This is a genomic window from Curtobacterium pusillum (assembly GCF_007680845.1).
Lineage (GTDB): Bacteria > Actinomycetota > Actinomycetes > Actinomycetales > Microbacteriaceae > Curtobacterium > Curtobacterium pusillum_B.
In genome coordinates this window covers 1-57303 of sequence record NZ_VEIY01000012.1, presented here as the reverse complement: position 1 = coordinate 57303, position 57303 = coordinate 1, and the positions used below count along the sequence as shown (strand labels likewise).

The 57303-nt window shown below is 70.9% G+C and carries 54 protein-coding genes and 1 tRNA gene (1 of these 55 only partly in view); 31 read left to right on the top strand and 24 right to left on the bottom strand.

The genetic code is table 11. The features are described 5' to 3' along the window. The 3 genes from der to FS825_RS17990 form a co-directional block, all read left to right on the top strand. Nucleotides 1-108 carry the final stretch of a ribosome biogenesis GTPase Der gene (gene der / locus FS825_RS18000; RefSeq protein WP_144715734.1) on the top strand. 1413 nt of this gene lie to the left of the window's left edge, so 108 of the gene's 1521 nt are visible here — the last part of the coding sequence; the start codon falls outside the window, past its left edge; the stop codon is at nt 106-108. Between the two features lie 62 nt (nt 109-170). Further along, complete coding sequence (locus FS825_RS17995) at nt 171-767, top strand: hypothetical protein (RefSeq protein WP_144715732.1); 597 nt, start codon at nt 171-173, stop codon at nt 765-767. A 54-nt stretch (nt 768-821) separates the two neighbouring features. Continuing rightward, on the top strand, nt 822-1328 hold the full coding sequence (locus FS825_RS17990; RefSeq protein WP_260981310.1) for a hypothetical protein: 507 nt from the start codon (nt 822-824) through the stop codon (nt 1326-1328). Here FS825_RS17990 and FS825_RS17985 read toward each other — a convergent pair. Further along, on the bottom strand, nt 1325-2182 hold the full coding sequence (locus FS825_RS17985) for a helix-turn-helix domain-containing protein (protein WP_144715728.1): 858 nt from the start codon (nt 2180-2182) through the stop codon (nt 1325-1327). The genes FS825_RS17990 and FS825_RS17985 overlap by 4 nt on opposite strands. A 102-nt stretch (nt 2183-2284) precedes the next feature. Between FS825_RS17985 and FS825_RS17980 the strand changes: the two genes are divergently transcribed. Continuing rightward, nucleotides 2285-3160, top strand: coding sequence for an oxidoreductase (locus FS825_RS17980; protein ID WP_144715726.1), 876 nt, complete (start codon nt 2285-2287; stop codon nt 3158-3160). Between the two features lie 70 nt (nt 3161-3230). Here the strand turns inward: FS825_RS17980 and FS825_RS17975 are convergent, their stop codons facing one another. Both FS825_RS17975 and FS825_RS17970 read right to left on the bottom strand, forming a co-directional pair. Then, complete coding sequence (locus tag FS825_RS17975; protein WP_222126966.1) at nt 3231-5360, bottom strand: RecQ family ATP-dependent DNA helicase; 2130 nt, start codon at nt 5358-5360, stop codon at nt 3231-3233. 61 nt (nt 5361-5421) lie between these two features. Next, a complete protein-coding gene (locus FS825_RS17970; protein ID WP_144715724.1) occupies nt 5422-6903 on the bottom strand; it encodes a hypothetical protein in 1482 nt (493 codons plus the stop codon). 70 nt (nt 6904-6973) lie between these two features. Between FS825_RS17970 and FS825_RS17965 the strand changes: the two genes are divergently transcribed. From FS825_RS17965 to FS825_RS17950, 4 genes are all read left to right on the top strand, one after another. Continuing rightward, on the top strand, nt 6974-7798 hold the full coding sequence (locus tag FS825_RS17965; protein ID WP_144715722.1) for an endonuclease/exonuclease/phosphatase family protein: 825 nt from the start codon (nt 6974-6976) through the stop codon (nt 7796-7798). Further along, nucleotides 7795-8397, top strand: coding sequence for a DUF2238 domain-containing protein (locus FS825_RS17960; protein WP_144715720.1), 603 nt, complete (start codon nt 7795-7797; stop codon nt 8395-8397). Before FS825_RS17965 ends, FS825_RS17960 begins: the two co-directional genes overlap by 4 nt. Nucleotides 8398-8480: 83 nt before the next feature. Then, nucleotides 8481-8554 (top strand) — tRNA-Pro (locus FS825_RS17955). A gap of 203 nt (nt 8555-8757) precedes the next feature. Beyond that, complete coding sequence (locus FS825_RS17950; protein ID WP_144715718.1) at nt 8758-9270, top strand: hypothetical protein; 513 nt, start codon at nt 8758-8760, stop codon at nt 9268-9270. Here the strand turns inward: FS825_RS17950 and FS825_RS17945 are convergent. Further along, nucleotides 9267-9863 (bottom strand): recombination directionality factor, encoded by a 597-nt coding sequence (locus FS825_RS17945; protein ID WP_144715716.1) that lies wholly within the window; start codon nt 9861-9863, stop codon nt 9267-9269. The two genes, FS825_RS17950 and FS825_RS17945, sit on opposite strands and share 4 nt — an antisense overlap. Before the next feature lie 996 nt (nt 9864-10859). Here FS825_RS17945 and FS825_RS17940 point away from each other — a divergent pair. Further along, nucleotides 10860-13352 (top strand): N-6 DNA methylase, encoded by a 2493-nt coding sequence (locus FS825_RS17940; protein WP_222126965.1) that lies wholly within the window; start codon nt 10860-10862, stop codon nt 13350-13352. A gap of 191 nt (nt 13353-13543) precedes the next feature. Here the strand turns inward: FS825_RS17940 and FS825_RS17935 are convergent, their stop codons facing one another. The 3 genes from FS825_RS17935 to FS825_RS17925 all read right to left on the bottom strand — a co-directional run bounded on the left by FS825_RS17935 (nt 13544) and on the right by FS825_RS17925 (nt 14602). Then, complete coding sequence (locus tag FS825_RS17935; RefSeq protein ID WP_144715714.1) at nt 13544-13858, bottom strand: hypothetical protein; 315 nt, start codon at nt 13856-13858, stop codon at nt 13544-13546. A 64-nt stretch (nt 13859-13922) separates the two neighbouring features. Then, nucleotides 13923-14222 (bottom strand): hypothetical protein, encoded by a 300-nt coding sequence (locus tag FS825_RS17930; protein ID WP_144715712.1) that lies wholly within the window; start codon nt 14220-14222, stop codon nt 13923-13925. After that, nucleotides 14219-14602, bottom strand: coding sequence for a P27 family phage terminase small subunit (locus FS825_RS17925; RefSeq protein WP_144715710.1), 384 nt, complete (start codon nt 14600-14602; stop codon nt 14219-14221). The genes FS825_RS17930 and FS825_RS17925 overlap by 4 nt, the downstream gene beginning before the upstream one ends. A gap of 445 nt (nt 14603-15047) precedes the next feature. Between FS825_RS17925 and FS825_RS17920 the strand changes: the two genes are divergently transcribed. Beyond that, entirely contained in the window at nt 15048-15629 is a 582-nt protein-coding gene (locus tag FS825_RS17920) for a hypothetical protein (RefSeq protein ID WP_144715708.1), read from the top strand. 616 nt (nt 15630-16245) lie between these two features. Here the strand turns inward: FS825_RS17920 and FS825_RS17915 are convergent. The 4 genes from FS825_RS17915 to FS825_RS19090 all read right to left on the bottom strand — a co-directional run bounded on the left by FS825_RS17915 (nt 16246) and on the right by FS825_RS19090 (nt 18057). After that, nucleotides 16246-16503 (bottom strand): hypothetical protein, encoded by a 258-nt coding sequence (locus FS825_RS17915; protein WP_144715706.1) that lies wholly within the window; start codon nt 16501-16503, stop codon nt 16246-16248. An 11-nt stretch (nt 16504-16514) separates the two neighbouring features. Next, nucleotides 16515-17198, bottom strand: a complete 684-nt coding sequence (locus FS825_RS17910) for a hypothetical protein (RefSeq protein ID WP_144715704.1) — start codon at nt 17196-17198, stop codon at nt 16515-16517. Nucleotides 17199-17311: 113 nt separating this feature from the next. After that, on the bottom strand, nt 17312-17545 hold the full coding sequence (locus FS825_RS17905) for a hypothetical protein (RefSeq protein WP_144715702.1): 234 nt from the start codon (nt 17543-17545) through the stop codon (nt 17312-17314). A gap of 314 nt (nt 17546-17859) precedes the next feature. Further along, nucleotides 17860-18057, bottom strand: coding sequence for a helix-turn-helix domain-containing protein (locus tag FS825_RS19090; protein ID WP_144715700.1), 198 nt, complete (start codon nt 18055-18057; stop codon nt 17860-17862). 84 nt (nt 18058-18141) lie between these two features. On the opposite strand from FS825_RS19090, the gene FS825_RS17895 reads away from it, so the two are divergent. After that, entirely contained in the window at nt 18142-19290 is a 1149-nt protein-coding gene (locus FS825_RS17895; RefSeq protein ID WP_144715698.1) for a tyrosine-type recombinase/integrase, read from the top strand. Nucleotides 19291-19571: 281 nt separating this feature from the next. Here FS825_RS17895 and FS825_RS17890 read toward each other — a convergent pair whose 3' ends face one another. After that, nucleotides 19572-20600 carry an LLM class flavin-dependent oxidoreductase gene (locus FS825_RS17890; RefSeq protein ID WP_144715696.1) on the bottom strand — a complete coding sequence of 343 codons (1029 nt, stop codon included), beginning with the start codon at nt 20598-20600 and terminating at the stop codon, nt 19572-19574. Between the two features lie 73 nt (nt 20601-20673). Further along, nucleotides 20674-21411: an SDR family oxidoreductase gene (locus FS825_RS17885; RefSeq protein ID WP_144715694.1), complete on the bottom strand. Its 738-nt coding sequence runs from the start codon at nt 21409-21411 to the stop codon at nt 20674-20676. Between the two features lie 64 nt (nt 21412-21475). On the opposite strand from FS825_RS17885, the gene FS825_RS17880 reads away from it, so the two are divergent. Then, a complete protein-coding gene (locus FS825_RS17880) occupies nt 21476-22027 on the top strand; it encodes a TetR/AcrR family transcriptional regulator (RefSeq protein WP_144715692.1) in 552 nt (183 codons plus the stop codon). 61 nt (nt 22028-22088) lie between these two features. Here the strand turns inward: FS825_RS17880 and FS825_RS17875 are convergent, their stop codons facing one another. Next, entirely contained in the window at nt 22089-22739 is a 651-nt protein-coding gene (locus FS825_RS17875; protein ID WP_144715690.1) for a GntR family transcriptional regulator, read from the bottom strand. 97 nt (nt 22740-22836) lie between these two features. On the opposite strand from FS825_RS17875, the gene FS825_RS17870 reads away from it, so the two are divergent. The 3 genes from FS825_RS17870 to FS825_RS17860 are packed head-to-tail and all read left to right on the top strand — an operon-like array spanning nt 22837 to nt 25674. Next, nucleotides 22837-23562: a DUF969 domain-containing protein gene (locus FS825_RS17870; RefSeq protein ID WP_260981309.1), complete on the top strand. Its 726-nt coding sequence runs from the start codon at nt 22837-22839 to the stop codon at nt 23560-23562. Further along, entirely contained in the window at nt 23559-24656 is a 1098-nt protein-coding gene (locus FS825_RS17865) for a DUF979 domain-containing protein (protein WP_144715688.1), read from the top strand. Before FS825_RS17870 ends, FS825_RS17865 begins: the two co-directional genes overlap by 4 nt. Next, nucleotides 24643-25674 (top strand): DUF2891 family protein, encoded by a 1032-nt coding sequence (locus FS825_RS17860; RefSeq protein ID WP_144715686.1) that lies wholly within the window; start codon nt 24643-24645, stop codon nt 25672-25674. Before FS825_RS17865 ends, FS825_RS17860 begins: the two co-directional genes overlap by 14 nt. Nucleotides 25675-25712: 38 nt before the next feature. Here FS825_RS17860 and FS825_RS17855 read toward each other — a convergent pair whose 3' ends face one another. From FS825_RS17855 to FS825_RS17835, 5 genes are all read right to left on the bottom strand, one after another. Beyond that, nucleotides 25713-26597 carry a 5-oxoprolinase subunit C family protein gene (locus FS825_RS17855; protein ID WP_144715684.1) on the bottom strand — a complete coding sequence of 295 codons (885 nt, stop codon included), beginning with the start codon at nt 26595-26597 and terminating at the stop codon, nt 25713-25715. Further along, complete coding sequence (locus tag FS825_RS17850; RefSeq protein ID WP_144715766.1) at nt 26594-27217, bottom strand: 5-oxoprolinase subunit B family protein; 624 nt, start codon at nt 27215-27217, stop codon at nt 26594-26596. Before FS825_RS17850 ends, FS825_RS17855 begins: the two co-directional genes overlap by 4 nt. Beyond that, nucleotides 27217-27996 carry a LamB/YcsF family protein gene (locus FS825_RS17845; RefSeq protein WP_144715682.1) on the bottom strand — a complete coding sequence of 260 codons (780 nt, stop codon included), beginning with the start codon at nt 27994-27996 and terminating at the stop codon, nt 27217-27219. The genes FS825_RS17850 and FS825_RS17845 overlap by 1 nt, the downstream gene beginning before the upstream one ends. Before the next feature lie 119 nt (nt 27997-28115). Next, nucleotides 28116-28952 (bottom strand): alpha/beta fold hydrolase, encoded by an 837-nt coding sequence (locus tag FS825_RS17840; protein ID WP_144715680.1) that lies wholly within the window; start codon nt 28950-28952, stop codon nt 28116-28118. 193 nt (nt 28953-29145) lie between these two features. Continuing rightward, nucleotides 29146-30051: a quinone oxidoreductase family protein gene (locus tag FS825_RS17835; protein ID WP_144715678.1), complete on the bottom strand. Its 906-nt coding sequence runs from the start codon at nt 30049-30051 to the stop codon at nt 29146-29148. Between the two features lie 158 nt (nt 30052-30209). Between FS825_RS17835 and FS825_RS17830 the strand changes: the two genes are divergently transcribed. Both FS825_RS17830 and FS825_RS17825 read left to right on the top strand, forming a co-directional pair. Continuing rightward, nucleotides 30210-32999, top strand: coding sequence for an ATP-binding protein (locus FS825_RS17830; RefSeq protein WP_144715676.1), 2790 nt, complete (start codon nt 30210-30212; stop codon nt 32997-32999). A 100-nt stretch (nt 33000-33099) separates the two neighbouring features. Further along, the gene (locus FS825_RS17825) at nt 33100-34551 is read left to right on the top strand and encodes a sugar porter family MFS transporter (RefSeq protein ID WP_144715674.1); all 1452 of its coding nucleotides are present in this window, start codon (nt 33100-33102) and stop codon (nt 34549-34551) included. Nucleotides 34552-34675: 124 nt separating this feature from the next. Here the strand turns inward: FS825_RS17825 and FS825_RS17820 are convergent, their stop codons facing one another. From FS825_RS17820 to FS825_RS17810, 3 genes are read right to left on the bottom strand one after another with little or no spacing between them, the layout of a single operon-like run. Next, nucleotides 34676-35575: an ATP-binding cassette domain-containing protein gene (locus FS825_RS17820; RefSeq protein ID WP_144715672.1), complete on the bottom strand. Its 900-nt coding sequence runs from the start codon at nt 35573-35575 to the stop codon at nt 34676-34678. Next, entirely contained in the window at nt 35572-36612 is a 1041-nt protein-coding gene (locus FS825_RS17815) for an ABC transporter permease (protein ID WP_144715670.1), read from the bottom strand. The genes FS825_RS17820 and FS825_RS17815 overlap by 4 nt, the downstream gene beginning before the upstream one ends. Beyond that, a complete protein-coding gene (locus tag FS825_RS17810) occupies nt 36609-37601 on the bottom strand; it encodes a substrate-binding domain-containing protein (RefSeq protein ID WP_260981308.1) in 993 nt (330 codons plus the stop codon). Before FS825_RS17810 ends, FS825_RS17815 begins: the two co-directional genes overlap by 4 nt. 235 nt (nt 37602-37836) lie before the next feature. On the opposite strand from FS825_RS17810, the gene FS825_RS17805 reads away from it, so the two are divergent. From FS825_RS17805 to FS825_RS17760, 10 genes are all read left to right on the top strand, one after another. Then, a complete protein-coding gene (locus FS825_RS17805; protein ID WP_144715666.1) occupies nt 37837-39315 on the top strand; it encodes a sugar porter family MFS transporter in 1479 nt (492 codons plus the stop codon). A 21-nt stretch (nt 39316-39336) separates the two neighbouring features. Further along, nucleotides 39337-40359 (top strand): LacI family DNA-binding transcriptional regulator, encoded by a 1023-nt coding sequence (locus tag FS825_RS17800; RefSeq protein WP_186377324.1) that lies wholly within the window; start codon nt 39337-39339, stop codon nt 40357-40359. A gap of 113 nt (nt 40360-40472) precedes the next feature. Continuing rightward, nucleotides 40473-41720: a Gfo/Idh/MocA family protein gene (locus FS825_RS17795; RefSeq protein ID WP_260981307.1), complete on the top strand. Its 1248-nt coding sequence runs from the start codon at nt 40473-40475 to the stop codon at nt 41718-41720. Beyond that, nucleotides 41717-42625, top strand: coding sequence for a sugar phosphate isomerase/epimerase family protein (locus tag FS825_RS17790; RefSeq protein ID WP_144715662.1), 909 nt, complete (start codon nt 41717-41719; stop codon nt 42623-42625). The genes FS825_RS17795 and FS825_RS17790 overlap by 4 nt, the downstream gene beginning before the upstream one ends. Continuing rightward, nucleotides 42622-43680, top strand: coding sequence for a Gfo/Idh/MocA family protein (locus tag FS825_RS17785; RefSeq protein ID WP_144715660.1), 1059 nt, complete (start codon nt 42622-42624; stop codon nt 43678-43680). Before FS825_RS17790 ends, FS825_RS17785 begins: the two co-directional genes overlap by 4 nt. 55 nt (nt 43681-43735) lie before the next feature. Further along, on the top strand, nt 43736-44746 hold the full coding sequence (gene iolG / locus FS825_RS17780) for an inositol 2-dehydrogenase (RefSeq protein ID WP_144715658.1): 1011 nt from the start codon (nt 43736-43738) through the stop codon (nt 44744-44746). Beyond that, a complete protein-coding gene (locus FS825_RS17775; RefSeq protein ID WP_144715656.1) occupies nt 44743-45657 on the top strand; it encodes a sugar phosphate isomerase/epimerase family protein in 915 nt (304 codons plus the stop codon). Before iolG ends, FS825_RS17775 begins: the two co-directional genes overlap by 4 nt. Nucleotides 45658-45707: 50 nt before the next feature. Further along, nucleotides 45708-46547 (top strand): 5-deoxy-glucuronate isomerase, encoded by an 840-nt coding sequence (gene iolB / locus FS825_RS17770; RefSeq protein WP_144715654.1) that lies wholly within the window; start codon nt 45708-45710, stop codon nt 46545-46547. Nucleotides 46548-46572: 25 nt separating this feature from the next. After that, entirely contained in the window at nt 46573-48489 is a 1917-nt protein-coding gene (gene iolD, locus FS825_RS17765; protein WP_144715652.1) for a 3D-(3,5/4)-trihydroxycyclohexane-1,2-dione acylhydrolase (decyclizing), read from the top strand. Then, nucleotides 48486-49973, top strand: a complete 1488-nt coding sequence (locus FS825_RS17760; protein WP_144715650.1) for an NAD-dependent succinate-semialdehyde dehydrogenase — start codon at nt 48486-48488, stop codon at nt 49971-49973. The genes iolD and FS825_RS17760 overlap by 4 nt, the downstream gene beginning before the upstream one ends. 25 nt (nt 49974-49998) lie before the next feature. Here the strand turns inward: FS825_RS17760 and FS825_RS17755 are convergent, their stop codons facing one another. Further along, on the bottom strand, nt 49999-50877 hold the full coding sequence (locus FS825_RS17755; protein WP_144715648.1) for an IclR family transcriptional regulator: 879 nt from the start codon (nt 50875-50877) through the stop codon (nt 49999-50001). Continuing rightward, nucleotides 50870-51661 (bottom strand): IclR family transcriptional regulator, encoded by a 792-nt coding sequence (locus FS825_RS17750; RefSeq protein ID WP_144715646.1) that lies wholly within the window; start codon nt 51659-51661, stop codon nt 50870-50872. Before FS825_RS17750 ends, FS825_RS17755 begins: the two co-directional genes overlap by 8 nt. 147 nt (nt 51662-51808) lie before the next feature. Here FS825_RS17750 and FS825_RS17745 point away from each other — a divergent pair, with 147 nt between their 5' ends. Genes FS825_RS17745 through FS825_RS17730 form a run of 4 tightly spaced genes read left to right on the top strand, consistent with a single transcriptional unit; the run spans nt 51809 to nt 56995 of the window. After that, entirely contained in the window at nt 51809-52699 is an 891-nt protein-coding gene (locus FS825_RS17745) for a transketolase (protein ID WP_144715645.1), read from the top strand. Next, nucleotides 52696-53718, top strand: a complete 1023-nt coding sequence (locus FS825_RS17740) for a transketolase family protein (RefSeq protein WP_144715643.1) — start codon at nt 52696-52698, stop codon at nt 53716-53718. The genes FS825_RS17745 and FS825_RS17740 overlap by 4 nt, the downstream gene beginning before the upstream one ends. Next, nucleotides 53715-55571, top strand: a complete 1857-nt coding sequence (locus FS825_RS17735) for a phosphoenolpyruvate carboxykinase (GTP) (protein WP_144715641.1) — start codon at nt 53715-53717, stop codon at nt 55569-55571. The genes FS825_RS17740 and FS825_RS17735 overlap by 4 nt, the downstream gene beginning before the upstream one ends. After that, nucleotides 55568-56995: a glyceraldehyde-3-phosphate dehydrogenase gene (locus FS825_RS17730; RefSeq protein ID WP_144715638.1), complete on the top strand. Its 1428-nt coding sequence runs from the start codon at nt 55568-55570 to the stop codon at nt 56993-56995. The genes FS825_RS17735 and FS825_RS17730 overlap by 4 nt, the downstream gene beginning before the upstream one ends. The last annotated feature ends 308 nt before the right edge of the window (nt 56996-57303 follow it).

Below are 57303 nucleotides of genomic sequence, written 5' to 3'. Positions count from 1 at the left end.
GACCCGCAGTACCGCCGGTTCATCACCCGTCGTCTCCGGGAGGTCTGGGGCTTCGCGGGCACTCCGATCAACGTCAACATGCGCGTGCGCGAGCGCCGCAAGCGCTGAGGACGATCGGGGGATCGGACATAACGACGGCGAGACGTCGATGGCTGTACGCGGCCGTCGGAGTGCTCGCCGTCGTCGCGTTGGTGGTGGCCTGGACGACGCTGCAGACCGAGCGCCGGACCGAGGCCGCGCGACCCGTGGCGACGTCGACCTCCGCTGCCGTCGCCGGGCAGGGCGTCGTCGGCGGTGGACTCGCGACGCCGTCGAACACCCTCGGCGCGCCCGTCCCCGAGCCGGACTCCGGGTCGCAGGCGGACACTGACGTGTCCCCGATCGCTCCGTGGTGGCAGCGCGTCCCACCCGTCACCGGCACGCTGCTCCCGATCAACCGGTACGCCGCCGGCACGGTCCGCATCGACGACATCCCCGACATCGGCCTGGTCATCACGTTCGACGACCTCGCGGTGGCGACGATCGGCACACCGCCGCGCACCCTGCGCGTGGTCCTGTCCTCGAAGCCCGTGATCGGCGCGAAGCGGGGCTTCTGGGCCGACGATGGCTCACCCGTCGTCGTCGGGGACATCCCCGCGGACACCCCGTCGCAGTCCCTCGTCCTCGCCAACCCGCACGTGCTGCCGCCCGAGGTCCGTTCGCTGATCCTGTTCGACGCCGACACCGGCGAGCTGCTGGGCGGAGCCTCGCTCATCCCGACGGACTGACCTGCCAGGAGGCGCGGTGCACGCCCGCCCCGTCGGATGCGGCACCATGGACTCGTGCCTCTCCCTGCCCTCGCCGACCGCCTGTGGTGCCGCCTCCGGCTCGACCGGTTGGCCGGTGGTCGCCAGGCCGGGTACGTCATCCGCGAGGACATGCTCGAACACCCGGACACCGTGCGCTCGTTCCGCTGGATCCGCTGGTTGCTCGTCGCCGAGACGGTCGTCGGGCTCACCGCGATCGTCGTCGCCGTGCTGCTGACCCACGCCGGGCAGACAGTTCCGTGGGCGGTGTGGTTCCGGGCGACCGTGGTGCTGCTCATCACCCTGACGTTGTACGTGTTCGCGTGGCGGGCGCAGCTCGGGTACTACTGGGCGTACCAGCGGCTACGGTTGTTCAGCCGGATCTTCCCGGTCGTGACGCTCGTGATCGCCGCGATCCCCGGGCTCTACCCGTTCTGGATGGTGATCGAGCAGATCGTGTTCTCGCTGCTTATGATCGGCATCGGTGACGTGCTCACGTCGGACCACATGCGGGCGACGTTCCCGAAGCCCGCCCGACGCTAGGGGACCGCGCGGGCCGTCGTCGCAGCGAGGCTGCCGAGGAGGGCCAGCGCCCGGGCCGAGGACGACCCCGGTTCCGCGTGGTGCAGCACGAGGAGCTGCCCGTCGGTGCCGCCGATCGCGAGCTTCTCGCGCCGGAGCTCGAGCTCGCCGACCTCCGGGTGCCACATCCGCACCGCACCACCGGCGAGCGGCCGGACGTCGTGGCGTGCCCAGAGCCGGCGGAAGTCCTCGCTGCCGAGCGACAGTTCCCCGACGAGCGTCGTGATCGCCGGGTCGTCGACGTCCGTGCCGATGGACGACCGGAAGGCGGCGACCATGCCGCCCATCTGGTCCTCCCAGTCGGGGAAGCGCTCCTGGTCGGTGCGGCTGAGGAACATCGTCCGGAGCCGGTTCTCGCCGGCGCGCATCCCGGGGGCCAGCGCGGTCGCGAGGGGGTTCGCGGCCAGGACGTCGAAGGCCCGGTTCTCGACGAACGCCGGCAGCCCGACGACCTCGAGGAGCTGCAGGGTGCCGGTCGGGACCCGCTCGGGGCGGCGTGCCCGACGCGTCCGGGGCCCGGACGGACTCCGCGTGGCACCGGCGGTGGTCCCGGCGAGCCCGTGCAGGTACGCCGTCGCCGTCGCGTCCAGGCCCAGCACGCGAGCGATCGCGTCGAGCACCTGCGCCGACGGGTTCCGGTCACGGCCCTGTTCGAGCCGGAGGTAGTAGTCGGCACTGATGCCGGCGAGCGTCGCGACCTCCTCCCGCCGGAGACCGGGCGTCCGCCGGACACCGGTCACGCGGAGCCCGGCGTCCTCGGGGCGCACGAGCTCGCGCCGTGCCCGCAGGTACGCACCGAGGGTGTTGTCGCTCACCCCTCGATGCTACGGACCGGACCACGCCCGATCCTGGTCCCCGTGGTCCCAGGGTCGAGGGGGTGCTGCCGTGCACGGGGGAGCCGGAGCATCGTGGTGGTCATGACCGACACGACCCTTCCCGGCGGCACCTTCCGTCTCGCCGACGACCTCGAACTCACCCGCGTCGGGTACGGCGCCATGCAGCTCGCCGGCCCCGGCGTCTTCGGACCGCCCACCGACCGCGACGAGGCGATCCGCGTCCTCCGCACCGTGGTCGAACTCGGCATCACGCACATCGACACGGCCGACTTCTACGGCCCGCACGTCACGAACGAGATCATCCGCGAGGCACTCCACCCCTACCCGGCGGACCTCCGCATCGTCACGAAGGTCGGTGCCCGTCGCGACGCCGAGGGCGGGTGGCCGCACGCCCGCGAACCGCACGAGCTCGTCGAGCAGGTGCACGACAACCTCCGGCACCTCGGCGTCGAGCAGCTCGACGTGGTGAACCTGCGCGTCGGCGGGTTCGACGCCCCGGAGCCGGGCAGCCTCGCGCCGCAGTTCGAGGCGCTCGCCGAACTCCAGCAGCAGGGCCTCATCCGACACCTCGGCCTGTCCACCGTCAGCGCCGAGCAGCTCGCCGAGGCGCAGACGATCGCGCCGGTCGTGTGCGTGCAGAACATGTACAACGTCGCGCGGCGCGAGGACGACGCGCTCGTCGACCTCACGGCGGCGCAGGGCATCGCGTACGTGCCGTACTTCCCGCTCGGCGGCTTCTCGCCCCTGCAGTCCGGCGCGCTCGACGCGGTCGCGGAGCGGCTCGGGGTGTCCCGCCTGACGATCGCGCTGTCGTGGCTGCTGCAGCGCTCGCCGAACATGCTGCTCATCCCGGGCACGTCGTCGGTCGCGCACCTGCGCGACAACGTCGCGTCGGCGGGCTTCGCCCTGCCGGCGGACGCGGTGGCCGAGCTCGACGCGATCGGTACGGCCGCGTAGACGGCGGGACGTCGGCCTGGAGGCGCGGTGCGGGCTGGCACCGCGCCTCCGGGCCGTCAGGCGACCAGACTCAGGCCACGGTCGCCAGTGCGAACGGCAAGACTGCCGACGCCCCGGCCCGACGGAGTTCCCGGCCCGCCACCGTCATCGTCCACCGGCTGTCCACCAGGTCGTCCACGAGCAACACCGGCCCCTCGTGCGCCTGCATCGCGGCAGCCAGCGCGGGATCGACCACGAAGGTGTCCCACACCCCCGACAGCCGGTAGGCGCTGTTCGTCGCCCCGTCCCCACGTGGCGTCCCACCGTTCCGCCCGAGCGTCCCGAGGAACTGCAGCCGCCCGATCGAGGACAACGCCTGCGCGAGCGACCCCACGAGCTCGGGACGGGAACGCGACGACATCGCCACGACCCCGGTCGGCCTGGTCTCCCACGGCCAGTCCTTGAGCGCGCGGACGCAGCCGTCGACGAGCTCGCGGGAGACCGGCGCGTCGGGCGTCGAGGACGCGAACAGCGCGCGGAGCGGCCCACCCCAGCCGAGGTCGGTCAGGCGGGCGACCGCGCGGCCTGGCTGCACGAGCTCGTCCGGCCCGATCTTGCCGCGGACGGGGACGCCGAGCGCGGACATGCCGGACGGCCACTGCGCGCGCGGGGCGATCTCGACGCCGACCTTGTCGAGCGCTGCCGCGGCCCCGGAGGTGTCCGACGCGGAGACGGACGTCGGGTACCAGACGCCGGCGCAGTTGTCGCACCGGCCGCAGGGTTCCGCGGACGGGTCGTCGAGGTCCTGCTGGAGGAGCTGCATCCGGCACGCCGACGTCGACTCGTACGCGAGCATCGAGGACGCTTCGGCGGTGCGGGCGGCGGCGACGCGTTCGTAGCGGGGCGCGTCGTACTCCCACGGCTGCCCGGTCGCGACCCACCCGCCGGTGACGCGCTGCACGGCGCCGTCGACGTCGAGCACCTTGAGCAGGAGTTCGAGCGTGGACCGCTTGATGTCGACGAGCCCCTCGAGCGCCACGGTCGACATCGCGGAGTCGCGGGACAGTGCGTTGAGGACGGCGGCGGCCCGGGTCTCGGTCGGCATCGACGCGCTGGCGAAGTACTGCCAGATCTCCTGGTCTTCCCGTCCGGGCAGCAGGAGCACGTCGGCGTTGTCCGTGGCACGGCCGGCGCGGCCGATCTGCTGGTAGTACGCGACGGGGGAGGACGGCGCGCCGACGTGCACGACGAACCCGAGGTCAGGCTTGTCGAAGCCCATGCCGAGCGCACTGGTGGCGACGAGGGCCTTCAGCTCGTTGCCCTTGAGCTGCTGTTCGAGCTGTTCGCGTTCCTCGGTGTCGGTACGGCCGGTGTACGCCCGGACGGCGTACCCGTTCTTGCGCAGGAGCCGGGCGATGTCCTCGGCCCCGGAGACGGTGAGCGTGTAGATGATGCCGCTGCCGGGGAGGTCGCCGAGGTGGGCGAGCAGCCACCCGAGCCGTTGGCGGGCGTCGGGGAGCGACAGCACCCCGAGTCGGAGCGATGCCCGTGCCAGGGACCCGCGGATCGTGAACACCGGGGCGTCGGGGCCGGCGGTCAGCTGCTCGGCGACGTCCTCCACCACGCGCTCGTTCGCGGTGGCGGTGGTGGCGAGCACCGGGACCCCGTGGGGGAGCGAGCGGATGAGTTCGGCGAGACGCCGGTAGTCCGGCCGGAAGTCGTGGCCCCAGTCCGAGATGCAGTGCGCTTCGTCGACGACGAGCATCCCCATCCGCGCGATGAGCGTCGGGAGTTGTTCGTCCCGGAACTTCGGGTTGTTGAGCCGTTCGGGGGAGACGAGGAGGACGTCGACCTCGTCCCGGGCGAGCGCCGCCTGGGTCTCGCCCCACTCGTGCGCGTTCGCGGAGTTGATCGACACCGCGCGGACGCCGGCCCGGGCAGCCGCGGCGACCTGGTCCCGCATGAGGGCCAGCAGCGGGGAGACGAGCACCGTGGGTCCGCCCCCACGCCGGCGCAGCAGCAGGGTCGCGAGGAAGTACACGGCCGACTTGCCCCACCCGGTGCGCTGCACGACCAGGGCACGCTGCCGGTGTTCGACGAGGGCGGAGATCGCCTCGAGCTGGCCGGGGTGGAAGACCGCGTCAGCGCGGCCCGTGAGCGCAGCGAGCGCCTGCTGCGCTTCGGCTGCGATGTCCGCAGAAGGCGGGGCGGTGGTTTCCATGCCCCCATGCTGTCAGGAGCAACCGACGAAACGCGGGTCGCGCCTCCAGTCTGTGGAGAACCTACTGGTACGTGATGAGCGACGGCGTCGGCGCCACCTCGGACATGGTCTGCTGCGGCGTCAGCATCGGAGTGTCCTCGTCGATGAAGTTCTTCCACCCCCAGTGCACCCCGGCCGGAGCGCCCGCGTGCAGCGCCTTCCACGTCGCCTGCTTGTCCGGCTGCGACCCCTGCCCGTCGACGTGGATGAGGACGTCGAGCTCCGGGTGCGACTCGAGCGACGCCCGGTCCTGGATCATCGACAGCCGGAACTGGTGCAGCACGAGCGCCTTCGGCGGCAGCCCGTCCTTCCGCACGAGGGACGCCAGCCACGACGACACCTCGTTCACCTCGGACGCCCGCACGCTGCCGATCTGCTCGAGCGGCACCTGGTCGTGCCCGAGCCGCCACTCCGGGTCGAGCGCGAGCCACACCCCGGGCTCCGCCAGCAGCGACTCGTACCGCTTCGCCTGGGAGAGGAAGTCCGCACGCCCCGGCTGGAGGTCGAGGATGACGGGCATCCCGGCGTCGTGCGCCGCGTCGACGTACGGCTCGAGCGTGGACACCGGCAGCTCCGAGGAGTAGTCGCCGTCCGCGCCCGGGCCACCGGCGGCGACGGTCGCGATGACCTCCAACGCCGGCGTGACCGGCTCGTCGCCCAACCCCCGGTACGACGCGGCGAGCGAGCGCGCGCGTGCGACCGTCGCGGTCGGGTCCTGCTCGCCGAGGGCCCCGAGCGCGGGTGCACCCGGCGCCCCGTACAGCGCGACGTACCGGTGCCCGTCGAACGGTCGCTGCCCGCCGTCCGGCAGCTGCCACCCGTCCTGCGCCGCCCGGACCACCCAGCCCGGGTCGCCGAGCGAGCGGAACGCAGCCCCGACGAGCACCGTCGGGTGCCCGGCGCGCTGGTGCAGCGCCGTCACCACGTCCGGTGCGGCCGCCGGGTCGGTCACGCCGTCCCGCATCGTCACGACGCGTGCGCCCGCGGCCCCCGCGGTGGCGACAGGGGCGGCATCGGCACCCGCGTCCGCCACCACGACGGTCGCCGGTCTGGAGGCGCGGCTCGGCTCCGGCGCGCCGCCTCCGTCCGGCGCGTCCCGCTCCGGGACGCCGGTGTCGACCGAGACGCCTCCCTCGGCCTGGTACCAGTCGGCGCCGAGGCGCCGGAGTTCGCGGGCGACCGCAGCGCCGCCGTCCTTGCCGGCGACGGTCAGGAGCACCGGCACGTGCGCCGCCTCGCCGGCGCTCGCCGCGGTCCGCACCGCAGCGGCGTCGTCCGCGGGCGCGACGACCGCGCCGGGAGCGCTGGCGAACAACGCTCGGCTCGCGGCGATCGAGCGCGCAGCGGGGTCGTCCTGCGTGACCGCGGACACGGTGTCGGCCGAGGAGTCCGCCAGCGTGGCCCGCGCGGATCCGGACCCTCCACCGGTGCACCCGGCGGCGCCGAGCAGCAGTCCGGTGGCCGCGAGTGCGAGGAGGACACGGGAGGTGGGGCCGGAACGCATCGGGCCACCCTACGAGCCACGCGGAGCGGTCCCTGGGAATCCGACGGGTGTCGTCTCGTAGAAGGGAGGCATGCGCGACCACGACCGACCGCTCATCGGTGCGGTGCAGCCGCCCGACGTGCACTGCATGACCCTCAACGTCCGCCGACGCGTCCCGCGCCCCGCCGGACACTCCGATTCGTGGGAGCTCCGCCGCGGCGCCGTGGTCGCGCTCGTCACTTCCGAAGGGCCCACCGTCCTCGCCGTCCAGGAGGCGCTGCCCGCCCAGTCCACGGACCTCACCGCGGCCCTCGGGTCGCGGTGGGAGCCCGTGGTCGTCGGTCGCGGAGCGCACGGTGGTGGGGAACAGGTGGGGCTCTTCCTCGACCGGGAACGCCTCGACGTCATCGAGCGGCGGTCGTGGGCGCTGTCCCGGACACCGCACCGGCCGGGTTCCCGGTCGTGGGCGACCGCGTTCCCCCGGCACGTCGTCGGCGCCGTCGTCGCGGACCGTGCGACGGGGGCCCGGTTCACCGCCCTCGCCACCCACCTCGACGTCCTGTCGCCGTGGGCTCGGGTGCGGTCCGCCGAGCTCCTCGGGCGGATCGTCCGGGAGCGCGCCCTGCCCGCCGTCGTCATGGCGGACTGGAACAGTCCCGCCGGCTCCGCGCCCTGGCGAGCCCTGGCGGAGGCGGGCGTCGTCGACAGCTGGAGCCGCGCCTCCCGACAGGTGAACGGCCCGCTCGGGACGTACCCGCACTACCGGGATCCGCGTCCCGACGGCCGGCGCATCGACGGGGTCCTCGCGACCACGGACTGGTCCGTCGGACGCGTCGCGGTGTCGGACCGGCGGCCGGGCGGGGTGTGGCCGTCCGACCACGCCGCCGTGCACGCTGTGCTGCGGGTGGCGTCGTGATCGCGACGTTCGGGCCGACGTTCTTGCGGCCCCGGTTCCTCGCCGCCGACGTCGTGCGGGCGCTGACGGTCGTCAGCCTCGTCGTCGCCGTGATCGGCTGGGGCGGGACCTCGTTCGCCGTGATGGCGCTGTGCCTCCTCGGGGTGGTCGTGCCGCGGATGCTCGGACTGCGGCCGGCGTTCGACGTGCTGGTGTGCCTGCTCGTGCTCGTCGCGGGGTGGTCGAGCGTGCTCGAGTGGTACACGACGGTGTTCCTCTGGGACAAGTTCGTGCACGTGGTGCTCACCGGGCTGCTCGCGGCGGTGCTGTACGTCTTCGGTGCCGACCTCCGTGCCGTGCCGGCGCCGCACTCCGAGCGCCGGGTCGTCGTCGCGGTCCTCGCGCTGTGTGCGGGACTTGCGATCGGGGCGGCGTGGGAGATGGGGGAGTGGCTCGGCCACAACTTCGTCGACTCGGCGATCTACGTCGGGTACGACGACACGATCGGGGACCTCGCGGCGGACGGGGCCGGCGGGTTGCTCGCGGGGCTGGGGTTGCCGTGGTTGGCGGCGCGGCGGGAGGTGGTGCGGCCGACTCGCCGTGGCACGGACGGGCGCTGACGTCCGCTATGCTGGACCGGTCGCTCGCGGTCCGGTCGGACGCGGGCGAGGGTCCTCCGGGGCTCTGGGTCCCTCGGGGCTCGCGGGCTGTGGCGCAGCTTGGTAGCGCACTTGACTGGGGGTCAAGGGGTCGCAGGTTCAAATCCTGTCAGCCCGACCGGAGCGAGGCCCGGATCTTCGCGGATGCTGCGAGATTCTGGGCCTCTCCTTTTGAGGCTGAGTGGCCGCCTACGCCAACCCGTACGCCAACGCCGATTCAGTACGCCAGCCCGCGTGTCAACTTCGAATGCGGTCGCCAATCAGTGCGATCGCATCGGGTGTCGGTGGTCTGATCTAAGCTCACGTCCCACGGGAGGTGGCATGCAGTACTCGGACATGGTCGCGACGGCGGCGTTCGTCGCTGCGATCGGCATACCCGTCGTGCAGGGAGCTGCTGGGTGGGTGCGCCGTTCGTCATTGCACGTGGATAGCACTGTGCAGCCGATCATGCGGATTGTCATGCGGCCTGGGACTCGGAGCTACAACGGCGGGTTGGAGCAGCGCTACAACATTCAGCTCACCGCGCCGGACCGCGACATGCGGGTCCGGCTCCGAGTCGAGGTCGAAGGGCTCACCGATGGGTACGACGTGGAAGGTATGCCTCCTCGCGGGCGTGTCCACCTGCGTCGAGGCGTCGCGCACAACATCGACGTGCATGTCCGCGTCGGCGAACACACTGGGATGGATCGTGACCGACGCGTGCGGGTGCGCGCGTCGCGGCTCCTGGCCCGGCCGATCCGGTCGGCCTGGGTGACGATCCCGCGCGACTTGCGCGAGCGTGTCTTAGACGAACAGACTGGCGAATACCGCGAGGTCGAGCCGGACGTCTCCTAGAACTTCAGCTCCGTCTGGGTGAAGCTCACCGTCTGGCCGGCGCGCGGGCCCTGCTTGGCGACGAAGCTCACCGGCTCACGCTTCAGCTCGACGAGGACGGGGCCGTCGGAGTTGTCGAGCTTGTCGTAGAAGCCGTCACGAGCGAGGTTGCGCTCCAGGTTCCAGGCTCCGCGCTGGATGAACTTGAAGATGCCGAGGTCCGGGTCATCCGCGAGGCGGAAGTAGACCGTGGTCTCCGGGGCGGTGCCGAGACCCTTCTTCGCGCGCTCCTTGCGCTCCGCGATCGGGAGCTCGGCGTCCGGGTCAGCGGAGCCGTCGTCGAGGGTGTAGCCGTCGCCGCGCATCGCGATCTTGCCGTCGCGGCCCCAGAGCACGAACTCGGTGCCGATGGAGTCCGGCGTCTCGACGATCACGTTGATGCTCGCGGCCTCGGTGAAGACCTCGTAGGACCACGTGCCGTCGCTGGCGTCGACGATCTGCGGCCGGCCGCCGAAGAGGGCAGCGGTGCTGGTCGCTGTACCCAGCGATGCGGTGGTGACGCGCCAGTGATCGAGCGATACTGGCGCCTTGCCGTGGAGATACCCACCGTGCAAACGCCCGAATGTAGGCCAATGCCGCATGCCATGTCCTCCTAGATGTATAGCGAAAGGCCCCGGCTCGCGAGGTGCGGGCTGGGGCCAGGTGTACGTGAAGTGCGCTACTGGTTGGGGCAGCCGATCGGGGCTCGTTGCTTCGGTCGCGATTCGTGCTAGGCAGTTGCTTCGGGACGCGAAGCCCGGTCGCGGTCGTGGCAGTCCGGTCTACCTTCCACCGCCACTCGTCGAGGCGGGCGGCGACGAGACCGCCCATGTCCTCAAAGTCGAGGCAGTCGTCGACGACGGCCTCGGTGCTGCCGAAGGCTTCGGGCGACGTAGGTGGCGGTCAGCAGCATCGAGGTCCTATCTCGTGGATGGCAGGACGGTACGGCCTCCAGGTGACTCTGCACAACGGAACGGACTAGCCCTAGCCGCTAGTACCCGTACCCGAGTCCGGGGACGAATGGGTCCCAGCGTCGCGGTGCCGCTGGGTGCGTGCCGTACTGCTGGGCACGCCTGAGCGACGAGAGGTCGCCGCCGCGGGCCTGAGCTTCGCGAACAGCGCGCGGGGTGTGCATCGCGACGGCGTGTGCTCGTGCTGAGCTTGATTCGTACTGCATCGATGGCCTCCGGGCGTGCGTTGGGCGGGTAGAAGTCGAGAGTCGGACGTGACGCGGAATGACGAAGTCGGACGGCAAGCGGGTGCCGAGTTTCATACATAACGAGCGGACGGCGGCCGGAGTGACCGTTCCGAGAGCGGAGTGGACCCTTTGAAGATCGGCACGAGGCTCGCAACGACCTCCGGAGGAGCCCGCCGAGTCTCCCAAGGGGCCACGGGGCTCGATCCGCGTCATCCCCTCAGTTTGGACTGCTTGGGGGTAAGGCTCTTCGGGCACCGGACGCTCAGGTCCAGCCCCTCCGAACCACTCGGCGGGCCGCAGCAGCCACGGGCGCGCTTGCCTGTTACTGTCAGACGACCATTTGGGCGAGCGAAAGGGTCTGCTCCTGTCTAGCGTGCGCACGGAGACCGAGACGGTCATCAAGAGGATCCTCCCCTACTTGCGACGTCGCGGCTACGAACCCGAGCAGGACATCGACTTCGAAACGCCCGTCTCCAATCTCGATCGCTACACCAACGGGTACGTCGACCTGCTCGTGACCGCCGGGAAGGCGTCGCCGCAGTTTGTCCTCGAAGCCAAGCGAAGCGGCAAGACACTCAACGCGAAGGACTCCAAGCAGGCCCTGGACTACGGCAAGGCTTTGAACGTTCCGTTCGTCGTGGTGACAAACGGGCAGGTTGTGCGCGTATTCAACACCGCGAACGGAGAGCCCCTTCGATGGAACGGCAAGCTGGCCGACAAGGTGCCAAGTCGCGACCAACTTCCGAAGGTCATGGCAGCTCTCAGGCGCAAGAAGGACTTGATCGACGTGCCGCTGGGGGATGGTGATGCGAGTTTGCCATTCCGCCCATCGCTACCGCTCAAGCAGCTCAACGACCTATTTGCGCGCTGCCACAACAAGATTCGGAACATCGAGAAGAATGAGGAGCATGCGTTCGCGGACTTCTCGAAGATCCTTTTCCTGAAGCTCCTGGAAGAAAAAGAGGACGCGGGCGGGTTCAGCCTTCCCTACTCGTACCGATTCTGGGAACTGGCAGACCGACCGTCGAGTCATGCGGATCAGGTGAAGTCGGCTATCTTGCAGATGCTTTCGGATATCAAGTCCAAAGGATACGGCGACGTTCTCACGGAAGATCTCCACCTGAAGAATCCGGCCACGTTCGCCTACTTGGTGCAAGAGCTGGCGAAGGTTTCATTCTCTGACAGTGATGTAGATGTGAAGGGCACAGCATTCGAATACTTCGTTCGCGCCACCCTGAAGGGAAAGAAGCTCGGGCAGTACTTTACCCCGCGTCCAGTAGTCGAAATGATGGCCGGACTTGCGAATAGCCAAGCCATCGTTAATAGCCTGCTCGCTTCGTCAAAGGTCCTTGTAGCAGACCCTGCTTGCGGCACGGGTGGGTTCTTGGTGTACCTCCTGCGCGAGTCTCTCCAGCAGCTCGAAACAAAGTATCTCGCACAGGATATAACGAAGACCGTGCGCGACGAGGTTGCGAAGAAGCTCATGCAGGAAGTCTTTCATGGAAGCGACGCGAACGACGGCGTTGCCTCTGCTGCGAAGATGAATATGATCATCGCGGGCGACGGCCACAACAACATTCAGTGCGAGAACTCTGTGCTCCCCACCGCGAGCATTTGGCCGATGGGCGAGCAGCGCTACAGCTTCATCCTGACTAACCCTCCCTTCGGAACCGTCGAGGGTGATGCGCTCTCCAAGAGTGACGCTGCGCTCTATCCCGTCTCAGGCACGGGCAAGGGTCAGCAGCTGTTCATTCAGCGCATGGTCGAAGCCACCCTGCCTGGCGGCACGATCTGCACAGTTATCGATGAAGGGCTCCTCAATACCGAGACCGGGGCGGCGTTGCGGCGTTGGGTAATGCAGCAGACGCGTATTCGCGCGATCGTTCACCTGCCCGATGTGACCTTCCGCCCGAACAAGATCAACGTCCGGTCAAGCGTCCTTGTACTGCAGAAGCGTGAGACGCCCGACATCGATATGCTCGACAGCTCCCCGGTCACGTTTGCTGACGTTGAAACTCTGGGCTACACGGGCACGGGCGAAGCGCTCCGGAACTTTGATACCCGGAAGTTTATTGACGAGGTTGTTGCCGGAGTTCGCACTGGAAGCGGAGAGCGACACGGCGGTGGCTGGCGCGCTTTCGACGTTCCTGCCACCGAAGTCGCGAAGGACGCAACGTCGCGGTGGGACGTTAAGTACTGGCGGCCGGAGACACGAGCAAGCATCGAAGAACTCAATACCGGCGATGGTCGCACGATCAGGGAGTTGAACTTGATCGAAACTCGTCGTGGAAAGTCGCCATCGGCCTCGACTTATGTGGACGCCGAAGATGGCTACGCGGCCGTGGTGAAGGCTGGAAGCTGCATTACTCGGTATGGCACGATCGACCTGGACGGAGCTGACTGGATCGAGAAAGCCCCTTATGACGAGTTTCCGACTCATGCCCGGCTTCAGCTGAATGACGTGGTCCTTGCCTCGACGGGCGACGGCACGCTGGGGAAAGCGGCTGTTTGGGAACTGGATCAGCCAGCCGTTGCAGACGGGCACGTCACAATCATCCGAACTGACCCCGCGGTGATCAATCCGCGATACCTTGCAGACTTCCTTCGCGAGGGCTTTGGAAAGGTCCAGATCGAGCGTTTGTTTACCGGCGGCACCGGCCTGATCGAGTTGACCCCGGAGCATGTGAACAGCATTCGAGTAGCGATGCGGGGCGGCGTCGAGCAGCAAGCTTCACTGTCTAATGACCTCCGCGCTACAGAAGCTGCACATCTCGCTGCTACCGCCGTATCGATTGACTCCCTTACGACGGGACGAGCTGTGTTCAAGGAGGCTTCCGGGTTTCATGCCGCGCTAGCGGCGTCCTGACCCGGTGGCAAATGCGTCGTAGAGCGCGGCCTGCTCGTCGCAATCGGTCGGTACGGGTGTCCTTCGACCGTGCTCGTCGCGGAGCTTGATGCATGCACCTCTCGCGGCCAGGCATTGCAGGACTTTGAGCCCCAAAGCCAAGCGACGGCGCCCCGCGGAGGTCTCCCGGGTGTAGCGCCTTCAGCGTTGGACTACGACTGAACGACGCGCCGGGCGGCGGTCCTGCGCATGGCCCAGTCACGCGGTGTGTGCTCGACCGGCTCGGCGACGTCGTGCGGCAGCGCGTCGAGGGCGTCGTCGTAGAGCACGGCTGCCAGCTCGGACAGCTCGTCCATTGATGGACGGTTGCCGAATAGCAACGCGGCGTCACGGTCGAGCAGCGCAGCGCCAAGAAACTCGGAGGCCGTAGCGCCGCGGTCGGCGCGACGGATGGCACGGGCGAGGTTGCCGCGTTCGATGAGGAACTGGTGACCGCGCCAGTAGAGCGGGGTTGAGTAGTCGGGCATGTGGGCCATTCGGGCATAACAGAGCCCCGGCCGCGGGCGTGCGGTCGGGGCTCTGGGATGGGGGTTAGCGGGCGAGTGCCGCGCGGAGGTAATCGTCGGCGCTCCCCTCACGCGCCATGAGAGCGCGCAGGTCGGAGAACGCCAGCGGGGAGGGGCCAGCCTGAGCCGGTCCGGCGTTGTGGAGCAGTGCGCGCATGGCGATGTCGGCGACCTCGGCGCGCGTCGGGCCGGAGTCGGTGCGCACGTCGTCTGCATAGGCGACGGCGACCGCGGCGGCAGCGTCGAGCGTCGTCGGCAGGGCGCGGAGCCGGAGCCGAGGCAGGGGGCCGACACGGGGCAGCGTGGGGACGTCTACTGCGATCATCGGGTGGCCCGGCCGGTGCGGTTGAGGCCCGCCTGCTGTCGTCTCTCGGCGCGAGATTGCACCGGTGACAGTCGATCGAGGATCGACGCCGCGGCGGTCCGGAGCTGACGGACCTCGGAGACGAGAGGATGAGCGACGAGCTGGCCGGTCGAGCCGAGGACCGTCGAGCCATCGGCTCGGATCGTCCGGTCATATCGGTCGGCGGTCGCGATCATCGTGCACGCCTGGTGGAGCGACGACAGGTCGGCACCGGCGATGGCGGGGCGCTCGGCGAGGATGCGGGCGTGGACGCGCTTGGCCTCGGCGCTCCAGTGGCGCGGGAGCGCCGGAGCCGCGTCGTCGTCCGGCGAGGCCAGTGGCACGTAGAGGTCGGAGGTCATGGCTTTCCGTTCGGGGGTGAGGGACGGCGCGAGAGACGGCGACGAGTGGTGCTCTGGGTCGCGGTTTCTGCACCCGACTGCGGGGCCTCGCGAGTGGCAAAATGCCCGATGAGAGGCCGGTACTGTGCTGATGGGCCTCTAAGAACCAGGGGGCTCACGAGGCGCACAGTCAGGCGCTATGCCAAGCCGATCCGCGCGCGGGGGTGGCGGAGGAGTCCGAGCCGGTCGACGACACTTCGGCTCGGTTCACCTCGGCGAGGTTGGAGGCACGAACACTCGGTTGCTCGTTACGAATGCGTGCTGATCGATCGTCCCGTTTCGTGATGCAGCCACCACGCGACGGCCGGTCGGCTCCGCGCGTCACCGTCGCGATCAATCCGAGTTGCTCACTCCCGTGAAGCTTGCCAGAGCGCTGAGAACGCCTCGGATTCATTATGCTCAACGTGTGAGTGATGACGCCCTGATCCGTCCACGTCGTCGTCGCCGCGGTCGGCGCCTGGCGCCGGTTGTCCTCTTCTGGGGCATCGTTCTGCTGCTCGTCGTCGTGGCCGGTGCGGCCGTAAGTGTGCCGGCCTATCTCGGCGTCAACGACCTTGCCGGTGCGGCGGGCAGGGCGACGGCGTCGGCTCGTTCAGCAGCAACGGACCTGAAGAACGCAAAGACAGGTGCTGATGTTGCCCGGCAGGCGCTCACCGATGGTCTAAACGACGGGAGCATTCCGACTCCCGCCGCTGTGTGGGTTGGAGCTATTGCCGCGGGTGAGCCGCTGCCGCCGACTGCGGCGCCGGAACCTGGGTATTCGTTCGCTGTGGGGCGCGTCACTGCTGCTGAGCAGGAGGTAGCTGATGCCAATAGGGCATACCTGGCATCGAAGCTCGTCTCTAACAGCACCACCGCGGCCTACGAAGTAGCGCACGACCGCTATATCCTGACGCTGTCGGCGAGCATCGGCGCTGTCGTGCTCGTCGCGCTCATCTTCGGAACGTTCCTCATGCTGAACCTGCCCGGGGCACAACGACGGCGTTGAACGTCAGCCGGCGCTACTGCGTTGCGGCTTCCGGATCAGGCGCGGCAGGCGGTGCACAGCCGCGGGGACGTGTTGAGGACGAGCGCGTCGCACCACCGGCTTGCGCACTTGCGGTGTGCGGGGATCGGATGTGCCGGCAGCGTGCATACCTCGGGCATAGGTAGGACGGGACGCGCGCCCTCGTTCCACGCTGCCGGGACGAACATGCGGCTTCTCCGTGCGTCGTAGACCCGGATGCCCTGGACGACGTAACGGGCGGCACGCGCGGCACGCTCGGCCGGTGTCTCGCGATCCATCGGCGGCAGGATGTCGGGGTTGAGGCTGGCGGTCGCGAGGGTGGCCTCCGCCAATCGGCTGTCGGATCGGTGGCGGGCGGCATTAGTCATTCGTGGTGACTTTCTCGGGGTGTTGGTGGATCGTGATGGTGGGTGTCTGCCCTGTCGCGGGGATGTAGGCAGCGTGGGACATCCGGCGGCGCACGGACCGGTCGTAGTGGTCCATCCGTCGCCGCTCGTCGGGATTCACCGGTCCCACTCATCGGCGGTCAGCGGGTGGGGCTTCGGCCGCGGGTACTGGGTTACGACCACCGGATACGACGGGCGGTCGGGTGTGTGCGTCACCGGCGCGCCTCGCGGATCGCCGCGGCGATGGTCTGGGCACTGGCGATGCGGGACCGCTCTGCGGTCTGGTGCTTGGTCAGGGCGGCAAGCTGCACGGAGTACAGCGCTTCGGGCGTGACGCCCTGCCGGTCGGCCTCGGCGGCGATGGACTGTTGAACGCCGTAGCTGAGCGCGGCGAACGGGGTGTCCGTGTCCGGCGAGGTGTTCGCCAGGACAGCGTTAGCGATGGCGCGGGCATGGTCTGCGGTAGGCAAGATGGCGGTCCTTACTTGCGAGCGGCGAGCTGTGTGTTGATGGCGTCGAGGTCAACCCCGCGGGCGGCGGGAGGAGCGGCCTGCGGGCCGACGTGCTCGGCGTGGGCGACCGCGTCGCGAGCGAACGCGGCGCGCTCACGCTGCGCGCGGCGCATGGCGTCGGCGATGGCGGGTACGAGGTGATCGACTGCGGCGATCGGGTCGCCGCCGACGAGCGATGTGAGCGGGCGAGCGGCGACCGGTGCCAGGGCTCGGATTGCTTCAAGGTGTTCGACTGCTGCGGTCATCGCCTCGGGCAGCGCGTCGAGGTGGGCGTCGAGGGCGTCGGATGCAGCGGCTTTGGCTTCGGCGGATACGCGGCGCTGTGCGTCTTCGAACGCGCGGAACGCGTTGGTGTGGTCCGCTGCGGCGCGCGTCCACTTGGCCTCGGCAGCGCGCACGTCATCGCGAGCGGACTCCCAGTCGTCGACGAGCACACCTCGGCGGCGTTCCTGGGCGTTCGACGGTGAGGCAAGCGAGTTGCGGTGCGCGCGGGCGGCGACGACGCCCTCGTTCGCGGCCTGCACTGCGACCTCGGCTGCGTCGAGGGCAGAGCGGTCGCGACCGACGATGCGGTCTACCTCGGCGGCTGCCTTGGCGCGTGCTGCGTCGCGGATGGCCTGCATCCGGGCGTTGGCGTTCAGAGCTTCGGACATGGGTGCTGTGTTCCTGTCTGCGTCGGGCCTGCCGACGCTCGGGCTGCGGTGAGTGCGCGGGCGCGCGAAAGCGCACGGCCGGTGCAGCGGGACCGGGCGTGTGTTGGGCGGTGCTACTCGGAGTGGTTGGCGACGACGCCGGAGGCGGCCGCGATGAGCAGGCCGTGCAGCGTCGAGTCGAGCAGTCGCGGGGCATCATCGAGCGACAACCGCTCTCGGAGCGCGCTGGCGGCGTCGAGCACTCCTGCGGCGTCGCCGCGCTGTGTCGCGACAGTGAGGGCCTGCGAGAGCGGTGCCAGCTCAGCGATGAGGGCATCAATGGCGTCGTTCCGACGCTTGGCCGACATAGCGACGCGGCAGGCGGTCGAGCACGTTCGAGCGTCGGCGCGGGTGGCAGCGAATGCACGCCCGCATCGGGCGCACGTCAGCGTGTGGTGCTGGGGCATGCGGGCCTCTCGGTCAGACGGTGGGGAAGGTGTTTCCCTTACATCTGTTAATCGCCCCCGCGGCCCGGGAGGCGGCGCGGAGGCACGGGAGAGGGGTCGAGTGACATAAGTGCGCGAAAAAGACGTCACTACCTATCTCTCTTAAAGAGGAGGAGGTCTTTAAGAGAGATAGAGAGATACACCTTTTTCCGTCACTTCTGTCACTTGCACCCGTGTCACCCGCGCCCCGGGGCTCCGTCGCTGGCTAGGCCATCAACGTAGGCGGCGAGGTCGCGTGCCCGAATACGTCGCGCCCCACCAATCTTGACGCTCGGGACCGTCCCATCCGCGATGAGTTCGTACAGCCGTGCCCGCGATAGGGCGAGCTGCCGGGCGGCGTCGGGGATGGTGAGCAGTAGGGGTGCCGTGTTCATGCTCGGCAATCGCCCGCGGCTTCCACGATGGCCCAGGATCATCCAGCGCTGTCTAGTGATGACCCCTTGACCTAAAATGACCCCATGACGAAGCGTGGCAACGGTGAGGGCAGTGTCAGCCGCCGACTGGACGGCAAGTGGGAGGCGCGGTTCTCCTACGTGGACGCCAGCACCGGCAGGCAAAAGCGGGTATCGAGCTACGGCGCAACCCGGGCGGAAGCTGTCAGGAAGAGCAAGGAGAAGCGCGCCCGCGTAGAAGCCGGGCAGCCAGCGCGTGACTCGACTCTGACTGTTGGCGAGTACGCGCGGCAGTGGTGTGGCTCGACCCTCGCGGTGTCCCCGCGTAAGGAGAGCACGCGGGCGACGTATACGACGCTCCTGGAGGCTTACGTGATCGATTCGCCGTTGGGTGCGCTGTCCTTCGAGCGCGCGAAGCCGACTGACGTCGAGCGGTGGCTCGCTGCCCTAGTGCGGCGCGATGGCGAGGCCGTGTCGGACTCGACCCGCCGTCAGGCGTACACGGTGCTACGGGCTGTCTTCGACACGGCAGTCCGTGACGGCCTCGCGGCGCGCAACATCGTGGCGACCGTGGCGCGACCGCGCGTCAAGTCGAGCGAAGAGCGGTTCCTCACCCCCGATGAGACGACGCGATTGCTGGAGGCGGCGCGGCGCGCGACACCGCGATATGCGCCGATCCTGGAAATCCTCGTGCGGACGGGGCTGCGCCGCGGCGAGGCGCTAGCGCTGTGTTGGCCCGACGTTGACCTCGACAGCGGTACCGTCCGCGTGCGCGGCACGCTGGGGCGCGTGGGCGGCGTGCTGGCGGTCACGGAGCCGAAGACGGACCGTAGTCGACGGACTATCTCGATCGGACCTCGTGCCGTTGCGCTCCTGCGCGAGGTGCAGGCAGCTCAGGCGAGCGAGCACCGCGCGCACGCGGACCTCTGGGCGGGTGGCAGCTTCGTGTTCACCACGCCAACGGGCACGCCGCTCGACCCCCGGAACGTACTCCGCGCCGTCGGGGAGGCAGCGAAGCGCGCTGGCCTCGACGGGGTAAAGGTGCACACTCTGCGGCACACGGCGGCAAGCATCATGCTGGGCAAAGGCGAGAGCTTGAAGGCCGTCTCCGATCATCTAGGGCACTCGTCCGTCGCGATCACCGGCGACGTGTACGGCGCGCTGGCTCCCGACGTCAAGCGGGAGGCCGCGCTAGCCCTCGACGGGGCGTTCTGAGTACGCCAACCGGTACGCCAACCCGAGGGAATCGACGCGATCCGTTGTCCGTGGACGCCTCTGGATGATAGTGGCCGCGGTATTTCGTTTGACCAGGAGTTTCGTGACTAGCGCATCCAATCGGACTGGACGAACCTGGACGGGCTCGGATGGGCCTTTCTAGCCTGGGGGTCAAGGGGTCGCAGGTTCAAATCCTGTCAGCCCGACCACGGAAGCCCCGACGGACCTCGGTCCTGTCGGGGCTTCTTCGTGTTCGAGGGTGCGGCCGCCGCGGGGGCTGATCAGGCCGCCCCGCCCGCCGGCGCCCACCCGAGCTCCGGACCGAGGCGCTCGGCGATGTCCGTGATGATCTGCGCGTAGTCGTCCGGCTCGAAGGAGAACGGCAGCGCGAACGCGACCTCGGTGGCGGCCTGGTACCCGGCGTCGGCGCGCAGCCGGTCCGCGATCTCCACCGAGGTCCCGACGAGGTCGGCGGCGAACAGCATCCCCGCGGGCCCCATCGGCACGCCGACCCGACCCGAGCGGGCGTCGACGTAGGCGCGGTAGCGCTCCTCCTGCTCCCGGGTAGCACTGTCGGTCGGGATCACGACCAGGCCCTGCGAGACACGAGCGGCACCGCGGTCCGGGTGGGCGTCGAGGTAGGCGTCGATTTGGGCCCGCTGGTTCGCGGCGAAGTCCGTGCCGACCTCGCTGCGGGTCACGCTCGACGTGAGCAGGTGGAAGCCGTTCTCGCCCGCCCACACGGCCGACCGGGTGCTGCCGGCGCCGTACCAGATCCGGTCCACGAGGCCAGGGCTGTGCGGTTGGACGGTGCGCGCGAACTCCTCGATCCCACGACGCTCGACAGTGTCGGTGACCGGGTCACCGCGCACGAGGTCACGGAACCGGAGCAGACGATCGTTCCCGAGGTCCTCCTGTTCCGCGGTGCCCGGGTAGAGCGCGTCGCGGTAGAGGTCGTAGTGCATCGGGACGCCGGCGGAGAACCCGGGGTTGAGCCGGCCGTGCAGGAGCACGTCGACGGTGCCGAGGTCCTCTGCCAGTCGGAACGGGTTCTCCGCGCCGATCGGCGTGACGGCGGTGCCGAGCGCGATCCGCGAGGTCCGCTGCGACGCGGCGGCCATCAGGGCGACGGGGGAGGAGATGCCGTGCTGCAGGTGTCGGTGGCGCAACCACGCGCTGTCGAGACCGAGGGACTCGGCGCGCTCGATCACCCGGAGCGTGTCCTCGTGCCCCTCGGACGGTCGGGCCGGGTCGAACGACCCGATCGTCAGGAATCCGAGACGTTCCAGGGGCACTCCGTCGAGGGGCATGCGTCGATCGTGGCAGAAGCGCGACGAGAGCGCGCGCCGTGCGCGGCCCGAGCAGCTTCCTCGTGGTGCGGCTTCAGCTCTGCACGGTCGGGCGGATGATCACTTCGCCGACGTCGATGCCTGCCGGCTGGGAGATCGCGTACGCCACGGCAGCCGCCACTGCCTCCGCCGGCATGGCGATCGCGTCCATCTGCGCTCGGAGTGCGGCGCGCTGTTCGGGATCGTTCGTCTTGGTGACACCCTCCGTCGCCGTGAAGCCGGGTGACACGACGGTGACGCGCAGGTCCGCACCGGCCTCCTGCCGGAGGGCTTCGCTGAGCACGCGTACCGCGGTCTTCGTCGCCGCGTACACGCCCTGTGCCGGGACGATGCGGTGTGCGGACGTCGACGCCGTGTGGACGAAGTGCCCGGATCCTTGCTCGCGGAACACCGGGAGGGCGGCCGCGATCCCGTTGAGGACGCCGACCAGGTTCACGTCGACCATCTGCTGCCACCCGTCGACGTCGAGGGTATCGAACGGAGAGACCGCCATGGACCCGGCATTCTGGTGCAGGACGTCGAGGCGGCCGAACCGTGTCCGGGCGGCCGCGACCAGCGCACGGAGAGCATCCCGGTTGCGCACGTCGGTCTCGACGGCGATGGCCGAGCCGCCGTCCTCGGTGATCTCCCGGACGACGGACCCGAGCCGTTCGACGCGCCGCGCGCCGAGGACGACCTTCGCGCCCCGAGCGGCGAGGTGCCGTGCCGTCGCCTCGCCGATGCCGCTCGATGCGCCGGTGATCGCGACGACCTTGCCCTGGATCCCCTCCATGGTGGCTCCCTTCGGTAGAGTGGAACGGACACCCGTCCGTTTCGTCGAGGAGGCTACCGGACACATGTCCGTTTCGCAATCACCTCGCCGCGCCGATGCCGCGCGCAACCGTGCGCATCTGGTCGACGTCGCGCGCGCCGCGTTGTCGGCCGACCCCAGCGCGACGATGCAGTCGCTGGCGCGACTCGCCGGAGTCGGCCAGGGCACGATCTACCGACACTTCCCGAGCCGGGAGGCGCTGCTCGCCGAGGTCTACCGTGACGACTTCCAGGCGCTGATCGCGTCCGCACGTGCGCTGGCAACGGGGCCCGACCAGGGCGCGGCGCTGCGGTCGTGGCTCGATGGACTCGCGGCCTTCGGGTACCAGAAGCACGCGCTCACCGAGGTGCTCGACGCCGTGACGCGCCAGCAGCTCCACGACGAGCAGTACGACGAGATCATCGCGGCCATCGGGCTCCTGCTGGATGCCGGGGTGCGGGCGCGGGTACTCCGCCCGGACGTTGCGCCACCTGATCTGCTGGCGCTCGTCGCGTTCCTCTGGCAGATCGGTTCGTCCGCCGCGGACCGGGTGCCGCACCTGCTCGACCTCGTCGTCGACGGCTTGCGCGCGTCGTAGCGGGATCGAGGACCAGCCTCGGCGACGGCATCCGGCTTGCCCCTGCGACCCGAGCGATCGGTCAGTCCTGGCGCGCGTCCGCCGCGGCGGCCAGAAGGGTCCGCTCCGCGTCGTCCAGATAGCCAGTGAGCAGTTCCGACGCAGTCGCGGGATCACCGGCGCGCAGCGCTTCGACGATCGCCTCGTTCCGGTCCACGAACTGCGCGTGGAACGCCGCTGGGTCCTCGGCCGTGAGGAACGCCAGGCGCATCTCGGCGAGCATCCCGTCCATGAGTCCCCAGATCCGTTCGCTCGGTACGGCGCGAACGAGCTCGGAGTGGAACCGGATGTCCGCCGTTCCGACCGCTCGCCAGTTGCCGGCGCTGACGGCATCCCGTGCGGACGCGACGGCGGCAGCTGCGGCCGCGAGTGCCGGCGAAGCGGGTGTGCACGCCCGTACGGCGGCCTCCTCGAGCACCCTTCGTGCCGCGTAGAGGTCCGCCACGTCCGCCGACGTCAGCCGCCGCACGAAGACCCCGCGATTGAACAGGTGCTCGACGAGTCGGTCCCGCGCGAGCAGGCGGAAGGCCTCGCGCAGGGTGTTCCGGGACACTCCGAGCTGTTCGCTCAGTCGCTCCTCGGACAGTTGGGCGCCGGGTGTGAAGTCGCCGGCGGCGATCATCGTGCGCAGTCGCGTCGCGGTGGACTCGGCGCCGCCGACGGTTCGGGTCATACCCCGATCCTCACACGGCTGCCAGACGACCTCGTGCACGGCATCGCGTGTGACCGCCGTGTTACAGATGCGCCGGAGGCCTTGTGATTGTTGAACAATGCAGTCCAGACTGTCCCGCATGTTCGTCCTCATCGGCGTCGCCGTCGTCATCGTCGGCTTCGCACTGCGCGTCAACGCGCTCCTCGTCGTCACCGTCGCGGGCATCGTCACCGCGGCCATCGGCGGGATCGGTCCCGTCGGCATCCTCGAAGCCTTCGGCAACGGTTTCGCCTCGAGTCGGTCCGTCACGACCTTCGCCCTGGTGCTGCCGGTCATCGGCCTGATCGAACGCTACGGTCTGCAGGACCAGGCGAAGCGGCTCATCGCGAAGCTCGACCGGCTCACCACGGGTCGGATCCTGGCGGCGTACCTCGCGGTGCGGCAGATCACGGCGGCGGTCGGCCTCACGAGCATCGGCGGGCCGGCACAGACCGTGCGTCCGCTGGTCTACCCGATGGCAGAGGGCGCAGCCATCAAGAAGTACGGCCGCCTCGACGATCGGATGCGGGAGAAGATCAAGGGGTTCTCGGCGTCGTCGGACACCGTCGGGGTGTTCTTCGGTGAGGACGTCTTCGTCGCGGTCGGCTCGATCCTCCTGATCACGACCTTCGTCGACTCGACGTACAACCTGGCGCTCGAACCGATCGACCTCGCACTCTGGGCGATCCCGACCGGTGTCGCCGCGCTGCTGGTCCACGGGACACGGCTGCTGCTGTTCGACCGCAAGCTGGACAAGATGGCCGCGGACGTCCGCGAGCCCGCCACCACAGGAGCCCCCGCATGATCACCAGCGAATGGCTCTACTGGCTCATCGGCGCCTTCTTCATCGCCGTCGCAGTCCTCATCGTGACGGACACGACCCACGCGAAGCGCCTCGGCAACGCGGCGTTCTGGGGCATCCTCGGCCTCTCCTTCTTCTACGGCACGTTCGTCGCCGCACAGACCGCTCCGGCGTGGGTACTCGGCGTCGCAGTCCTGGTGATGGTGGCACTCGCCGGACTCGGGTTCACCGGGACGACGGCGCGCAACGGCGCTCCCAGCCGGACCCGTGTCGCGAGCATCCCGGGCGCCGGAACCGGTTCGGAGACCGGCCCCGGCGCGCCGACCGGTGTGACGACGCGACCGAGTACCGGAGGCGCCAGCACCAGCGTCCTCGCGACCACCACCCCCGACGAGCGCGCGACGCTCGCCTCCCGCTTCGGCAACCGGCTCTTCGTCCCGGCGCTCGTCGTCCCGGTGGTGGCCGTGCTCGTCGCGACCCTCGGTCCGCTCGTCTCGGTCGGCGGCCAGCCGCTCCTGGCCGAGGGCAGCGCGACCCTGACCGGCCTCGGCATCGGCTCGGTCCTCGCTGTGGTCGTCGCCGTGTTCATCCTGCGTCCGCCGAAGATCGCCACCCCCATCCGCGAAGGGGGTCGGCTCCTCCAGGCCATCGGATGGGCAGCGCTCCTTCCCCAGATGCTCTCGACGCTCGGCATCGTCTTCACCCAGGCCGGTGTGGGTGACGCCGTCGGGACGATCATCAAGTCGATCCTGCCCAGCGGCTCGCTCATCGCCGCGGTCGTCGTGTACTGCCTCGGCATGGCGCTGTTCACCATCATCATGGGGAACGCGTTCGCTGCGTTCCCGATCATGACCGCCGCGATCGGCTGGCCGGTCCTGGTCCAGGGCTTCGACGGCAACCCCGCCGCGGTGTTCGCCATCGGGATGCTCGCCGGCTTCTGCGGCACGTTGGTCACGCCGATGGCCGCGAACTTCAACCTCGTGCCGGCCGCGCTCCTGGAGATGCGCGACAAGTACGGTCCGATCAAGGCGCAGATCCCGACCGCCGCCATCCTGCTCGTCGTCAACATGGGAGTCATGTACCTTGTCGCATTCTGATCTCGCACGCGCCGCCTGGGCCGATCGTTTCGCCGCCGTCGCCGCCGACAACATCACGCGCGAGTACCCGTACGCGGCGCAGCACGCGACGACGGGCCCGGAGGACCGGGCACTGCCGGTCGAGCTCCACCCGGCCTTCGCGACGTCCTACGACTGGCACTCGTCGGTCCACATGCACTGGCTCGCGGCACGGCTGGTCGCGTTCGGGCTGACGCCCGGTCTGGAGGCGCGGCTCGTCCCGGTCCTGGAAGCCCACCTCAGCGCGGATCACCTCGCGACCGAGGCGGCCTACCTCCGACGGACCCCGCACTACGAGCGCCCCTACGGGTGGGCCTGGCTGATGCGACTCGCGGCCGAGGTCTCCACGTCGGAGGTCCCGGCGATCCGGGCACTCGCGCCCGGGTTCGTCCCCGTCATCGAGGTGCTCGAGGACCTCGTCAGCCGCTGGGTCTCGGGCGCCGCGTACCCGGTGCGGCACGGGGTGCACTCGAACTCGGCGTTCGGGCTGCTCCTCGTGCTCGACGGTGCTCGGACCCTCGGCAGGGACGACCTCGTCGCGACGATCGAACGCTCCGCGCGTGACTGGTTCGGTGACGACGCCGCATGGCCCTTCGCGTGGGAGCGCAGCGGGCACGACTTCCTGTCGGCCGGCCTCGCCGAAGCCGACCTGATGCGCGCGGTGCTGCCGGCGGCGGAGTTCGGGCCGTGGGCGCGCGGCTTCTTCGCCGAGGTCCGCTCCGGCGACTCGATCCTCAGCTCCACCGTGGTCGTCGACGAGAACGACCCGCAGCAGGTGCACCTCTTCGGCCTCGACCTCTCCCGTGCCGGCTCCGCGCGGCGGATCGTGGACGCCCTGGACGACGCGGGCAGCTCCGAGCTCGCCGGGCTCCTCGCGGCGGCGGCCGACCGTCTCCTCGCATCCGGTCTCGAAGCGAGTGTCGGCGAGGAGTACTACTCCACGCACTGGCTCGCGAGTTTCGCCTGGGACGCGATGGAGGCACGCGAACACGCCTGCTGAGGCGGCGCCGGCGCCGGCGACGGCGACCGTCCGGTTCGTCAGGGGGTGATGCGGAAGCGGAACACGTCCCCGGGGCGGAGTTGGGCGGCACGGTCGACGGAGGCAGGGGTCAGCACCGCGACGACGGGGTAGCCGCCGGTGACCGGGTGGTCGGCGAGGAACAGCACGGGGAAGCCGTCCGGCGGGACCTGCACCGAGCCGGTCTCCACACCCTCGCTCGGGAGTTCGTGCGTGATGGCGCGGACGAGTGGCTCCGCGGCCGACGTGCGCACGCCGACCCGGTCGCTGTCGGAGCTGACGTGGTGCTCCTGACGGGTCAGGGTCGCGCGCCACTCCGGGGTGAACCAGTCGTCACGGGGGCCGGGGGTCGCGTCGAGGACGACGGGTTCCCACGGCCACGGCTCGAGCGACGGTGGGACCGCGTCGACGATCGGCCAGGCGTCGGCGGCTGCGCCGACCGGGAGCACGTCGCCGGCCGCGACGGGGTCCGGACCGAGTCGTGCGAGGGAGTCCCGTGCGCGGCTGCCGAGCACGGGTTCGACGTCGAACCCGCCACGGACTGCGATGTAGGCGCGGAGCCGTGTCAGCGGGACACCGATGCGGAGGGTGTCGCCGGGGGCGAGCAGGATGACCTCGTACGCGGCTCGGCCGCGGACCCGCCCGTCCGCGTGCTCGACCTCGACCGGGCAGCCGGCCCCGGTGACGGCGGCGACCACATGGGAGTCCGAGCGGAGCGTGACGGAGCCGAGCAGCGCCTCCAGGACGGCTGCTCCGGGCCGGTTGCCGACCATGCGGTTGGCGAGGCTGGCGGATGCCCGGTCGGCGGGACCGGCCGCTCCCAGTCCCATGTCGCTGAGACCGGGCCGACCGAGGTCCTGCGTCGTTGCACCGAACCCCACGTGCACGACGGTGAGTGTGCTCATGCGTCGGCCTCCACGAAGCGGATCCGGGTGCCCGCCGGAGCCAGCGCAGGTGGGTCTCGGTCCAACGACCACATCGCGACGTCGGTGCGGCCGATGAGCTGCCAGCCGCCGGGGGAGGTGCGCGGGTAGACGGCGCTGAACTCGCCGGCGAGCGCGACGGCGCCGGCGGGGACGGCGGTGCGCGACGTCGTGCGGCGGGGGAGGTCGAGCGACGTCGTCGCGCCGGTCAGGTAGCTGAAGCCCGGGGCGAAACCGCAGAAGGCGCTCGTCCAGACCTGACCCGTGTGCCAGGCGACGAGCTGCTCGCGGGACATGCCGGTGGAGGACGCGACGTCGTCGAGGTCGTCGCCGTCGTAGGTGACGGGGATGACCACCGGATCGTCAGCGACGCGGACGCCGGAGGAGGGGACCGGGACCACGGCTGCGAGCGCCGCCCGGAGGCGTGCAGCGTCCGTGCGGGACGGGTCGTAGCGGATCAGCAGGGTCCGGGCGCCGGAGACGACTTCGGTCACTCCCGGGATGCCGTGGACGGGGAGGCCGTTGCGGAACGCGACGACCTCGTCGAGCGAGCCGAACGTGGCCAGGAGTGCAGCACCGCCGGCCGCGCGTACGTCGGGCATCACGGCACGGATGGTGCGGCCGGCGCGAACGGCGCGATCGTGATGCCCTGCGCGCTCAGCAGCGTGCGGATCGCACGTGCCATCGCGACGGCGGACGGGGAGTCGCCGTGCACGCAGACCGAGTCGGCACGGACCTGGACGTCAGAGCCGTCGACGGCGGTCGCGACCCCGTCGGTGACCATGCGGAGGACGCGGGTGGCGACCTCGTCCGCGTCGTGCAGGACCGAACCGGGACGGCTGCGCGCGACGAGGGATCCGTCGGGTTCGTAGGCGCGGTCCGCGAACGCCTCGCTGACGGCGCGGAGCCCGTGGCGCTCGGCGGCCCGCAGGAGTTCCGAGCCGGGCAGTGCGAGCACCGCCAGGGACGGGTCGACGTCGGCGATCGCACGGGTGACGGCCTCGGCCTGGACGGGGTCGGCGCACGCGGTGTTGTAGAGCGCGCCGTGCGGCTTGACGTAGGTGACTCGAGTGGCCGCGACGTGCGCGGTGGCGAGCATCGCGCCGAGCTGGTGGACGACGTCGGCGTGGAGTTCGTCCGGGGCGACGGAGACCGGACGGCGGCCGAAGCCGGCGAGGTCGCGGTACGCGACGTGGGCGCCGACGGCGACGCCCCGGTCGGCCGCGGCCCGGCAGGTCGCGAGCATGATCGTGGGGTCGCCGGCATGGAAGCCGCAGGCGATGTTCGCACTGGAGACGACGTCGAGCATCGCGGAGTCGTCGCCCATCGTCCAGGCGCCGTAGCCCTCGCCGAGGTCGCTGTTGAGGTCGATCGTCGTCACGGGGGAGTCCTGTCGTCGCCGGGTTGTTGAACAATCTACTGCGGCAATCCAGGTCCTGCCACCGGAGACCACGGAGGAGCCCACCGACACCGCCGGTGGGCTCCTCTGTTGCGGCCGGGCTACTGCTTGATGAAGGCGAGGATGTCCGGGTTGATGACGTCCGCGTGGGTCGTCAGCATGCCGTGCGGGTACCCCTCGTAGATCTTGAGGGTGGAGTCGCTGAGCAACTCGGCCTGCTTCAGTGACGCGTCCTTGTACGGGACGACCTGGTCGTCGTCGCCCTGCAGCACGAGGGCCGGGACGGAGATGGCCTTGAGGTCCTCGGTCTGGTCGGTCTCCGAGAACGCCTTGATGCCCTCGTAGTGGGCCAGCGCGCTGCCCGTCATGCCCTGGCGCCACCAGTTCGCGACCACGGGTTCGGACACGTCCACGCCGTCCCGGTTGTAGCCGTAGAACGGGCCGGACGCGACCGCCTGGAAGAACTCGGCGCGGTTGGCGGCGAGTGCTTCCCGGAAGCCGTCGAACACCGAGATCGGGGTGCCGTCCGGGTTGCCCTCGGTCTGGACCATGAGCGGCGGCACGGCGGCCACCAGGACGATCTTCGCGACCCGGCCCTGCGGTTCGCCGTACTGCGCGACGTAGCGCGCGGCCTGGCCGCCACCGGTGGAGTGGCCGATGTGGATCGCGTCGTGCAGGTCGAGGTGCTGCACCAGCGCGTCGGTGTCGCTCGCGTAGTGGTCCATGTCGTGCCCGGTCCCGACCTGGGACGAGCGGCCGTGACCGCGCCGGTCGTGTGCGATCACGCGGTAGCCGTTGGCGAGGAAGAACAGCATCTGCGCGTCCCAGTCGTCCGCGGAGAGCGGCCATCCGTGGTGGAACACGATGGGCTGCGCGTCGCGCGGCCCCCAGTCCTTGTAGTAGATCTCCGTGCCATCGCTCGTGGTGACGAACGCCATCGTGTACCTCCGTGGTTGATCTGCCCTCGTGCTGAGGGCGCTCTGCTCCCCGACTCCCGGCGGGAGGTCGGGGTGGATCCACCGTGGTCGGGCCGGACGTCCGACCACTCCGGTCATTCAACCCGATCACGGTTGCTCTGGGACCGGTGCCTCCGATCTGGCTGGCGGCGACCGCGTCGAGCGGGTCCGGTCGTCAGTCGCGCAGGAGCACGATCTTGTCGTGGGCCCCTGGGGCCTCCAGCGCCGCGTGGGCGGCCGCCGCGTCCTGGAGCGGGAAGGTCGTGCGCGACCGCAGCTGCAGGCGTCCCTCGGCGAGGAGCGGCATCGTCTCGTCGAGTGCTCCCGGCGCCCGGTCGGGGCCGGAGTGCAGCAACTCGACGCCGTTCTTCGCACCGGCACCGGTGAGGGTGACGACGCGCGCGGGCCCCCCGGCGAGCTCGACGGCTTCGCTGAGGTCCACCGCGCCGACGGCGTCGAGGACGGCGTCGACGTGGTCGGTCACCGCGAGGACGGCGTCGGTGAGGGAGCCGTCCGCGGGGATGAAGGTGGCGCCGAGGCCTTCGACCACGGCGCGGGAGTGCTCGCGACCGACGGCGAGGACGGTCGTCCCACCGGCGACGGCGAGCTGGATGGCGATCGAGCCGACCGACCCGCCACCGCCGAAGAGCAGGAGGGTCTCGCCGGACGAGACGCCGAGCTGCCGCAGCGCGGCGACCGCCGCTTCGGCGGACGCCGGGAAGGCGGCGGCGGAGGCCCAGTCGACGGTCGCGGGCTTGGCCACCCAGGTGTCGGCGACGACGAGCTCGGCGTACCCGCCGAGCTGCGGGAGCAGCACGGCGACGTCGTCGCCGACCTGCACGCCGGTGACACCGTCGCCGAGCGCGTCGACGGTCCCGGCGGCCTCGAAGCCGAGGATGCCGGGCGTGGGGAGCGGGAACGGACCCTGCAGGTGACCGGCGCGGATGTGGAGGTCCGTGGGGCCGACGCCCGCTGCCCGCACGGCGATGCGGATCTGTCCCGGTCCCGGTTCGGGGTCCGCGACCTCCTGCCACTGCAGGACCTGCGGGTCTCCGTACTCCGTGACGACGATGGCGTGCATGGGTGCTCCTCCTCCGGTGCCGGTGCCGGTGCCGATGCCGGTGCCGGTGCTGTCGGCAGTGCGTCCACCGTGGCGTGCCGTCCGCCGGCGGTGCATCCGTCACGTGACGGTGGTCCCCGCCGTTCCCGCCCCGACACCTGTCGCGCTACATTGCTGCCATGGCCACGCCCGAGCCCGCGGAGCAACCCACGCTCCTCGGTCGTCACCGCGAGCTCGCGCTCCTCGCCGCCGCCCTCGACGGGGCGCAGGCCACCGGTCGCGCGGTGATCGTCGAGGGCGAAGCGGGGATCGGCAAGACGAGCCTCCTCGAGGAGACCGTCCGCTCGGCTGCCGACGCCGGCTTCCGCGTCGTGCGGTGCACGGGCACGCAGGGGTCGGCGCCGGTCGGCCACGGCGGCCTGCACGAGCTGCTGCACACGCTCGTGCCGTTCGCGGACCAACTCCCGCCACGGCAGCGCGCGGCGCTCCGGATCGCCTTCTCCCTCGAGGAGGGCCCGGCACCCGACCGGCTCGTCGTCGGGCTCGCGACCCTCGGACTCCTCGAGGAGGCCGCCGCGCACCGCCCCCTGCTCGTCGCCGTCGAGGACCTCCAGTGGCTGGACAGGTCCACCGTCGATGCCCTGATGTTCGTCGTCGCGCGGCTCGGGAGCGCCCACGTGCTCCTCGTCGGCACCCTCCGGAGCGGTGGCGACGTCGAGTTCCGCGCACCGTCGAGCGTCGAGCGGATCCCGTTGGGACCGCTCGACCCCGAGTCGGCACGGCTCGTGCTCGACCGGCACGCGCCCGACCTGTCGGATGCGTCCCGAGCCCGGGTGCTCCGGGCGTCCGAGGGCAACCCGCTCGCGCTCCGGGAACTCCCGATCGCGCTGCACGAGCAGGGCGCCGACCGCACGGCGATCTCGTCGCGCGTGCCCACCACCCGTCGGCTCGAGCGGGCCTTCCTCGACCAGCTCGCCTCCGTGCCCGAGCCCAGCCGACGCCTGCTCGTCCTCGCCGCGGCCGCCGACGGCGCCGGACTGCACGACGTGATGGACGCCGCCGGCCGCCTCGACCTGTCGGTCGACGACCTCCGTCCGCTCGAGGAACGCGGCCTGGTCACCGTGGTGGCGGACGCGCTGCGCTTCCGGCACCCGCTCCTCCAGTCCGCCGTGCAGAGCGCCGCGACGCTGCGGGAGTGGGTGGACTGCCACCTCGCGCTCGCGGCGGCGACGAGCGGGTCGCACCGGGCCGTGTGGCACCGCGCGGCCGCCGCGCTGCGTCGGGACGAGGTGCTCGCGTCCGAACTGGAACGGGTCGCGCAGCTCGCCCGCGAGCGTGGGGCCCACGCGGAGTCGACCGAGGCGTTCTCCCGGGCGGCGACGCTCTCCCCGGGGACGAACGAGCGCGGCCGGAGGATCGCGCTCGCCGCCGAGACGGCCCGCGAGGGTGGTCTGACGGACGCCGCGGTCGAGCTCCTGCGCGGGCTGGACCTGTCCGAGATCGACGCGCACGTCCTCGCCGAGGTCACGTTCACGAAGGTCCTCCTCAGCCTCACTGCCGGGGCCGTCGCCCTGTCGCGCGCAGAGGTCGCCGCGGTGCTGGAACGTCTCCCCGTGGGCGAGCGGACCGAGGACCGGATGAAGATCCTGTGGGGCGCCGCGGTCATCGCGCGCGGGCGGAACCAGCCGAGGGACACCTGGGACGACCTGTCCCGACAGATCGTGGAGACGCCGTCGACGAGTCCGATGAAGCCGGTGGCACTGGCGGTCCTGGCGCCGCTGGGCGACGTCGCACCGCTGCGCGAACAGTTGCCGAGCATCGTCCCGAAGCTCGTCCGCTCGCCGATCGAACTCATCTCCCTGGCGATCGCCGCCGAGTCGCTGCAGGACCTCGAAACCGCCCTGACGGCGTGGGAACTGTGCGTCGAACGGTGTCACGAACTGGGCCAGGCGGCGGAGCTCACGCAGGCGCTCCGGGGCCGGGCGGGGGTGCTCCTGCTCGCCGGCCGACTCCGCGAGGGGCTCGCCGACGCCGAGTACGCCGAGCGGCTCGCGGGGGACACCTCACAACCGCTCATGGCGAGCATGGCGGCGGCGACCGCCGCGCGGGCCCGGGTGCTGCTCGGGGACCCGGCCGGTGCGCGCGCGGACATCGAGCGCAGCGTCCGCCTGAGCCGTGCGACGCCGTTGTCGATGACCGGCGCCGACGCGCGGTGGGCGGCGGGGGTCGCCGCGCTCGTCGCCGGTGACCACCGGAACGCCCTCCTCGAGCTCGCGCAGGTCACCCTGCACCCGACGCGCGCGCTGTGGGCGATCGGGGACCGGGTCGAGGCCGCCGTCCGGGCCGGACGACCGGAGACGGTGCTCGACGACATCGCCGAGGCCGAGCGAGCCGCTCGGGCGTACCGGTCGCCCTACCTGTCGTCCCTCGCCACCCGGAGCCGTGCGCTCGTCGCGCCCCATGCCGGAGCGCGGCCGCTGTTCGAGAAGGCGATCGAGCTCGGGCAGCTCAGCGAGTCGCGCCTGGAGACCGCGCGGACCCGTCTGCTCTTCGGGGAGTGGCTCCGACGCGGCCGGCACGTGTCGGAGGCCCGGGAACAGCTGGAACTGGCACACGGCGAGTTCACGACGGCCGGCGCACGCGCCTTCGCCGACCGCGCAGCGAGCGAGCTCCGCGCGGCGGGCGGTCGGAACGCCGCGTCCACGGCGGTGGGGGCGACCGCGGAGCCGCTCACCCCGCAGGAGCTGCAGGTCGCGGGCCTGGCGGCGCAGGGGCTGACCAACAAGGAGATCGCGGACGCGGTGTACCTGTCGCACCGGACCGTCAGCACGCACCTGTACCGGGTGTACCCGAAGCTCGGGATCGCGGCGCGGCGACAGGTCGCCGCCGCGCTCGAGGCCGCCGGCTACGAGCAGACGGCACCCTCGTTCCGTTCAGCGCACACCGCGTCCGGGGAACGGGAATCCTGAGCGTTCGGTAACGATCCGTCCGGGCTGCTCCGTAGCATCTTCGACGGACCGACCCGAGCCATCACCGTCGATGTGCGCCCCGCCACATCGAAGGAGCAGCATGCCCACGCCGGCCCCGCGCCCGCGGACCCGAACGCCCCAGGACCGGAGCGCGTACACCGTCGGCGTCGAGACGACCGTCATCCCGGTCCTGCCGCCCGACGCCGCCGCCCGGAAGCGCTTCGTCCGGATCGTCGCCGCCGTCGCCGCGGTCGGCGGAGCGCTCTTCGGCTACGACACCGGCGTCATCTCCGGCGCGCTGCTCTACGTGTCCTCGGACTTCGACCTCTCGGTCTTCGGCGAGGGCATGGTCACGAGCGTGCTGCTCATCGGCGCGGCCGTCGGCGCCTTCGCCGGCGGTCGGGTCGCCGACCGGATCGGCCGACGGCTCGCGCTGGTCCTCGCCGGCATCGTGTTCGTCGTGGCCACGGCCGGGTGCGCGTTCGCCCCGGACTACGCCGTCCTGCTCGTCAGTCGCGTGGTGCTCGGCCTGGCCGTCGGGGTCTCGTCGATCATCGTGCCGCTCTACATCGCGGAGATGGCGCCGGCGGACATCCGCGGCCGCCTGGTGTCGCTCAACTCGCTCATGATCGTCACCGGGCAGTTGCTGGCGTACCTGGTGAACGCGTGGCTCGCGCAGTACGGCGCGTGGCGCTGGATGCTCGGCCTCGCGGCGGTCCCCGCCGTCGTCCTCGTGGTCGGGATGCTCCTGCTGCCCGACACCCCGACGTGGTACCGGATGCGGGACCGCGCGGACGACGCGCTGCAGGTCCTCCGCCGCACCTACGCCGAGCGCGAGGCGCACCGCGAACTCCGTGCCATCCGACAGGCGCAGGAGTCGCAGTCGGCCGACAACCAGGGCTGGCGCGGGTTCCGCGAGCCGTGGGTCCGGCGCTCCCTGCTCATCGCGATCGGGGTCGCCGTGCTGCAGCAGGCCACCGGCGTGAACACCGTCATCTACTTCGCGCCGACGCTCCTCGTCGACGCCGGGCTGCCGTCGTCGACGGCCGTCGTGGCGACGATCGCGATCGGCGTGATCAGTGTCGTCGCGACGGTCGTGGGGCTGCGTCTGGTCGACCGGGTGCCGCGGAAGAAGCTCCTCGTCGGCGGCTCGCTCGGCGGTGTGGTGTCGCTCGTCGCGCTCGGGTGCACGTACCCGCTGACCGAGCGCGGCCCGGGCTTCAGCTACCTCGTCCTCGGCGTGATGGTCGTGTTCCTCGCGTTCCAGCAGTCCGCGGTCGCGACGACGACGTGGCTCATCATCTCCGAGCTCGTGCCCTCCGCCGTCCGCGGCGTGGGGATGGGCGTCGCCGGGGTGTTCCTGTGGCTCGCCAACTGGGCGGTGTCGTTGGCGTTCCTGCCGGTGGTGCACGCGATCGGCGGTTCGTGGACCTTCATCGCGTTCGCCGTGATCGGGGTGGCCGGCGTCGTGTTCGTGCGGCGCGCGGTCCCGGAGACCGGGGGCAAGTCGCTCACCGACATCGAGCACGAGATGCAGGACGCGACGGACTGACGGACTGACGGACTGGAGGCGCGGGTCGGCGTCGACCCGCGCCTCCAGTCCGTCATCGCGACCGTCCCAGGACCCGACCGCGCCTGACGACGCGCCTCGCGCCCGGCCGGCGGGCACGTGCCCGCTACGCGCCGGGCACGACCTCGGCCGCCCGGATCTCCTCGATCCGTTCGGCCTGTCCGCCGGACTGTTCGAGCTCGTGCGCGAGTTCCTCGAGTTCGGCTCCGCCCGCCATCATGCCGGTGAGCTCGGGCAGCGTGATGCCGCTCTTCTCGAAGTACCCGATGCTCTTGCCACGTCGGAGCAGCAGGAAGCGGTCGCCGACCGGGTAGGCGTGGTGTGGGTTGTGCGTGATGAAGATCACGCCGAGCCCGCGGTCACGCGCGCGGAGGATGTACTTCAGGACTACGCCGGACTGCTTGACGCCGAGTGCCGCGGTCGGCTCGTCGAGGATGAGCGCCTTCGCGCCGAAGTACACGGCGCGTGCGATCGCGACGCACTGCTTCTCGCCGCCCGACAGGGTGCCGATGGGCTGGTCGACGTCGCGGAGGTCGATGCCCATGTCCAGCAGCTCCTGCTTCGTGATGCGCTTCATCGCCGCGACGTCGAGCATGCCCAGGCGGTTGCGGAGCTCGGAGCCGAGGAAGAAGTTCCGCCAGATCGGCATCAGCGGGACGACGGCCAGGTCCTGGTAGACGGCCGCGATGCCCGCGTCGAGGGCGTCGCGGGGGGAGGACAGCTTGCGGTCCTCGCCCATGATCGAGAACGTGCCGGCGTCGTGCTGGTGCAGCCCGGCGATGATCTTGATCAGGGTCGACTTGCCCGCGCCGTTGTCGCCGAGGACGCACGTGACCCGTCCGGCGTCGACGTCCATGGTGATGTCGGACAGTGCGATCACGTTGCCGTAGTGCTTGCCGACGTCGCGGAGGGCGATGAGGTGCGGCGCGCCGGCGACGGTCTCGGACGTGTCCGTCACGGGGACCTCGACGACCGAGGTGGTGGGGTTCGCGGTGTTCGACGTCATTTCTGCTCCGCTCGCTTCTTGACGATGAGGTTGATGATCGTGGCGAGCAGCAGCATCAGACCCAGGAAGAACTTGAACCAGTCCGGGTTCCACTGGGCGTAGACGATGCCCTTGTTCGCCATCCCGAAGATGAACGCGCCGATCGCGCCGCCGACCGCCGAACCGTAGCCGCCGGTGAGCAGGCAGCCGCCGATGACCGCGGCGATGATGTAGAGGAACTCGTTGCCGACACCCTCGCCGGACTGCACGACGTTGAAGGCGAACAGGTTGTGCATGCCGCCGATCCACGCGCAGAACCCGACACCCATGAACAGGCCGATCTTCGTCTTCGTGACGGGGACACCGACGGCGCGCGCGGCGTTCTCGTCCCCGCCGACGGCGAAGATCCAGTTGCCCACCCGTGTCCGGAGGAGCACCCAGGACGCGACGGCCACGAGGGCGATCCAGATGAACACGGTGATCTTCACGGTGATGCCGAACACCGGGACGTCGGCGGCGAAGATCTGCTCCGCGACGGCGAACCCGTCGAGCTGCGACACGTCGAGCGTGGACACCGAGCCGGACACCAGGCGCGTGACGGCGAGGTTGAGCCCGGTGAGCATGAGGAAGGTGGCCAGCGTGACGATGAACGACGGCAGCTTCGTCCGGACGAGGATCCACCCGTTCACGAACCCGACGCCGAGCGAGAAGACCAGCCCGAGGAGGACGCCGACCCACACGTTCGTCGAGAAGTACCAGGCGAACAGGCTCGCGGTGAGGGACGAGGAGATCACGGCGACACCGGCGGACAGGTCGAACTCGCCGCCGATCATGAGGAGCGAGACGCCGACGGCCATGATCCCGATCGTCGAGGAGCCGTAGAGCACGGTGGAGATCGAGTCGGGCTGGACGAAGACGGGGGCGATGATCGCGAAGAACACGAACATCGCGATCGCGCCCACGACGGCGCCGACCTCGGGACGACCGAGCAGCTTGCGGATCGGGCTCCGTGCGGCGAGGCGCTCGTCGCCGACGGCGACGATCCCGGCGGCCGTCACCGGAGACCGTCCTCGGCGTACTGCAGGACCTTGCCGATGTTCGACTTGTCGACGATCGCCGGCCCGGTCAGGGTCGGCTTGCCACCGCCGAGGACGAAGCCGCCCTGCTTGTAGAGGACGATCGAGTCGATCGACTCGTAGCCCTGCATGAACGGCTGCTGGTCGACCGTGAACAGGACGTCGCCCGACTTGATGCTCTTCGCGAGCGTGGCGTTGAGGTCGAACGACGCCACCTTGATGTCGCTGCCGGCGGCCTTGACCGCCTTGAGGATGACCGCCGTGTAGGGGGCGCCGAGACCGACGATGACGTCCGCAGCGCTGTCGGCCTGGAGCTTCGCGGTGACGGTGGACTGCACCGCGCTGTTGTCGGTGCCGTTCACGTACAGCGTCTGGGTGTCCGGCAGCACCTTCTTGATGCCGCCGCACCGGGCTTCGAGCGCGACGTTGCCCTGCTCCTGGATGACGCAGACCGGCTTCGAGAGCCCCTGGGTCTTCAGCTCGTTGCCGACCGCTTCACCGGCCACCGACTCGTCCTGGCCGAAGTGCGCGAGGATGCCGAGTGCCGAGTAGGCGTCGCTGCCCGAGTTGAACGACACCACGGGGATGCCGGCCTTCTCGGCACCCTGCACCGCGCTCTTCAGGGCGTCCGGCTTGGCGAGGGACACCGCGATCCCGTCGACCTTCTGGTCGGTGTACTGCTGGACGAGCTGCGCCTGCTTCGACCCGTCGGGGTCCGAGGCGTAGAGCAGCTTGACGCCGTCCTTCTTCGCGGCGTCCTCGGCGCCCTTGCGGACGATGTCCCAGAACGTGTCGCCGGGCGCGGCGTGGGTCACGAGGGCGATGGTGAGGCCGGAGTTCTTGCTCGTCCCGCCCGAGGAGCCGTCGTCGTTCGATGCGACCCGGCCTCCTTGCGAGGAACAACCGGCGAGGACGAGGGCACTCGCCGCGACCGCGACGGTGATGCCCATGACTGCTGAGATGCGCTTCACGACAAGACTCCTTTGTCCAGTGATCGGTGATCGCCGCATCCTCCGGTAACACCCGACAACTTCGTCGATTCTCACCTAGCGGCTGATCTGTCCGGCTGACGGTATAGCGGATCGTTCCTGTGCACAAGCATGGGACCGCGACGGAACGATTTCGTCTGGTCCTGTTACACTGTGAACACATCGTCCGCAGCGTGAGAACGCGTGGGACGATCCTGACCACGACGAAGGAGTCTTGATGTCCGGACAGATCCCAGCGCGTGAAGCCACCGAGCTCCCACCGTTGACCACGGGACCACACCGCAAGCGGATCGGGTTCATCTCCGTCATCGCCTGCCTCGGCGGCCTCCTCTTCGGGTACGACACGGGCGTGAGCAACGGCGCCGAGATCTCGATCCAGTCGCAGCTCGGACTCGACGACATCGGCCTGGGCGTCGTGATCTCGTCGCTCGTGTTCGCCGCCGCCGTCGGTGGTCTTATCGGCGGGCCGGTGTCCGACCGGATCGGCCGCCGGACGACGATCATCGCGATGGCCGTCTTCTTCTTCTGCGGCACCCTGCTCGCCGTGTTCTCGCCGAACTTCGAGGTCCTGCTCGCCGGCCGCATCGCCGTCGGGCTCGCGGTCGGCGCCGCGTCGATCGTGGTGCCCGTCTACCTCGCCGAGCTCGCACCGCTCGAGATCCGCGGCATGATCACGGGGCGCAACGAGCTCGCCATCGTCAGCGGGCAGCTCGCCGCGTTCGTCATCAACGCCGTCATCGGCCTCGTGCTCGGCGACGAGGGCGGCGTGTGGCGCGTCATGTTCTTCATCTGCGCGATCCCGGCCGCGTGCCTCTTCTTCGGCATGCTGCGGATGCCGGAGTCCCCGCGGTGGCTCGTCGAGCACGGGCACGACGCCCGGGCGCTCGAGATCCTCAAGACGGTCCGCAACGAGGAGCGCGCCGAAGCGGAGCTCGCCGACATCCGTCGCATCACCGCCGAGGAGCCGAACGAAACCCGACTGAACGGCCTCAAGGCGCTGTTCTCCAGCCGCTGGCTGATCCGGATCGTGCTCATCGGCTGCGGCGTCGCGATCGCCCAGCAGGTCACCGGGATCAACTCGATCATGTACTACGGGCAGCGCATCCTCATCGAGTCCGGCTTCGGCTCGAGCGCCGCGCTCGTCGCCAACATCGCGCCGGGGATCCTCGCCGTGGTCGGCGGGCTCATCGCCCTCCGGAACATGGACCGGGTCGACCGCCGGAAGACGTTCATCCTCGGGCTGACGCTCACCACGACGTGCCACATCCTCATCGGCATCTCATCGCTGGCGATCCCCGCAGGTAACCCGATCCGGCCCTACGTGCTGCTCTTCCTCATCTGCGCGTTCGTGCTCTCGATGCAGTCCTGCCTGAACATCGCGGTGTGGGTCTGGCTCGCCGAGATCTTCCCGCTCAACATGCGCGGGCTCGGCACCGGGATCGCCGCCTTCGCCGGTTGGCTGATGAACGGCGTGCTCGCGCTCTACGTGCCGTCGCTCATCGAGGGGATCGGGATCACCGGGACGTTCTTCCTGTTCGCGGTCATCGGGGCGATCGCCCTCCTCTTCATCGTCACGCAGGTGCCCGAGACGCGCGGGTGGTCCCTCGAGAAGCTCGAGGAAGAAGTGACCACGGGCGCGATCTACATCGACACGATCAAGGGCAAGGCCAAGCGGGCCGCGCGCGACGGACACTGACCGTGCTGCAAGATGAGGTCCATGGCTGACGACGGGACCGGGACGGCGCTGCGCCGGCCGACCATGCGGGACGTGGCCGAGCGCGCCGGTGTGTCGAAGTCGCTGGTGTCGCTGGCGTTCAGCTCCCCGGACGCCGTGAGCCCCCAGCGGCTGGCACGCATCCTCGACGCGGCGGAGGCCCTCGGCTTCCGGCCGAACCGTGTGGCGCGGTCCCTGAACGGCCTGCGGGACGACTTCGTGGGGATCCTCGTCGCCGACTCCCGCAACCCGGTGTTCGCCGAGGTCGTCGACGCGGCACGGGTCGCGCTGTCCGCGGGCGGTCGGCTGGGGCTGATGACGAGTGCGGTCCTGCCGGGCAGTCCGTCGCGGCCGGAACTCGACCTCGAGGCCGTGGCGATGCTCGGCGACCTGCAGCCGTCCGGGCTCATCGTGGTCGGGTCGGTGCCGAGCATGGACCGTGTCGTCGAGGCGATGGGTCCGGCCCGGATCGTCATCGCGAGCGCCCGGCCCGAACGCCTCGCCGGGGCCGCCACCGTCCGGGGTGACGACGAGGTCGGGCTCCGGCTGGTCGTCGACCACCTCGCCTCGCTCGGGCACCGGAGGATCGGGCACGTCGGCGGCGCCGGCGGTCGGGTCGCCTCGGGGCGCGCCGCCGCGTTCGCCGCGGCGATGGGGGAGCACGGACTCGATGCGTCCCGCATCGCGGAGAGCGACTTCTCGGAGGCGGCCGGGTTCCGTGCCGCGGGGGAGCTCCTCGACCGTGCGGAGCCGCCGACGGCCATCACCGCCGTCAACGACCTCGCCGCGATCGGTGTGACGGCCGCGGTCCGGCAACGCGGGCTCACCGGGTCCGTCGCGGTGACCGGGTACGACAACACGTACCTGGCGGCGCTCGGGGCGGTGGAGCTCACCTCCGTCGACCCGGACAACGCCACGATCGGCCGCCGGGCCGCCGAGGTGCTGCTCTCCGACGAGGACCCCGGGGAGGTCCTGGTGGCGCCGACACTGCGCGTCCGGGCGTCCTCGGTGCCGCTCGGGGCCTGAGCACACCCGCTCCGCGCGCCGGTTGACACGACCGGAGCCGCGGTCGTACATTGAACCGGTCCAAGATTTTGGACCGGTTCAAAAACACCTCTCCAGGAAGCAAAGGAGCCCCTGTGGCAGAGAACAGCGCGCCCAACACGGTCGGTACGACCACGGTCGGAGCGACCACCGTCGGTGTGGGCCTGATCAGCGTCGGCTGGATGGGACGGCTGCACTCCCGCTCGTACGCCCTCCTCCCGCTCCTCTACCCGGAGCTCGGCATCCGCCCGCGTCTCGTCGCCGCCGCGGACGTCGCGGCCGCCGGTCGCGACTACGCGAAGGACGTCCTCGGCTACGAGAAGGTCGTCTCGGACTACCGCGAGGTCCTCGCCGACCCCGACGTCGACGTCGTGTCCATCTGCGCGCCGAACTCCCTGCACGCCGAGATCGGGATCGCGGCCGCCGAGGCCGGCAAGCCGTTCTGGATCGAGAAGCCGGTCGGCCGCGGCGCCGCCGAGACCGAGGCCGTCGCCGCCGCTGCGGACGCAGCCGGGGTCGCGACGACCATCGGGTTCAACTACCGGCACGTCCCCGCCGTGCAGCACGCCCGACAGCTCGTCCTCGACGGCTCGCTCGGTCGGATCACGAACGTCCGCGGCCGGTTCTTCGGCGGGTTCTCCTCGAACCCGGAGGACCCGCTGACCTGGCGCTTCGTCCGTGCCACGTCGGGCAGCGGCGTCCTCGGCGACCTGATGGGGCACCTGGTCGACCTCATGCACTACGTGCTCGGCCCGATCGGCTCGATCTCCGCGGCCACCGGCACCTACCTCACCGAGCGACCGGGACTGCCCGGGACGCCGGACGCGGGCAAGCTGCTCCCGGTCGAGAACGAGGACTACGCCACCATGCTCGTCCGCTTCGACGAGTCCGCGGTCGGCGCCGGCGCGATCGGCAACCTCGAGGCGTCCCGCATCGCCGTCGGCCCGCGCTCCGAGTACGCGTTCGAGGTGTTCGGCACCGAGGGGTCCCTCCGCTGGGACTTCGAGCGCCTCAACGAGCTCGAGGTCGCGCTCGCCCGCACCGGGCCGCACGTCGGCTACACCCGCGCGTTCGCCGACGGGTACTTCCCGGACTACTCCCGCTTCCAGCCGAGCTCCGGCACGAGCATGGGCTACGACGACCTCAAGGTCATCGAGGCCGCGAAGTTCCTGACGGCCGCGACCGGTGGCGAGGCGACGGGCTCGAACATCCACGACGCCGTGACGAGCGCGCGGGTGCTCAGCGCCGCCGAGGAGTCCGCCGCCTCCGGGCAGTGGGTCGACCTGCCGGCCGAGCCGGGCACGACCGCCAACATCCGCACCACCGAGGGAGCACGCGCATGAGCCTCCGCATCGCCACCGCACCGATCTCCTGGGGGGTCAGCGAGGTCGAGGGCTGGGGTGTCCAGCTCCCGCCCGAGCGGGTCCTCGCCGAGATGCGCTCCCTCGGCTTCGAGGCCACCGAGCTCGGCGCCCAGGGCTTCCTCCCGCCGGCCCCGGAGGACAAGGCCGCGCGGCTCGCCGAGTTCGGCATGACCGCCATCGGCAGCTTCGTCCCCGTCATCGCGCACCAACCGGGCACCGACCCGCTGCCTCGGATCGAGCAGGAACTGCGCGACTACGCCGCGTCCGGAGCGACGGTGCTCGTCGTCTGCGCGGACAGCGAGCAGACCGGGTACGACGCCCAGCGCGAACCCCTCACCGACGAGCAGTGGTCGACGCTCTTCACCAACCTCGACCGGATCACCGCGGCGGCCGCGGCGGTCGGCGTCACCGCGACGCTGCACCCGCACGTCGGGACCGTCGTGGAGACGAAGGACGACGTCGACGCCGTGCTCGCCGGGTCCACCATCCCGTTCTGCTTCGACACCGGGCACCTGTTCCTCGGCGGCACCGACCCGGTGCGCTTCGCCGCGGAGCACTCCGACCGGATCGCGTACATGCACCTCAAGGACGTCTCCCTCGAGGGGATGCGCCGCGTCGCGGACGGCGAGATCAGCTACACCGACGCGATCACCGCGGACGTGCTCTACCGCCCGGTCGGACAGGGCGACGTCGACATCCGCGCGATCCTGCAGAGCATGGTCGACGCCGGGTTCGACGGGTGGATCGTCCTCGAGCAGGACAAGGTCGTGCTCGAGGAGCCGGCACCGGGCGAGGGCCCGATCGCGGACGCCCGCGCGAGCGTCGAGTTCGTCCGCGGCCTCGTCGCCGAGCTCGAGTCGACCCGCTCGGGAGCCGCACGATGAGGATCGGCGTCGCCGGGCTCGGACGCATCGGCGGCATGCACGCGCGGAACCTCGCCCGTGCCGCCGGTGTGGACGAGGTCGTGCTCATCGGCCGGGACGCCGGCCGCACGGCCGCCGTGGTCGGGCGTCTGGACGACCAGCGCGCCGCGGATGCCGACCGCGGCGACACGGAGTGGGCGACCGTCACCAGCACCGTCGACCCCCTCGCCGACGTGCTGCCCCGGCTCGACGGCATCCTCGTCGCGTCCGCCACGGACACCCACGCCGACCTCGCGCGGGTCGTCGCGGAGTCCGGGACGCCGCTCCTCATCGAGAAGCCGCTCGCCCTCGGCGTCGACGAGCTCACGGCGCTGTCCACCGAACTCGACGCGACCGGGACCCCGATCATGGTGGCGTTCCACCGCCGCTACGACCCCGGGCACCAGCGGCTCCGCCAGCACGTCACCGACGGCGACGTCGGCACGCTGCGCCTCGTGCAGGCGACCGAGAACGACCACCGCGCCCTGCCGATCGACTACATCCCGCAGTCGCACGGCATGTGGCTCGACCTGCTCGTCCACGACTTCGACAGCATCCCCTGGGTGGTCGGCGACCCGGTCGTCGAGCTCTCGATGATCGGGTCGGTCCTCGACGAGCCGGTGTACGGCGACAACGGCGACACCGACACGGCCATGGTCACGCTCCGCTTCGCGTCCGGCGCCGTCGGCAGCATCGGCGCCCTCCGGCGCAGCGACGCCGGTCAGGACGTCCGTCTCGAGGTCACCGGGTCGAACGGTGCGTACGGCGCCGGGTACGGCCCGCGCACGCCGATCACCTCGACCGAGCCCGGTGGCACCGCCCCGGCCGATCCGTACGACACCTTCGGCGACCGGTTCGCGCCGGCGTTCGAAGCCGAGGTCGCGCACTTCGTCCGCATGGTCCGTGGCGAGTCGGAGAGCCTCACGCCTCCAGCCTCCGGCCTGGTCGCGACGGCGCTCGCCGAGGCGGCCCGGGACTCGTTCCGGACCGGGCGGCCCGTCCGGCCCCGACCGGTCCGCCAGGTCGCGACGGCCTAGCGTCGGCGCCACCACCGACCACACCGCACCACCCCACCACACACTGGAGATTGCAATGACGCAACAGATCCGGATCGGCCTCTTCGGGACCGGACGCATCGGACAGGTCCACGCCATGAGCGTGGCCGCCATCGACGACGCCGAACTCTCGTGGGTCTGCGACCCGTTCGTCGAGGGAGCCGAGCGCACCGCCGCCGCCCACGGCGGGAAGGTGAGCACCGACCCCGCCGAGGTCTTCGCCTCCGGTGAGGTCGACGCCGTCATCATCGCCGCGCCGACACCGACCCACATCGACCTCATCGACGCGGCGATCGACGCCGGCGTCCCGGTCCTCTGCGAGAAGCCGATCGACCTCGACCTCGCGCGGGTCGACGGTCTGCGGGCGAAGGCCGCGGCCGCGACGGTGCCGATCGTGCTCGGCTTCAACCGGCGCTTCGACCGGCACTTCACCGAGCTGCAGCGCCGGGTCCTCGCGGGGGAGATCGGCACGCTCGAGCAGGTGAGCATCACGAGCCGCGACCCCGCCGAGCCCCCGGCGCCGTACCTCGCCTCGTCCGGCGGGATCTTCCGCGACATGACCATCCACGACCTCGACATGGCGCGGTTCTTCGTGCCGGACATCGTCGAGGTCACGGCGCGCGGTGCGAACACGTTCAGCGCGACCGCCCGCGAGCTCGGCGACTTCGACTCCGCGGTCGTCACCCTGCGCGGCGCGAACGACGAACTCGTGTCGATCACGAACTCGCGGCACGCCGTCTACGGCTACGACCAGCGCTTCGAGGTGTTCGGGTCCGAGGGGCTGCTGCAGGTCGGCAACCAGACCGACACCCTCGTCCGGCAGTGGGGTGCCGACGGCGTCGAAACCCTCGAGCCGTACCAGAACTTCTTCCTGCAGCGGTACGCGGAGGCCTACCGACTCGAGGTCGTGGAGTTCCTCAAGGCCGTCCGGGGCGAACCGTCCCGCAGCCCCGGGTTCGAGGACGGCCGGGCCGCCCTCGTCCTCGCGGACGCCGCCGACCGTTCCGCCCGCACCGGCCGGTCGATCGCCGTGGACCTGTCCCGATGACGTCGATCAGCCGCGACCTCGTCGCGACCTGCTGGACCACCGCCGGCACCGCGGTGCCGGACGGACCCTCGGAGCGGAGTTCGTTCTCCGCCCGGGAACGCGTCAGCGCCGCGGCCGACGCCGGTTTCGTCGGACTCGGGTTCGTCGTCGACGACCTCGAGGTGGTCCGCGACACGATCGGCTTCGACGAGCTCCGTGCGCACGCCGACCGGACGGGCATCCGGCACCTCGAGGTCGAGCTGGTCAAGGACTGGTGGCACGATCCCGAGGAGCGCCCGTGGCGTGCCCGGTGGGACCTGCTCCGCGACGCCGCCCGCGCCTTCGGGAGCCCGATGGTGAAGGTCGCACCGCCGCCCGCGCCGACGGTCGACTCGCTCGAGCCCTTCGTCGGGCCGTTCCGCCGGCTCGCCGACGAGGCGGCCGAGATCGGTACGCGCCTCGCGCTCGAACCGCTGCCGTTCGCGGGCATCTCCTCGCTGCCGCAGGGCTCCGAGCTCGTCCGTGTCGTGGACCACCCGCACGCGGGCCTGGTCGTCGACTCGTGGCACGTGTTCCGCGCGGGGACCTCCCTGGCGGAGCTCGCCCGCACGCTCGACCCCACGACCGTCGTCGGCGTCGAGGTCAACGACGCCGACGCCGAACCGCAGGCGGGCCGCTCGCTCTTCGAGGACACCCGCGACAACCGCCGGTACCCGGGCGAGGGAGCGCAGGACGTGGTGGGGTTCCTCCGCACGATGGCGGAGCTCGGCTGGTCCGGTCCGTGGGGCGTCGAGATGCTCTCGATCGAGCACCGGGCGAAGACGCTCGGGGACGCGCTCGATGCGGCGCGTGACACCACGCTGCGGTGCCTCGACCTCGCCGAAGCGGCACACCATTTCCCCACAGCGGACGCTTCGTCCATCTCGCGATAAAAGCGGTATGCTCGTCCCGTCCGAACGCAACGACGCAGAGAGGATCAGACATGGTCGACCCACAGGTGCTCACGCACGGCGAATGGGACGTCATCACCCCGGAGATCGCCGGATGGGAGTTCGTCACCTTCCAGGTGCGGACCCTGGCGGAGGGCGAGCGCGTCGAACTGGCCGCGGACGGCAACGAGCGGGCGTTCGTCAACCTGCACGGTGACCTCGTCGTCACCGCCGCCGGGTCGGAGTACCCGATCGGCGGCCGGGACACCGTCTTCGACGGACTCGGGCACACGCTGTACGTCCCGCGCGACACCGCCGTGACGATCACCGGCACGCCCGGCGCCGAGGTCGCGATCGCGTCGGCTCCCGCCACCGAACAACACGACGTCGTGCTCGTCACGCCGGACGACGTCGGATCCGCCACGCGCGGCGGCGGCACCGCCACGCGCCAGGTCTCCACGCCCATGCCGCCGGACTTCCCGGCCGACCGGCTCCACATCGTCGAGGTGTGGACCCCCGGCGGCAACTGGTCGAGCTTCCCGCCGCACAAGCACGAACACGACGTCGACGGCGAGGCGCAACTGGAAGAGGTCTACTACTACCGCCTCCGCGACCCGGAGAACGGCTGGGCCCTCCAGCGCGTGTACAGCCCCGAACGGCAGTTCGACCTCGACGTCCCCGTCCGCGACGGCGACATCTGCCTCATCCCGTGGGGCTACCACACCACCGTCGCCGCGCACGACCAGGACCTCTACTACCTCAACGTGCTCGCGGGCCCCGCTCCGAAGCGCACCCTCCAGGCGGCCGAGGACCCGGCACTCGCACCGGCCCGCGCCAAGTGGGACGACCTCGGCACCGACCCCCGCGTGCCGTTCGTCCCGGTCCGCCCCTGACCCACCACGAAGAAGGAAGTTCGCAATGGCGCAACACCCGCAACCGACCCGCCGCCTCACGGTGGGCCAGGCGATCGTCGAGTTCATGCAGGCCCAGCACGTCGAACGGGACGGGGTCACGAACCCGTTCTTCGGCGGTGCGTTCGGCATCTTCGGCCACGGCAACGTCGCCGGCCTCGGCCAAGCGCTCCTGCAGTACCAGGACCGGTTCCCGTACTACCAGGGCCGGAACGAGCAGGGCATGGTCCACATCGCGACCGGCTACGCGAAGATGAAGAACCGGCTCGGCGCGCTCGCCGTGTCGACCTCCATCGGCCCGGGCGCGACCAACATGGTGACCGGCGCGGGGACCGCGACCGTCAACCACATCCCGGTCCTCCTGTTCCCCTCCGACGCGTTCGCCACCCGGTCCACCGGCGCGGTCCTGCAGCAGCAGGAACACCCGTACGCGATGGACGTCACCGCGAACGACTCGTTCCGCGCCGTGTCGCGCTACTTCGACCGGGTCAGCCGGCCGGAGCAGCTGGCGTCCGCGCTCCTCGAGGCGATGCGCGTCCTGACGAGCCCCGCCGACACCGGAGCGGTCACCATCGCGGTCCCGCAGGACGTGCAGGCCGAGGCGTACGACTTCCCGGAGGCGCTGTTCTCGGAGCGCGTCTGGCACGTCGCCCGCAACCGGCCGGACCGCGCCGCCGTCCAGCGCGCCGCCGAGCTCATCAGGTCGGCCAAGAACGCGGTCGTCATCGCCGGCGGCGGGGTCGTGTACTCCGACGCCACCGACGAGCTCGTGCGCTTCGCCGAGTCCACCGGCATCGGCGTCGGGGTGACCCAGGCGGGCAAGGCCGGCATGCCGTGGGACCACGCCCTCGCGCTCGGCGCCCTCGGGTCCTCCGGCTCGGCGTACGCGAACGGCATCGCGAACGACGCCGACGTCGTGATCGGCATCGGCACCCGCTACACCGACTTCACCACCGCGTCGAACACCATGTTCACCAACCCGGACGTGGCGTTCGTCAACATCAACGTCGCCGAGGTCGACGCCTTCAAGGAGTCCGGGATCCCGCTCGTCGGGGACGCCCGTGAGACGCTCGCGGAGCTCCGCGCCGCCCTGGACGGGTTCCGGCTCGACGACGAGGTGGTCGCCGCGAACGAGCGCGCCGCCGCCGACTGGCGCACCGAGGTCGACCGCATCATCGAGGTCCAGGACAGCCCGACGCTGTCACAGGCCGAGATGCTCGGGCTGCTCAACGCGTCGGCCCACACCGAGGACGTCGTCATCAACGCCGCCGGATCGATGCCGGGCGACCTGCACCGCCTCTGGCGAGCGGGCACGCCCAAGGGCTACGACATCGAGTACGGCAACTCGTGCATGGGCTACGAGGTCGCCGGTGGCGTCGGTGCGCAGCTCGCCGCGCCGGACCGCCGCGTCCACGTGCTCGTCGGCGACGGCTCGTACCTGATGATGTCGCAGGAGATCATGACCGCAGTGCAGGAGCACCTGCAGATGACCATCGTCATCGTCGACAACTTCGGCTACGGCTCCATCGCGGCGCTGTCCGAGACCCTCGGCTCGCAGACCTTCGGCACCCGCTTCAACGAGCGCGGGGACGCCCTCCGGCACGACGGCCGACGCCTCGAGGTGGACTTCGTGCAGAACGCCGCCAGCTACGGCGCCGAGGTGTTCTCCGCCGACACCGCCGACACCTTCCGCTCCGCGCTCGACCAGGCACGCGCACACGACGGCACGAGCGTCGTGTACGTCCGCGTCGACGCGCAGGGTCGCTTCGGTGGCTCCGGTGCGTGGTGGGACGTCCCGGTCGCCGAGGTCTCCACCCTCGAGAGCACCCAGGCGGCCCGCGCCGTCTACGAGGAGCACAAGCGCGAGCAGCGCCTCTACCTGGCGCAGTCCGCGCCCCGCGTCCGAGCACTGGAGCACTCATGACCGACGTGACCGACTCCCTGGAGGCGACCACCGACGTGGCGAGCATCGTCGCCGGGGTCCCCACGGGCCTCCTGATCGGTGACACCGAGCGCGCCGCGAGCGACGGCGCCACCTTCGACGTCCACAACCCCGTCGACGGCAGCGTGCTCGCCACCGTCTCGAGCGGCACGCGGGAGGACGCGCAAGCCGCGGTCGACGCCGCGGCCGCGGCCGCCGCCGACTGGGCGGCGACCCCGCCCCGGAAGCGGTCCGAGGTGCTGTCCCGCGCCTACGACCTGATGGTCGAACGGGCCGACTGGTTCGCCCGGCTCATCACGGCCGAGAACGGCAAGGTGTTCGCCGACGCCCGGGGCGAGGTGCTCTACGCGGCCGAGTTCCTGCGCTGGTACGCGGAGGAGGCGGTCCGAATCCCGGGCACGCTGCAGACCGCACCCGGTGGTGCGAACAAGATCCTCGTGGAGCACCGGCCGATCGGGATCGCGATCCTGGTGACGCCCTGGAACTTCCCGGCGGCGATGGCCACCCGGAAGATCGGTCCGGCGCTCGCGGCGGGCTGCACCGCCGTCCTCAAGCCGGCGAGCGACACCCCGCTCACGGCGCTCGCCATCGGGAAGCTCTTCGCCGAGGCCGGGCTGCCCGCCGGTGTGCTGAACGTGTTGCCGAGCCGGTCCTCCGGTGCGGTCGTCGAGCAGATGGTGCGCGACCCACGTGCCCGGAAGCTCTCGTTCACGGGCTCGACCGAGGTCGGCGTGACGCTCATGCAGCTCGCCGCCGAGTCGGTCGTGAACACGTCGATGGAGCTCGGCGGGAACGCGCCGTTCGTGGTGTTCGACGACGCCGACCTGGACGCCGCCGTCGCCGGCGCGATGATCGCGAAGATGCGGAACGGGGGCGAGGCGTGCACCGCCGCGAACCGGTTCTACGTGCAGGAGGGCATCGCGCCGGAGTTCTCCCGTCGACTCGCCGAGGCGATGGGGGCGCTCCGGACCGGAGACGGCCTCGACCCCGAGGTGCAGCTCGGCCCGATGGTCAACGAGCGGGCCCGTGACGACATCGCGGCGCTCGTCGACGGCGCGAAGGCCGAGGGTGCGACGGTCCTCACGGGCGGGAGCGCGCCGGACGGCGCCGGGTGGTTCTACCCGGCCACCGTGCTCGCCGACGTCCCCGAACACGCGAGCATCCTGCAGGAGGAGATCTTCGGACCAGTGGCGCCGATCGTGACGTTCCGGACCGACGACGACGCCGTGCGCCTGGCGAACGGGACGCCGTACGGGCTCGTGTCGTACGTGTACACGCGGGACCTCGGTCGCGGGCTCCGGGTGAGCGAGCGGATCGAGTCGGGGATGGTGGGGCTCAACCGTGGGCTCGTGTCCGACCCGGCCGCGCCGTTCGGGGGGATGAAGGAGTCCGGGATCGGCCGTGAGGGCGGGGCCGAGGGACTGCTCGAGTACATGGAGTCGCAGTACATCGCGGTCGCCTGGTAGGTCGGCGGCCTGAGCACCGTGCCGGTCAGGCGGTGCGCTCGGAGCGCGGGGTCGTCGGTTCGCCGGCGGCCCCGCTCGTCCGTTCCGGACCTGCAGCCCGCGCGGTACCGCTCGCCAGCTCCGCCGCCCGCGCGGTCCCGCTCGCCAGCTCCGCCGCGCGCGCGGCCCCGTCCGCCAGCTCCGCCACCGCCGCCCGCGCTGCCGCCACGAACTCCGCCTCGCGTTCCCGGATGTCCACCGACCGCCCGGCGATCGACAGGCACCCGAGGAACTCGTCCTCCGGCCCGAGCACCGGGAACGCGAGCGCCCCGATGCCGATCGTGGCGTCGTCGAGCGACAGCGTGTGGCCGATCGCCCGGGTCCGTGCGACGTCCGCGCGCAGGGCGTCCGCGTCCGTGATCGTCTCCGACGTCAACGGCCGTCGCTCCGGCCCGTTCGCCAGGTAGTCGTCGACGTCCCGCGTCCACGCGAGCACGAGGCGTCCCGCACCGCCGGCGTACAGGGGCAGCGAACGCCCGGGCGACAGGATGAGCACGCCGATGCCGCGGCCCGGTGCCCAGTCGATGCACACGGCCTCGTCGCCGCGCGGCACCGTCAGGAACACCGTCTGCTCCGTGCGGTCGGCGAGTCCGTCGAGGACGCCACGTGCCCCGGACCACTCGGTCATCGCGGCGCGGGCGGCGTCGGCGAGGTGCAACCACTTGACGCTGAGGCGGGCGCGGTTCTCGTCGGTCGTGGTGGCCATGCCGACGGCCTTGAGCCCGTCGACGAACCGGTAGACGCTGGGCCGGGGGAGGCCGGTCGCCTCGGCGAGCTCGGCGGGGGAGAGGTCGCCGCGTTCGGCGAGGGCCTCGACGACGGCCATCGAGTTCGCGAGCACGCGCATGGGCTTCCGGTCAGCCACGGCGGGCTCCTTCGAATCCGAGGTCGGCGCTGATGTCCGCCGCGGTCGCGACGACCAGGGCGCCGAGTTCGTCCTCGCGGTCGAGGAGCCGTTCCCGCAGGCCGCTGATCGAGACGGCGGCGACGAGCTCGCCGCGGTGGTTGAACACCGGGCTGCCGAAGGCGGCGATCCCGATCGTGACGTCCTGGTCGGAGCGGGCGTACCCGCGCTCCCTGGTCGCCCGGAGTTCCGCCTCGAGCTCCTCGGCGGTCGGGACGGGGTACGGGGCGGCGGACGCCGGGTCCGTGACGAGTTCGTCGATGACGGCGTGCTGCTCGCCGGCGGGCAGGGACGCGAGCAGGGCACGCGGTGCGCCGCCGACGTGCAGGGGGAGTGCGTCGCCGACCTGCATCGCGACCGAGCGGACGTCGTGCCCCTCGATCCGCTCGACGCAGACGGCGCGGGTGCCGCGGCGGTAGCAGAGCAGGGCGGCGACGCCGGCGGTGGAGCGGAGCGTCCGCAGCCGCGGCAGCGCGAGACCGCGGACGTCGAGCGAGTCCTCGAGGACGCCGCCGATCTGCATGCAGGCCAGTCCGAGCCGGTAGGTGCCGCGCGACGGTGCCGGGTCGACCCAGCCCATCGCGATGAGGCTCTGCAGCAGGCGGTAGGTAGAGCTCGTCGGCTCGTCGACCGCGTCCGCGAGGGCGCTCACGGTCAGCACCCCCGCGTCCGCCAGCGCGTCGATGATCGCCCCGGCCTTGCTGAGGATCTCGATCCCACCGTCGTCGGCGGCCCCGTCTGTCATGGGGTCATCCTTCCACGACGGTCCGTCGGACTCCCCGCGGCGGTCCGTCGACTCCCCGCGCCGGTCCACGAGAGCAATCTCACTCAGTAGACACTTCGTTCACAGAGTGATAGTTTGATCGCACCACCGCAGAACGAAGGAGTCGCCGTGACACGCAACGACGCGAGAGACGTGGAACACCTCGAGACCGTGGCCCGCGAAGGGCGCTGGCGGGTGCTCGAGACCGTCGCCGCCAGCAAGGCCGGCCACATCGGCGGCCCGATGTCCGCCATGGACCTGATGATCGCCCTGTACTTCCACCAGATGCGCCTCGACCCGGCGAACCCGCAGGACCCGGACCGGGACCGCTTCATCCTCTCGAAGGGGCACTCGGCGATCGGGCTCTACTCGGTCCTGGCGCTCCGCGGGTACTTCCCGGTCGAGGAGCTCGCCACGTTCGACCACGGCGACTCCCGCCTGCAGGGCCACCCGGACATGAAGCTGACCCCCGGCGTGGACTCGTCGACCGGGTCGCTCGGCCAGGGGCTCTCCGCCGGGTCCGGCATGGCGATCGCCGCGAAGATGCAGGGCAAGGACTTCCACACCTGGGTGGTGCTCGGCGACGGCGAGATCGAGGAGGGGATGGTCTGGGAGACCGTCATCTGCGCGCCCCGCTACGGCCTCGACAACCTCACCGCGATCATCGACCTCAACGGGCTGCAGCAGTACGGCTGGCCGTCGGACGACCACGACCGCTACGACCGCAGCGAGCCGATGGGGCACGTGAACCTGCCCGCCGTGTTCCGCGGTTTCGGCTGGGACGTCATCGAGGTCAACGGGCACGACTACGACGAGATCCTCGACGCCTACGACGAGGCCGAGGGGCACCGGGGCACCACCGGGAAGCCGACCGCGATCATCGCGCACACCGTGAAGGGGCACGGCGTCTCGTTCACCCGCGGCACCTTCAAGTGGCACAACGGGGTCCCGACGACGGAACAGCTCGACCTCGCCCGCACCGAACTGCTCATCGACCAGAAGACGGAGGCCCTCGCATGACGGCACAGCGCGCGGTGTGGGGCGACACCCTCACCGAACTCGCCCGGACCGACGACCGCATCGTGGTCGTCGACGGCGACCTCGCCACCTCGACCATGGCCGTGACGTTCGCGAACGCGCACCCGGAACGGTTCGTCCAGGCGGGCATCGCCGAGCAGAACATGGTGGGCATCGCGTTCGGCATGTCGACGCTCGGGTACCGCCCGTGGCTGTCGTCCTTCGGCGTGTTCCTGACGAACCGTGCGCTCGACCAGGTGCGCATGCTCGTCTCGCAGACGAAGGCCCCCGTCCGGCTCGCTGCGGCGTACTCCGGACTCCTCAATGGGGCGAGCGGGAAGACCCACCAGGACATCGAGGACCTGTCCGTGATGCGGGCCATGCCGAACATGACCGTCCTCGCCCCCGCCGACGCAGTCGAAGCTGAGGCCGTCATCCGCTGGGCGGCCGACCACGACGGCCCGGTGTACCTCCGGCTCGCCCGAGACGCGGTCACGGACGTCTTCGACGACTCCTACACGTTCACCGTCGGCGCACCCGTGGTGCTGCGCGACGGCGCCAGCGACGGCGCCAGCGACGGCGACAGCGCCGGCGCCGGCGCCGACGACACCGCCGGTGCCGGCTCGTCCCCGGACGTCGTGGTCGTGTCGACCGGCGTGCAGACCTCGCGCACCGTCGACGCCGTCGCCGCCGTCACCGCTGCGGCACCGTCCGGCCACCGCATCCGCCACGTCCACCTGCCGACGATCAAGCCCCTCGACACCGAGGCGCTCTGGGCACTCCTCGCGGACTCGTCGGAGGTCGTGACGGTCGAGGAGCACTCCGTCGTCGGCGGACTCGGCGACGTCGTCGCCGCCGTGCTCGCCGAGCACGCCAGCGGCGCGAAGCTGACGAAGGTCGGCCTCGCCGACGCGTGGGCCGAGTCCGGGCCGAACGACTTCCTGCTCGACAAGTACGGTCTGTCGGCCGAGCGCGTCGCCGACCGCATCCGCGGGGTCCTGGGGGAGCGGGTCACGGCATGAGCGTCGTCGACGCCCCCGCCGCCGCCCCGCAGGCGCAGCCGGTCGACGTCCCGGGCCCCGGCCTGGAGGCGCTGCACCGCTGGGTGGACCAGGTTGCCTCCCTGACGGGTGCGGACCAGGTCGTCTGGTGCTCCGGCAGCGACGCCGAGAACCGCGCGCTGCTGGCGCAGATGGTCGACGCCGGCTCGCTCATCGCGCTCGACCCCGGCCTCCGGCCGGACAGCTACCTGGCCCGGAGCGACCCGGCGGACGTCGCCCGCGTCGAGGACCGCACCTTCATCTGCTCGACGACCGAGGAGGACGCCGGGCCGACGAACAACTGGCGCGACCCCGCGGTGATGCGCGTCGAGCTCACCGACCGGTTCCGCGGCGCCATGCGCGGACGCACCATGTACGTCGTCCCGTTCTCGATGGGGCCCGTCGGCGGCGCGATCTCGCAGGTCGGCGTCCAGGTCACTGACTCGCCGTACGTCGTGGTCTCGACCCGGATCATGACCCGGATGGGCGACGCCGCACTCGGGCAGATCGGGCCGGACACCGTCTGGGTCCCGGCGCTGCACACCGTCGGCATGCCGCTCGTCGCCGACGACGGCACACGGATCCCGGACGTGCCGTGGCCGTCGAACGCCACGAAGACCATCGCGCACTTCCCGGAGACCCGCGAGATCTGGTCGTACGGCTCCGGCTACGGCGGCAACGCCCTGCTCGCCAAGAAGTGCTTCGCGCTCCGCATCGCGTCGGCGATGGCCCGGGAGGACGGCTGGCTCGCCGAGCACATGCTGCTCATCCGGGTGACCACACCGGCCGGCAAGGTCCTCCACGTGGCGGCAGCGTTCCCGTCGGCGTGCGGCAAGACGAACTTCGCGATGATGACCCCCAACCTGCCGGGCTGGAAGGTCGAGACGATCGGCGACGACATCGCCTGGCTCCGACCCGGGGCCGACGGTCGGCTGTGGGCGATCAACCCCGAGGCCGGCTTCTTCGGCGTCGCCCCGGGGACCGGACCCGACACGAACCCCGCGGCGATGACCACCGTCCGCGCCGGCACCGTCTTCACGAACGTCGCGATGACCCTCGACGGCGACGTCTGGTGGGAAGGCGCGTCCGACGAGCCGCCGCGCCACCTCATCGACTGGCGCGGACAGCCCTGGGAACCCGGCAGCCCCACGCCGGCCGCGCACCCGAACGCCCGGTTCACCGTCGCGGCCGACCGGTGCCCGACGATCTCCGACGACTGGGACAGCCCCGACGGCGTGCCGATCGACGCGATCGTGTTCGGCGGACGCCGGGCCACGAACGTCCCCCTCGTCGCCGAGGCCGAGGACTGGGAGCACGGCGTGTTCTTCGGCTCCACGATCTCGAGCGAGCAGACCGCCGCGGCCGAGGGGCCCGTCGGGGAGCTCCGCCTCGACCCGTTCGCGATGCAGCCGTTCTGCGGCTACAACATGGCCGACCACTGGGCGCACTGGCTCGACGTCGGCGACCGGCTCGGTGCCCGGGCCCCGCGGGTGTTCCGCGTGAACTGGTTCCGGAAGTCCGCCGACGGCGACTACCTCTGGCCCGGCTTCGGCGAGAACGTCCGGGTGCTCGAGTGGATCGCGGCCCGGCTCGAGGGTGGTGCCGACGTCACGTGGAGCCCCGTGGGTGGGCTCCCGAGCACCGACGAGCTGGACCTCGACGGCCTCGACCTCGACGACGCCGCCCTCGACGAGCTCTTCGCGGTGGACCCCGCAGCGTGGTCCGCGGAGGCCGAGCAGCTCCGGGCCCACTACGACCGCTTCGGCGACCGGGTGCCCGCACGGCTCCGCGCACGGCTCGACGAGCTCGTCCGACGACTGGGGGAGGCAGCGTGACGACGGACGAGGAACGCTGGGCGGACTGGAGCGCGCAGCTCGAGGTGGCGGAGGAGATGATCCCCGTGATCGGCCGGCTCCACCGCCACCGGGGCGTCGTCGCCGGCGTGTACGGACGGCGGCTGGTGAACCGCTCCGCGATCGACATCGTGAAGGCGCACCGCTTCGCCCGGCACGTCGACGGTGCACCGCTGCCGCTGACGGACTCGCTCGAGATCCTCCGCGCCGCCGAACGCTCGGAGGCGGCACCGGCGTCCCTCGACCTCGGCGCGCTCGCCGCGGACCTCCGCGCCGGTGGGGCGTCCGCACGGGCCGAACAGCTCGTCGAGGCGCTGCAGGAGGGCGCCGGCGACGGGCCGCTCCCCGCCACCGACGTCGTGCTCTACGGTTTCGGACGGATCGGCCGACTCGTCGCGCGCATCCTCATCTCGCACCGGTCCGGCTCGTCCGGTCTGCGCCTCCGTGCGATCGTCGTGCGTGAGACGTCGGGCTCGGACGACCTCGTCAAGCGGGCGAGCCTGCTGCGGCGCGACTCCGTCCACGGCCGGTTCGACGGCACGATCACGGTCGACGAGGACACCCGCTCGATCGTGGCCAACGGCGACCGCATCGCCGTCATCCGCGCCGCCGACCCCGCGTCGGTCGACTACACGGCGTACGGCATCCACGACGCCGTCGTCGTCGACAACACCGGGCGCTGGCGGACCGACGAGGCACTCCGACAGCACCTCCGCGCCCCGGGCGTCGCGCGCGTGCTGCTCACCGCGCCCGGCAAGGGCGACGTGCCGAACGTCGTGCACGGCATCAACTCCGCCGACGCCGAGTCCGCGGACGTGGTCGCCGCCGCGTCGTGCACGACGAACGCCGTCGCACCGGTCCTCTCCGCGCTCGAGGCCGAGTACGGGATCGTCCGCGGGCACATCGAGACGGTGCACTCGTTCACGAACGACCAGAACCTGACCGACAACCTCCACCCGGCGGACCGTCGGGGCCGCGCGGCGCCGCTCAACATGGTGATCACCGAGACCGGTGCCGCCCGGGCCGTCGCGAAGGCCGTACCGGCGCTCGCCGGGAGGCTGACCGCGAACGCCATCCGTGTGCCGACGCCGGACGTCTCGCTGGCGATCCTCAACCTGCGGCTCGCCCGACCGGTGGACCGCGACGGCGTTAACGCGTTCCTCCGCCGACTGTCGTCGACCTCGCCGCTGCGCTCCCAGGTCGACTACGTCGAGTCGCCCGAGTTCGTCTCGAGCGACGTCCTCGGTTCCCGGTTCGCCGGGGTGGTCGACGGCCTCGCGACCCAGGCCGACGGCGAGGACGTGGTGCTGTACGTCTGGTACGACAACGAGTTCGGCTACTCGTACCAGGTGGTGCGGGTCATCGAGACGATGGCCCGGGCCCGAGAGCTCGCGATCCTCAGCTGATCGCGACGAGGACGCCCCTCTGCGAAGAGCTCCTGTGGTGGGGGGAGGGCGTGCTCGGAGGGAGGGTGCCGCGCCCCGCGGCCCCTCCCTCACCACCGCGAGACGCGGATCCGTCAAGCGGACTGCGCTTTCCGACACTCACAGGCGAACGCGCATCTCGGCCCCGTATGGTCGCCACAAGCGCACCCGCGTGAACTCACTCGCACCGGTCGAAGGACCGATCCGAACCGGAAGGTCGGTCCTGATGACCACCACTCCGCTCACGCCGGGGTACACCCGCACCCGACCCGGGACGGGTAGCCGCAACG

Coding starts and splice junctions, on each gene's coding strand:
- FS825_RS17980 (WP_144715726.1), top strand. CDS start 2,285: ATGACCGACACGACCCTTCCCGGCGGCACCTTCCGTCTCGCCGACGAC.
- FS825_RS17975 (WP_222126966.1), bottom strand. CDS start 5,360: ATGGAAACCACCGCCCCGCCTTCTGCGGACATCGCAGCCGAAGCGCAG.
- FS825_RS17970 (WP_144715724.1), bottom strand. CDS start 6,903: ATGCGTTCCGGCCCCACCTCCCGTGTCCTCCTCGCACTCGCGGCCACC.
- FS825_RS17965 (WP_144715722.1), top strand. CDS start 6,974: ATGCGCGACCACGACCGACCGCTCATCGGTGCGGTGCAGCCGCCCGAC.
- FS825_RS17950 (WP_144715718.1), top strand. CDS start 8,758: ATGCAGTACTCGGACATGGTCGCGACGGCGGCGTTCGTCGCTGCGATC.
- FS825_RS17935 (WP_144715714.1), bottom strand. CDS start 13,858: ATGCCCGACTACTCAACCCCGCTCTACTGGCGCGGTCACCAGTTCCTC.
- FS825_RS17930 (WP_144715712.1), bottom strand. CDS start 14,222: ATGATCGCAGTAGACGTCCCCACGCTGCCCCGTGTCGGCCCCCTGCCT.
- FS825_RS17925 (WP_144715710.1), bottom strand. CDS start 14,602: ATGACCTCCGACCTCTACGTGCCACTGGCCTCGCCGGACGACGACGCG.
- FS825_RS17910 (WP_144715704.1), bottom strand. CDS start 17,198: ATGTCCGAAGCTCTGAACGCCAACGCCCGGATGCAGGCCATCCGCGAC.
- FS825_RS17905 (WP_144715702.1), bottom strand. CDS start 17,545: ATGTCGGCCAAGCGTCGGAACGACGCCATTGATGCCCTCATCGCTGAG.
- FS825_RS19090 (WP_144715700.1), bottom strand. CDS start 18,057: ATGAACACGGCACCCCTACTGCTCACCATCCCCGACGCCGCCCGGCAG.
- FS825_RS17895 (WP_144715698.1), top strand. CDS start 18,142: ATGACGAAGCGTGGCAACGGTGAGGGCAGTGTCAGCCGCCGACTGGAC.
- FS825_RS17890 (WP_144715696.1), bottom strand. CDS start 20,600: ATGCCCCTCGACGGAGTGCCCCTGGAACGTCTCGGATTCCTGACGATC.
- FS825_RS17885 (WP_144715694.1), bottom strand. CDS start 21,411: ATGGAGGGGATCCAGGGCAAGGTCGTCGCGATCACCGGCGCATCGAGC.
- FS825_RS17880 (WP_144715692.1), top strand. CDS start 21,476: ATGTCCGTTTCGCAATCACCTCGCCGCGCCGATGCCGCGCGCAACCGT.
- FS825_RS17875 (WP_144715690.1), bottom strand. CDS start 22,739: ATGACCCGAACCGTCGGCGGCGCCGAGTCCACCGCGACGCGACTGCGC.
- FS825_RS17870 (WP_260981309.1), top strand. CDS start 22,837: ATGCAGTCCAGACTGTCCCGCATGTTCGTCCTCATCGGCGTCGCCGTC.
- FS825_RS17865 (WP_144715688.1), top strand. CDS start 23,559: ATGATCACCAGCGAATGGCTCTACTGGCTCATCGGCGCCTTCTTCATC.
- FS825_RS17855 (WP_144715684.1), bottom strand. CDS start 26,597: ATGAGCACACTCACCGTCGTGCACGTGGGGTTCGGTGCAACGACGCAG.
- FS825_RS17850 (WP_144715766.1), bottom strand. CDS start 27,217: ATGCCCGACGTACGCGCGGCCGGCGGTGCTGCACTCCTGGCCACGTTC.
- FS825_RS17840 (WP_144715680.1), bottom strand. CDS start 28,952: ATGGCGTTCGTCACCACGAGCGATGGCACGGAGATCTACTACAAGGAC.
- FS825_RS17835 (WP_144715678.1), bottom strand. CDS start 30,051: ATGCACGCCATCGTCGTCACGGAGTACGGAGACCCGCAGGTCCTGCAG.
- FS825_RS17830 (WP_144715676.1), top strand. CDS start 30,210: ATGGCCACGCCCGAGCCCGCGGAGCAACCCACGCTCCTCGGTCGTCAC.
- FS825_RS17825 (WP_144715674.1), top strand. CDS start 33,100: ATGCCCACGCCGGCCCCGCGCCCGCGGACCCGAACGCCCCAGGACCGG.
- FS825_RS17820 (WP_144715672.1), bottom strand. CDS start 35,575: ATGACGTCGAACACCGCGAACCCCACCACCTCGGTCGTCGAGGTCCCC.
- FS825_RS17805 (WP_144715666.1), top strand. CDS start 37,837: ATGTCCGGACAGATCCCAGCGCGTGAAGCCACCGAGCTCCCACCGTTG.
- FS825_RS17800 (WP_186377324.1), top strand. CDS start 39,337: ATGGCTGACGACGGGACCGGGACGGCGCTGCGCCGGCCGACCATGCGG.
- FS825_RS17790 (WP_144715662.1), top strand. CDS start 41,717: ATGAGCCTCCGCATCGCCACCGCACCGATCTCCTGGGGGGTCAGCGAG.
- FS825_RS17785 (WP_144715660.1), top strand. CDS start 42,622: ATGAGGATCGGCGTCGCCGGGCTCGGACGCATCGGCGGCATGCACGCG.
- iolG (WP_144715658.1), top strand. CDS start 43,736: ATGACGCAACAGATCCGGATCGGCCTCTTCGGGACCGGACGCATCGGA.
- FS825_RS17775 (WP_144715656.1), top strand. CDS start 44,743: ATGACGTCGATCAGCCGCGACCTCGTCGCGACCTGCTGGACCACCGCC.
- iolB (WP_144715654.1), top strand. CDS start 45,708: ATGGTCGACCCACAGGTGCTCACGCACGGCGAATGGGACGTCATCACC.
- iolD (WP_144715652.1), top strand. CDS start 46,573: ATGGCGCAACACCCGCAACCGACCCGCCGCCTCACGGTGGGCCAGGCG.
- FS825_RS17760 (WP_144715650.1), top strand. CDS start 48,486: ATGACCGACGTGACCGACTCCCTGGAGGCGACCACCGACGTGGCGAGC.
- FS825_RS17750 (WP_144715646.1), bottom strand. CDS start 51,661: ATGACAGACGGGGCCGCCGACGACGGTGGGATCGAGATCCTCAGCAAG.
- FS825_RS17740 (WP_144715643.1), top strand. CDS start 52,696: ATGACGGCACAGCGCGCGGTGTGGGGCGACACCCTCACCGAACTCGCC.
- FS825_RS17735 (WP_144715641.1), top strand. CDS start 53,715: ATGAGCGTCGTCGACGCCCCCGCCGCCGCCCCGCAGGCGCAGCCGGTC.